This is a genomic window from Paenibacillus sp. 32352 (genome assembly GCF_002042965.1).
In the GTDB taxonomy this organism is placed as follows: domain Bacteria; phylum Bacillota; class Bacilli; order Paenibacillales; family NBRC-103111; genus Paenibacillus_S; species Paenibacillus_S vulneris.
In genome coordinates this window covers 1-57671 of the sequence record NZ_MZNT01000011.1, presented here as the reverse complement: position 1 = coordinate 57671, position 57671 = coordinate 1, and the positions used below count along the sequence as shown (strand labels likewise).

General features: G+C 50.7%; 46 protein-coding genes (1 of these 46 running past the window's edge). 11 read left to right on the top strand and 35 right to left on the bottom strand.

Annotated features, from left to right (window positions below; genetic code table 11):
* The 3 genes from B1728_RS23740 to B1728_RS23730 all read right to left on the bottom strand — a co-directional run.
* Window positions 1–704, bottom strand: partial view of an ABC transporter permease gene (locus tag B1728_RS23740; RefSeq protein ID WP_225947919.1) — the 5' portion only. It extends 202 nt beyond the left edge of the window; 704 of the gene's 906 nt are visible here — the first part of the coding sequence; it begins with the start codon at window positions 702–704; its stop codon lies off the left edge, out of view.
* Between the two features lie 301 nt (window positions 705–1005).
* Window positions 1006–3333 carry a helix-turn-helix domain-containing protein gene (locus tag B1728_RS23735; protein WP_079913122.1) on the bottom strand — a complete coding sequence of 776 codons (2328 nt, stop codon included), beginning with the start codon at window positions 3331–3333 and terminating at the stop codon, window positions 1006–1008.
* Between the two features lie 676 nt (window positions 3334–4009).
* Window positions 4010–7345 carry a glycosyl hydrolase gene (locus B1728_RS23730; protein ID WP_079912908.1) on the bottom strand — a complete coding sequence of 1112 codons (3336 nt, stop codon included), beginning with the start codon at window positions 7343–7345 and terminating at the stop codon, window positions 4010–4012.
* A gap of 391 nt (window positions 7346–7736) precedes the next feature.
* On the opposite strand from B1728_RS23730, the gene B1728_RS23725 reads away from it, so the two are divergent.
* On the top strand, window positions 7737–7964 hold the full coding sequence (locus B1728_RS23725; protein WP_079912907.1) for a 3-dehydroquinate dehydratase: 228 nt from the start codon (window positions 7737–7739) through the stop codon (window positions 7962–7964).
* Between the two features lie 185 nt (window positions 7965–8149).
* Window positions 8150–10675 (top strand): ATP-dependent helicase HrpB, encoded by a 2526-nt coding sequence (gene hrpB / locus B1728_RS23720; protein ID WP_079912906.1) that lies wholly within the window; start codon window positions 8150–8152, stop codon window positions 10673–10675.
* 119 nt (window positions 10676–10794) lie between these two features.
* Here the strand turns inward: hrpB and pckA are convergent, their stop codons facing one another.
* From pckA to B1728_RS23685, 7 genes are all read right to left on the bottom strand, one after another.
* A complete protein-coding gene (gene pckA / locus B1728_RS23715) occupies window positions 10795–12375 on the bottom strand; it encodes a phosphoenolpyruvate carboxykinase (ATP) (RefSeq protein ID WP_079912905.1) in 1581 nt (526 codons plus the stop codon).
* Between the two features lie 36 nt (window positions 12376–12411).
* Window positions 12412–12597, bottom strand: a complete 186-nt coding sequence (locus tag B1728_RS23710; protein WP_079912904.1) for a GapA-binding peptide SR1P — start codon at window positions 12595–12597, stop codon at window positions 12412–12414.
* Window positions 12570–13610: a type I glyceraldehyde-3-phosphate dehydrogenase gene (gene gap / locus B1728_RS23705; RefSeq protein WP_079912903.1), complete on the bottom strand. Its 1041-nt coding sequence runs from the start codon at window positions 13608–13610 to the stop codon at window positions 12570–12572. The genes B1728_RS23710 and gap overlap by 28 nt, the downstream gene beginning before the upstream one ends.
* Before the next feature lie 217 nt (window positions 13611–13827).
* Window positions 13828–15045, bottom strand: a complete 1218-nt coding sequence (locus tag B1728_RS23700; RefSeq protein WP_079912902.1) for an MFS transporter — start codon at window positions 15043–15045, stop codon at window positions 13828–13830.
* 47 nt (window positions 15046–15092) lie between these two features.
* On the bottom strand, window positions 15093–15551 hold the full coding sequence (locus B1728_RS23695; protein WP_256865476.1) for a MarR family winged helix-turn-helix transcriptional regulator: 459 nt from the start codon (window positions 15549–15551) through the stop codon (window positions 15093–15095).
* A 150-nt stretch (window positions 15552–15701) separates the two neighbouring features.
* On the bottom strand, window positions 15702–16481 hold the full coding sequence (locus tag B1728_RS23690) for a sugar phosphate isomerase/epimerase family protein (RefSeq protein WP_079913120.1): 780 nt from the start codon (window positions 16479–16481) through the stop codon (window positions 15702–15704).
* An 80-nt stretch (window positions 16482–16561) separates the two neighbouring features.
* Entirely contained in the window at window positions 16562–18358 is a 1797-nt protein-coding gene (locus B1728_RS23685) for a glycoside hydrolase family 36 protein (protein WP_079912901.1), read from the bottom strand.
* 254 nt (window positions 18359–18612) lie between these two features.
* Between B1728_RS23685 and B1728_RS23680 the strand changes: the two genes are divergently transcribed.
* Both B1728_RS23680 and B1728_RS23675 read left to right on the top strand, forming a co-directional pair.
* Entirely contained in the window at window positions 18613–19500 is an 888-nt protein-coding gene (locus B1728_RS23680) for an AraC family transcriptional regulator (RefSeq protein ID WP_079912900.1), read from the top strand.
* A 102-nt stretch (window positions 19501–19602) separates the two neighbouring features.
* Complete coding sequence (locus B1728_RS23675; protein ID WP_079912899.1) at window positions 19603–20070, top strand: DinB family protein; 468 nt, start codon at window positions 19603–19605, stop codon at window positions 20068–20070.
* A gap of 86 nt (window positions 20071–20156) precedes the next feature.
* Here B1728_RS23675 and B1728_RS23670 read toward each other — a convergent pair whose 3' ends face one another.
* From B1728_RS23670 to B1728_RS23645, 6 genes are all read right to left on the bottom strand, one after another.
* The gene (locus tag B1728_RS23670; RefSeq protein ID WP_079912898.1) at window positions 20157–20531 is read right to left on the bottom strand and encodes a cupin domain-containing protein; all 375 of its coding nucleotides are present in this window, start codon (window positions 20529–20531) and stop codon (window positions 20157–20159) included.
* A 26-nt stretch (window positions 20532–20557) separates the two neighbouring features.
* The gene (locus B1728_RS23665) at window positions 20558–22765 is read right to left on the bottom strand and encodes an alpha-galactosidase (protein WP_079912897.1); all 2208 of its coding nucleotides are present in this window, start codon (window positions 22763–22765) and stop codon (window positions 20558–20560) included.
* A 173-nt stretch (window positions 22766–22938) separates the two neighbouring features.
* Window positions 22939–23655, bottom strand: coding sequence for a DUF2238 domain-containing protein (locus B1728_RS23660; protein ID WP_079912896.1), 717 nt, complete (start codon window positions 23653–23655; stop codon window positions 22939–22941).
* A gap of 179 nt (window positions 23656–23834) precedes the next feature.
* The gene (locus tag B1728_RS23655; protein ID WP_079912895.1) at window positions 23835–24374 is read right to left on the bottom strand and encodes a GNAT family N-acetyltransferase; all 540 of its coding nucleotides are present in this window, start codon (window positions 24372–24374) and stop codon (window positions 23835–23837) included.
* A 22-nt stretch (window positions 24375–24396) separates the two neighbouring features.
* The gene (locus tag B1728_RS23650; protein WP_079912894.1) at window positions 24397–25032 is read right to left on the bottom strand and encodes a VC0807 family protein; all 636 of its coding nucleotides are present in this window, start codon (window positions 25030–25032) and stop codon (window positions 24397–24399) included.
* Window positions 25033–25361: 329 nt separating this feature from the next.
* Window positions 25362–26705: an ABC transporter substrate-binding protein gene (locus B1728_RS23645; RefSeq protein WP_079912893.1), complete on the bottom strand. Its 1344-nt coding sequence runs from the start codon at window positions 26703–26705 to the stop codon at window positions 25362–25364.
* 423 nt (window positions 26706–27128) lie between these two features.
* Between B1728_RS23645 and B1728_RS23640 the strand changes: the two genes are divergently transcribed.
* On the top strand, window positions 27129–27890 hold the full coding sequence (locus B1728_RS23640) for a DeoR/GlpR family DNA-binding transcription regulator (protein ID WP_079912892.1): 762 nt from the start codon (window positions 27129–27131) through the stop codon (window positions 27888–27890).
* A 112-nt stretch (window positions 27891–28002) separates the two neighbouring features.
* Here B1728_RS23640 and B1728_RS23635 read toward each other — a convergent pair whose 3' ends face one another.
* Window positions 28003–28593 (bottom strand): biotin transporter BioY, encoded by a 591-nt coding sequence (locus B1728_RS23635; protein WP_079912891.1) that lies wholly within the window; start codon window positions 28591–28593, stop codon window positions 28003–28005.
* 96 nt (window positions 28594–28689) lie between these two features.
* Between B1728_RS23635 and B1728_RS23630 the strand changes: the two genes are divergently transcribed.
* Window positions 28690–29511 (top strand): ATP-binding cassette domain-containing protein, encoded by an 822-nt coding sequence (locus B1728_RS23630; protein ID WP_079912890.1) that lies wholly within the window; start codon window positions 28690–28692, stop codon window positions 29509–29511.
* Window positions 29508–31232 (top strand): ATP-binding cassette domain-containing protein, encoded by a 1725-nt coding sequence (locus B1728_RS23625; RefSeq protein ID WP_079912889.1) that lies wholly within the window; start codon window positions 29508–29510, stop codon window positions 31230–31232. Before B1728_RS23630 ends, B1728_RS23625 begins: the two co-directional genes overlap by 4 nt.
* A 139-nt stretch (window positions 31233–31371) precedes the next feature.
* Here the strand turns inward: B1728_RS23625 and cobA are convergent, their stop codons facing one another.
* The 4 genes from cobA to nirB form a co-directional block, all read right to left on the bottom strand.
* On the bottom strand, window positions 31372–32133 hold the full coding sequence (cobA, locus tag B1728_RS23620; protein ID WP_079912888.1) for a uroporphyrinogen-III C-methyltransferase: 762 nt from the start codon (window positions 32131–32133) through the stop codon (window positions 31372–31374).
* 89 nt (window positions 32134–32222) lie between these two features.
* The gene (locus B1728_RS23615; RefSeq protein ID WP_079912887.1) at window positions 32223–33044 is read right to left on the bottom strand and encodes a formate/nitrite transporter family protein; all 822 of its coding nucleotides are present in this window, start codon (window positions 33042–33044) and stop codon (window positions 32223–32225) included.
* A 33-nt stretch (window positions 33045–33077) separates the two neighbouring features.
* Window positions 33078–33413, bottom strand: a complete 336-nt coding sequence (nirD, locus tag B1728_RS23610; RefSeq protein WP_079912886.1) for a nitrite reductase small subunit NirD — start codon at window positions 33411–33413, stop codon at window positions 33078–33080.
* A 28-nt stretch (window positions 33414–33441) separates the two neighbouring features.
* Window positions 33442–35877 carry a nitrite reductase large subunit NirB gene (gene nirB, locus B1728_RS23605; protein WP_079912885.1) on the bottom strand — a complete coding sequence of 812 codons (2436 nt, stop codon included), beginning with the start codon at window positions 35875–35877 and terminating at the stop codon, window positions 33442–33444.
* 412 nt (window positions 35878–36289) lie between these two features.
* On the opposite strand from nirB, the gene aroC reads away from it, so the two are divergent.
* Window positions 36290–37345, top strand: coding sequence for a chorismate synthase (gene aroC / locus B1728_RS23600; RefSeq protein WP_079912884.1), 1056 nt, complete (start codon window positions 36290–36292; stop codon window positions 37343–37345).
* Between the two features lie 164 nt (window positions 37346–37509).
* Here the strand turns inward: aroC and B1728_RS23595 are convergent, their stop codons facing one another.
* A complete protein-coding gene (locus tag B1728_RS23595) occupies window positions 37510–38049 on the bottom strand; it encodes a hypothetical protein (RefSeq protein WP_079912883.1) in 540 nt (179 codons plus the stop codon).
* A 36-nt stretch (window positions 38050–38085) separates the two neighbouring features.
* A complete protein-coding gene (locus B1728_RS23590) occupies window positions 38086–38979 on the bottom strand; it encodes a DUF2167 domain-containing protein (protein WP_079912882.1) in 894 nt (297 codons plus the stop codon).
* Between the two features lie 406 nt (window positions 38980–39385).
* On the opposite strand from B1728_RS23590, the gene B1728_RS23585 reads away from it, so the two are divergent.
* On the top strand, window positions 39386–40291 hold the full coding sequence (locus B1728_RS23585; RefSeq protein ID WP_079912881.1) for an SDR family oxidoreductase: 906 nt from the start codon (window positions 39386–39388) through the stop codon (window positions 40289–40291).
* Window positions 40292–40422: 131 nt separating this feature from the next.
* Here B1728_RS23585 and yidC read toward each other — a convergent pair whose 3' ends face one another.
* From yidC to B1728_RS23550, 8 genes are all read right to left on the bottom strand, one after another.
* Complete coding sequence (gene yidC, locus B1728_RS23580; protein ID WP_079912880.1) at window positions 40423–41238, bottom strand: membrane protein insertase YidC; 816 nt, start codon at window positions 41236–41238, stop codon at window positions 40423–40425.
* Complete coding sequence (locus tag B1728_RS35870) at window positions 41175–41540, bottom strand: hypothetical protein (protein WP_144027984.1); 366 nt, start codon at window positions 41538–41540, stop codon at window positions 41175–41177. The genes yidC and B1728_RS35870 overlap by 64 nt, the downstream gene beginning before the upstream one ends.
* Before the next feature lie 188 nt (window positions 41541–41728).
* Window positions 41729–43753 (bottom strand): heparinase II/III domain-containing protein, encoded by a 2025-nt coding sequence (locus tag B1728_RS23575; RefSeq protein WP_079912879.1) that lies wholly within the window; start codon window positions 43751–43753, stop codon window positions 41729–41731.
* The gene (locus B1728_RS23570; protein ID WP_079913119.1) at window positions 43750–44517 is read right to left on the bottom strand and encodes an SDR family NAD(P)-dependent oxidoreductase; all 768 of its coding nucleotides are present in this window, start codon (window positions 44515–44517) and stop codon (window positions 43750–43752) included. The genes B1728_RS23575 and B1728_RS23570 overlap by 4 nt, the downstream gene beginning before the upstream one ends.
* Window positions 44517–45575, bottom strand: a complete 1059-nt coding sequence (locus B1728_RS23565) for an SGNH/GDSL hydrolase family protein (RefSeq protein WP_079912878.1) — start codon at window positions 45573–45575, stop codon at window positions 44517–44519. The genes B1728_RS23570 and B1728_RS23565 overlap by 1 nt, the downstream gene beginning before the upstream one ends.
* 32 nt (window positions 45576–45607) lie before the next feature.
* On the bottom strand, window positions 45608–46930 hold the full coding sequence (locus B1728_RS23560) for an ABC transporter substrate-binding protein (RefSeq protein ID WP_179136169.1): 1323 nt from the start codon (window positions 46928–46930) through the stop codon (window positions 45608–45610).
* Window positions 46931–47231: 301 nt separating this feature from the next.
* Complete coding sequence (locus B1728_RS23555) at window positions 47232–48650, bottom strand: extracellular solute-binding protein (protein ID WP_179136168.1); 1419 nt, start codon at window positions 48648–48650, stop codon at window positions 47232–47234.
* Window positions 48651–48789: 139 nt separating this feature from the next.
* Window positions 48790–49827 carry a dienelactone hydrolase family protein gene (locus B1728_RS23550; protein ID WP_079912875.1) on the bottom strand — a complete coding sequence of 346 codons (1038 nt, stop codon included), beginning with the start codon at window positions 49825–49827 and terminating at the stop codon, window positions 48790–48792.
* Between the two features lie 241 nt (window positions 49828–50068).
* Here B1728_RS23550 and B1728_RS23545 point away from each other — a divergent pair, with 241 nt between their 5' ends.
* Entirely contained in the window at window positions 50069–51934 is a 1866-nt protein-coding gene (locus B1728_RS23545) for a DUF2264 domain-containing protein (protein ID WP_079912874.1), read from the top strand.
* Window positions 51935–52051: 117 nt separating this feature from the next.
* Here B1728_RS23545 and B1728_RS23540 read toward each other — a convergent pair whose 3' ends face one another.
* Entirely contained in the window at window positions 52052–52414 is a 363-nt protein-coding gene (locus B1728_RS23540; protein ID WP_079912873.1) for a DUF2500 domain-containing protein, read from the bottom strand.
* Window positions 52415–52580: 166 nt separating this feature from the next.
* The gene (locus B1728_RS23535; protein WP_179136167.1) at window positions 52581–53876 is read right to left on the bottom strand and encodes a stalk domain-containing protein; all 1296 of its coding nucleotides are present in this window, start codon (window positions 53874–53876) and stop codon (window positions 52581–52583) included.
* A gap of 274 nt (window positions 53877–54150) precedes the next feature.
* On the opposite strand from B1728_RS23535, the gene B1728_RS23530 reads away from it, so the two are divergent.
* Window positions 54151–54465, top strand: coding sequence for a metal-sulfur cluster assembly factor (locus B1728_RS23530; protein ID WP_079912871.1), 315 nt, complete (start codon window positions 54151–54153; stop codon window positions 54463–54465).
* 121 nt (window positions 54466–54586) lie between these two features.
* Here B1728_RS23530 and ilvN read toward each other — a convergent pair whose 3' ends face one another.
* Complete coding sequence (ilvN, locus tag B1728_RS23525) at window positions 54587–55069, bottom strand: acetolactate synthase small subunit (protein WP_079912870.1); 483 nt, start codon at window positions 55067–55069, stop codon at window positions 54587–54589.
* Window positions 55066–56745: a biosynthetic-type acetolactate synthase large subunit gene (gene ilvB, locus B1728_RS23520; RefSeq protein WP_144027998.1), complete on the bottom strand. Its 1680-nt coding sequence runs from the start codon at window positions 56743–56745 to the stop codon at window positions 55066–55068. The genes ilvN and ilvB overlap by 4 nt, the downstream gene beginning before the upstream one ends.
* Window positions 56746–57671: the final 926 nt, after the last annotated feature.

The following is a 57671-nucleotide window of genomic DNA, read 5'->3' as shown; positions in this document are numbered from 1 at the left end:
AAACCGTTTTCCAGAACATCACCGACTTTAAGAATCAACAAAATTATGATGGTGCTGCGAATCGAAGGCAGCGTAATGTGCCACATTTGGCGCCAGCGGTTAGCTCCGTCTACGATGGCCGCTTCATACTGTTCCGTATCGACTCCGGCTAATGCTGCAAGGAAAATAATCGTTCCCCAGCCGCATTCCTTCCACATGGTTTGCAATATGATAAGCGGACGGAACCAGTCCGGGCTGGACAGAAAATCAATCTTATGACCAGTAGCCTGCTCCAGCATACTGTTAACGATGCCGCCTTCCGTCGTCAGAAAGACATAGGAGATACTGGCCACGATAACCATGGAGATAAAATGCGGTACATAAATGAGCGTTTGAATGGTCCGTTTGTAAAATTCTTTGCGAACCTCATTTAGCATCAGCGCAATAATAATAGGCGCCGGGAAGAAAAATACCAGATTATATAAAGAAAGCAGGAGCGTATTTCTCAACAGACGGCCAAAATCCGGATTCTGAAAGAAGTCGCGGAAATGATCGAGACCGACCCATTCGCTGTTCATAAAGCCTGTGAAAGGCTGATAGTTTTTGAATGCGAGCATTACGCCCCACATCGGAACGTATTTAAAGATGAGGAAGTACAAAATACCCGGCAATAGAAGAAGATACATCCATTTATCCCGTTTCAGCCGTTTTAAAAATAGGTCCATGGTACTTTGTTTTTTTCGTACCTTCACTGGGAGGCTGTCAGTCGTTGTTGTGTGCCCCATAGTTTCACTCCTTATTGAATTCAAATTCACAGTGTTTCTCCGACAAGTTTCGACCTTTAACGATTCTTTGAGACTCGTTTCGTCATTCGGTTAAGTCATAGTCACATTGTGTTGGATGGGGCATTTGTTTGCAATTAGACATTCTTGATTTGCCCGGGTTTTGCCGGTTGGACATCTTTTGCAAACCTACTCTTTTCTTGTTAACAACGAAAAAACCCGCTCCACGAGCGGGTTTTCCGGTTTATGCTTGGCGGCTCATTTCCCGATATTGACTCGGGGTGACCCCTTCATATTTTTTGAAAATACGGTTGAAATAGCTATGCTGATACCCGACTTTTTCCGATATCTCGTTAATCTTCAGCTCCGAATTGCGCAGCATCTCCTTGGCCTTCTCCATACGAAGATCCGTCAAATAGTCAATGAAGTTTTTGCCTGACACCTGCTTGAACGTCCGGCTCATCACGAAGGCATTCGTACCACAGTGCTCCGCGCAGCTATCGAGTGAAATATCGTTCATGTAGTTCGCCTGGATATACAGCATCGCCTGCTCAATCATTTTCTTAAGCTGGAAATCCGCCCGGTTCTCCATCGCCTCGATGAACGGGGCAATGACCTTATTCATGAACCAGGCTTCGATTTGCTCCGGCTCCCTCAGCGCGGAGAGCTGCTCGAACAAGTTGGCGGATTTGAACAGCTGGTTCGGATTCAGACCCGATTGCATGATAGCATGCTCGAGGGAACCAAGCAGATTCATCATCCCCTGCTGCACATCCATCTCCTTAACTCCGTCTGCGGCTACCGCATTCATGAAGGCATGAACATGCTGCCTCGCCTCGTCCGCTTGCCCCATCCGCATCGCCTGGATAATCTCTCTCTCCAAGGAAAAAGGATACTGGAACGGCTGATGCTCCTCCAGCTTGCTGAGCGCCTCCAGGTCAATGATCTGATTCTCCTTGCTGAAATTGCGGTAGCTTAAAGCAAGCTTCGCCTCCTCGAATAAGAACGGAATTTCTCTCAGCTGCTCCGTAGCTTTCCCCAAGGTAATGGTAACCTGCATCTTAAGAATTTGATTGATGGTCTTCATTAATGTTTCGCTCAGCTGGTACAGCTCGTTCTTGAATGGCTGCCCTTCCGGAATATTCAGCAATAGACCGACAGTCAGGTTATGAAAATTTATGACATGGCAATGCTCGAACCGTTCATTGGCCAGCTCTTCAATCATATTGGCCGCGGCAAAGGTGATAAGCCCTTCATCTCCATGGGAAAACCGGCCGCCCGTATCCAGCTCCGTCATTCCTACCAGCTGCAGATACAGCACGATATATTGGCGGTGTTCGGTATTCCAGCCGTAATGATTCATCCGGTCCCTGAGATCGCTCTCCGAATACGCCGACAAATAACCTTGAATCAGCTGCAGCACGAAGCCCTCCTTCATCTGCGGCATCTGCTTCTCCAGCTTCGTCTGCAGCTCCAGACTTTCCCGGTTCAGGTGCTGCCAATGCTTCTCTATCAGCTCAAATTCGTTCCCCTGCGCTTGATTCCCGTTGCCCAGCAAGCCTACCAGCTGATTTAACGGGGAATATATTTTACGGGATGCGAGCCACGATAATACGGCGGCAAGGAGCAGTCCAGCACAGCTGATAAGAACGATCACCTGCGACAGGAACACGATCGGCTTCTTAATCGCACTGGTCGGCGCTATGGACACATAGATCCACTTTTCCCCGATTCTTTCCAGTACCCCGGCAGAAACCGAATACGTATTTTTATCCCATTTGAACAGGAACGAGGTCTGATCCGCGTTACGGCTTAAAACTTCCTTTTTGACCCCCTCAATTAGAGAAGAGGCATGGCTGTTCCCCTCGGTTGAGATAAGTACATTGCCATCCTCCTGCATCATAAACGCTTCCCCTTCATCATAAGGAGCAACCGTTTTCAAGAGCGAGACGACATTATCGCGGTCCAGGCGTGCCACCATAAGTCCGAAGGGCTCTGATGTGCCTCCGGGAATTTTGTGGACTAGGGCCAGATCATATCCGGTCTGGTATTTGTTCAGTGTAGGCAAGGTTGTCCAATATACATTCGGCCCCTTCCCGCTGGCCTGCTTGAACTGCTTCCACTCATCCGTATTCGGATCGCTGACACTAATCTCAGGGTTAAAATGGACCGGCAGCAGCCCGTCTATATACAAATCCAGCCGTTTGGCGAGAGGCATGGCCCCTTGCATCAATACTAAGGTCTTGGATATATCTCTCGATAATGAAAATTGACGATAAAAATCGGTATCCTTCAGCGAGTAATCGAATTTGGTATCTAAAGCGCCATGAGACATGGATAGCTCCATATTCTCGAACTGCCCGTCAATATTTTCCGCTCTCTTGATAATTTGATTTTTGTGCAGCTGAAGCAGCTCATTCTCTATCCGTCCTCCGACAAACCAGTAAATCAACGCTCCGGTTATTAACCCGGGAATACTGGCAATGATCAGAATCAAGACGAGCATCTTCCGATAATGTGTTCCTTTTCCTCCATAAAAGCTGGAGCCCCAGTGACTCAAGCGCTTCTTCATTGTAACGAGCAATCCAATTCACCACCAAGAGGTATTAATGTTAGTCACTTTTCGAAAGGAAGTACTCCCGATATTAAACATTATATTACTACCATACCTTTATTTGTTTTTGTTTTCAACCGTTTTATTTTGAAATTTTATAATATAATTGGTTATTTATTTGGAATTTCTCGGAAAACTATGAAGCCGAAGACAACCTCATAAAACCGGGTCGACCGGCTTGAATTCGCTTGCCCTTTAGGCTGCTCCTTCCGGGCTCCGTTTGCCGGATGGATTGGAATGCGACACAGAGGCTGCATCTCCAAATAAAATGGACCGTGACCTGTCTCACCATCGGGGACAAGATACGGTCCAACGCCATTCCTTAATCTAAAATAAGGATTTGTTCCCTTAATCTCACTCTCATGATGTGGATTTTATTATAACCCGGTAATCATATCAGCACAATGTAGTATCCTGCCATTTTTAATATCCCTGAAAGCTTCCATACCATTGAGGCTGCAAAACGGGGACTGGAATTTGGAGCTTGGGAAATTTCCAGGGCAGTCGCGAAAATAAAAAAAACCTGCAACTACATGCAGGTTGGTGATGCGGAAGTTTCCATATCTGATCGTTGGCTCGTCAAATTGAAGATATGGGGCTGGGGTATCTATTTTCCCCTCTTATTATCTATTGGCTATGAGTTAACAGGCAGTAACGTATGACTCGGATAATCAAAATATTTGCCTTCGAGCAGGCCTATTAAGGAATTGGTGACCTTAACCTCGACCCGGTTGGCGCCTTTGCGCAGCAGCTTCGACGGGCCTGTCCACCGATAAGGCGACCAAGGGCGGACTCCGACGGATTGACCGTTGACGATTACTTCTACACTATCATGCAGGTTCGAATCCCAGCCTACAAAGCTTAGCTCGAACGAATCCGCTTCGGGCAGGCTTGGCAGATCAATCATTCTGGCAAAGGTAAAGTTCCCTGCATAGTACGGATAGCCCCGGTAAGGCCCGGCAGACAATGGCATAGACAGATGCGATTTCGCACTCAGCACAGGCCGATGCTGCCCATCGAAATGGACGAGAAACGATCCGTTCAGGTAGAGGGCATCGACAACCCCATCCCAATCATGGGCAATCCGGACATCCACCGACAGCTCATTAACTCCCTCAGCCAAAAAGGCCGTTACATCATAGGCAACGTTGGAATGGTCATACAGGAAATATGGTTCCATCCTTTCAGGCTGAATCACATGCCCGTTAATTCGGATAACCCCTTGCCCCGATATCGCACCGCGGTCCATGACAAGCCGGACGCTTTCCAGCGGCTCTTCAACGACGAATTGCGATGTATAACTAACGCGAAGCGGATAAGCCATGCTTAGCTTCATCGGCGTTCCGAACAGCTGCCGCATCGACACCGGGAGCGGAAGCTGATCCGTAAGGTCCGCGCATTGATCGATAAAGGTTTTGACCGGTACGGTTACCCCACCGGAGGCTCCGTCGGATTGCGTCTTCACGCCAGGGCTGCTTTCCCCCGAATGCAGGATCATCTGGAAGGTATCGAAGCGAACCGAGTTAGGCTGCTCCGCCCGCATCTCCCACGAAGCCGTTGCACCGATCTGCCATACCCATGGCTGTGCTTGGCTCTCACGGCTTCCCTCCGCTTCGGACATCCGGGCTTGTTCAACCAGAGTAACCCTCAGCAAGCGGGATTCAAATGGAGCCAGTGCAATAGGCAGCTGCCAAGCCGCTTCCGAACGGTTCCCTTGCAAGCAGCTCACGCTTCCATGGTCCAGCGAAAGCTCCTCGAAGTGAACACCTACCGATCCCGAAGCCGGGCTATCGGCCAAGCTCCAATAGCTATCTGCTATACTCAGCGTAACCTCACGGACGGCTTGCTCTTGGTTGCTGATGAACACTAAAGCCGTGCGATCATCCAAATGTCTGGTTTGCAGCAACAGACCTAATTCACCGCAGCCAGGCAGCAGCCGGACGGTTTGAGGCTGAAGCTTTTCCAAAAGCTTGTCCAATTTATGAAGAATGACGGAAGCTTCCGCCCCGGCCTGGAAAGGCAAATAGTAGGCGTTCCCGGCTCCTGATGACCATGGATGATCTCCGGCAACAGACGTTTCCTCATTCCCGGTCCAGAAGCGGCCTTTCTCCGATTGCGTTAAGCCGAAAGCGGCCAGAAGCTCTTCTTCATTCCACTGTTTCGGCTCGATAGCCTCGTAAGGCAGCTGCCCAAGACTGATGACCTTGCCGCCTTGGCGAAGAAAATCTTGAATTTTCTTCCAGGCGGCACTTTCGAGATTTGTCATAGGAGGCAGGATCAGCAGCGTATACCGGGCTCTTCCTATCGAAAGAATTCCCTCCTGAATATTGGCCTCCTCCAAAAGCTCCGCGTCCAGATGATCGAAATCTCTGCCGCTAAGCGTCAATTGGTTGCATATCCGAACCCACCACTGCTTCAAGCTGTTTAGCCTTTCCTTCTCCTGCGTCTCACGGCCGCCATAGCCGAACCCGTGAAACGGGTTCCCCATATGCGTCCACAGGGAGGTTGTCGGCTGCAGCACGGCTATCGAGATATCCGCGTCCCCGCAGCTCATCGCATAGCTGATTCTTCCCGTATAATCCCCCAGCTGACGAAAATGCTCCCAATACGGATTTTGCAAAAATTGGGATGGAGGGGCATCATGCTTGGTCAGGCCGTCCAGCGTATAAAAGAAGGCATGGAAATTAAAAAAGTTCGTGCCCATCGCAGCCATACGGTCTATCATCCATCTTGCATCCTGCAGCGTCATAGACCAGCCTACGCTGTGGAAGCATTCGATCAGGTTGCGCTCCCGGCCGAGCTGACGCGCAAGCGAGCTGACCATCTTGGGATTGCTTCGCATATTGTCCGCATACTGGTTCAAAATCCATTCTAATGACCGGCCCAGCTTCTCGTGCGCCGAATCGCCTCCCGGCACATGACTGTATAGTTGGGTCGTCATACGTACCGAAGGCACCTCGGCAACATATTGAAGTCCGTGCCGTTCGCACCAATCATGCACTTGCTTGTGATAGGACTCTCTTAGGAGCAAATGAACCGTTTGATAGTAGTCATACCGTATCCGGGCCGCATCCTCCGCATCCGAATACAGCAGCGCGTGCAGATGCTCCCGCAGATCGTAGCCGTTCCGCTGCAGAAATTCGTCCGCTAACCGCGGAGACCACGGGATACTTCCTAAGAGACCGATCTCGTCGGTAAACATTCCTTTTATCGTCTTGCCGAAATAGTCCCCGAGATGCTGTGCGTACTTATCGTGCGTCAGCCTAATAAACGCGGCCATAGCTTCCCGGTTGCAGGGATCGACGAAGGTTCCGTAATATTTGAAGTCTTCAATTTCCTGTTCCTGAACGATGATGACTTCCCATGCTTCTTCCAGGTTCGGGCCCGATGGAGCGGTCCAATCCATCTTTTGCACCGTACGGTATGTAAAGAACCGCTTCTGATTATAGGCAGTCAAGCCCGCCTTCTGAAATATCGGGTCAGCTTGATAGTTGCCGATGCTTGAACGGACATCGATGGCCTGATCCCAATTCAGCTTGCCTGATGCCGATACGGGTACCGCCTTGGCGAACAAAATTTTGGCCCAAGGCAGCTCGAGCGTCACATGCTGGCCGGCGGGGACACGTTCCGATTGATGTGCCAGCGTATAGTGCTTCGCGTCAGGATGCTCCAATATGACTTCTCCCCCGGCTATTCCGCTCGGATAGGGGTATTCGTCATATAACCAGACCTCCATCCCGTTCTTGTCGGCCTCTTCTACGGCAACGCGAACCTTGCCGAACCAGGCATCGGATAAGTAAGGGATTTGCAAACCTTGCCTTGCGCATATAAAAAAACCGCCGACGCCTTTATCCGCCATTTCACGGATTTGATGACGGATTTCCTCGTCTAACATATCACCGTTCCAGAACCAAAAAGGTTGAATGCGGAACGCTGACGGCGGTTGCTCAAATCGTTTCAGATCCAACATGAGAATCCCTCCAGTCTCGTAATCCCTTTTCCATAGATAACCTTATAGGATAAGGTTCTAGAACACAATTACACATTTTTGCTTATTCTATGAAAAATACTTGCACTATTTTGTAGTCATGAGACTTCCTTGCCAAAAATGCTGCGGCCAATCCTTGTCACTTCGTAAACCGCATTGCTTTCTATCAGCGGACTGGAGAAGGTATGGGGCTTCTTAGCTGAGGCGAGTTTTTTTCATTAGATGTGTAACCTTTTCCAGCTATCATCCGTCTTAATAGACAGAAAGAAAAAAATAATAGCTTCTGTAGTAAAATTGTAAAACTTTTTTAATGTTATTTTAATAATCGTAATATATCCTATTTACATATCCAATATTAGGTTGGTGATTATTGATGAAACTATTTATAACTGTCCAAAACAAAACCGTACCTGTGTACACCGATGAGAAAACAAATAAAAAGTTTAACTTATTGAAATCCGCTTTGGAATCCAAGGTAACCAAAGGAAGAAAAGCGATAAAAAAATGTCTCGACTCCCTTATCAGTATCGAAATCGTTGGCTGTGAAGCTATTCTTCATTCCCTCAACGAACGGGACTCGCTGGCATTGTCTCTCTATTAAGAGATTGGCGTACAGAAGCTTTATTGATCATTTCATCCATATTGCCTCTGTCTATGAAGGGCCTGTAAAGGGCCCTTTCTTTCTGCTCCCCTCTACCCCACCCCGCTCTTCACTTGTTCCCCTTTTCCCTTATCGTATACAATAGAATAATCTATTTGCTGTTTGTCTAAGGAAGAAGTGAATCTATGAATCGGTTACCTATTGAATCCATATTACCTAAACTACAAGAAACGCTCCGTTCCGGTCCTAACGCAGTGCTGGTAGCCGCGCCGGGCGCAGGGAAAACAACCCGGATTCCGCTTGCTCTGTTGGACGAGCCTTGGCTTGCCGATCGCCGCATACTGATGCTCGAGCCCCGCAGGCTCGCAGCCAAATCAGCGGCAAGGTACATGGCCGCCAAACTCGGGGACAAGGTCGGCGGCACCGTAGGTTACCGGGTACGGCTCGATAGCCAGGTTAGCTCCGAAACCCGTATCGAGGTTGTGACGGAAGGAGTGCTAACCCGCATGCTTCAAGCAGACCCTGCATTGGAGGATGTCGGCATCGTTATTTTCGACGAATTTCATGAGCGCAGTCTGCACGCCGATACCGGCCTCGCCCTGTGCCTTCAATCGCAATCGCTGCTGCGCGACGATTTGCGAATATTGGTCATGTCCGCGACATTGAATGCGGAGCCCGTCGCCAAGCTGTTGAACGATGCGCCGATTCTCGTCAGTGAAGGCCGCAGCTTCCCCGTGGAGACACGGTTCTGGAGCCGCAGCACGGAGGGGAGGATCGAACCGTCGGTCGTCCGCTGCATTCTAAGCGCATTGGAGCATGATCCCGGCGATCTGCTCGTCTTCCTCCCGGGGGAAGGTGAGATACGGCGCGTTGAAGCTCTGCTCCGCGAGCAAGGCTCGGCATCACGCCAAGCAGTGAGGATTGCTCCGCTCTACGGAAGCTTGCCGCAGGAAGCCCAGGATGCGGCGATTTCGCCGTCCCGGCCTGATGAACGCAAGGTTGTTCTGGCCACCTCGATTGCCGAATCGAGCTTGACGGTGGAAGGCGTGCGCATCGTTATCGATGCTGGCCTTATGCGTGTTCCCCGTTTCTCCCCGCGCACCGGAATGACGCGCCTGGAGACGATCCCCGTCTCACGCGCTTCCGCGGATCAGCGCAGGGGACGTGCGGGGAGAACCGCGCCGGGCGTATGCTACCGGCTGTGGACGGAGCAGGACGATCGCAATCTCAAGGAGCATAGCGCACCTGAGATTGCCGAGGCGGACCTCACGCCGCTCGCTTTGGAGCTGGCGCAATGGGGCGTAGCCGATCCGGCCGAGCTCAGCTGGCTGGACCTGCCCCCTTCCGCCGCGTTCTCGCATGCCCGCGCTCTGCTCCAAGGCCTGGGCGCGCTCGATGCGAAGGGAGGCATTACGGAGCATGGCAAAGCCATGGCGGAGCTGGGCCTTCACCCGCGCCTCGCTCATATGCTGCTCAAAGCCATTCCTATGCGGCTAGGCGTACTCGCCTGCGAGCTGGCTGCGCTGCTGAACGAGCGCGACATCCTGAGAAATGAAGGCGGAGCCGGAAAAAATGCCGACATGAGGCTGCGTGTAGAGGCGCTTCGCAAAGCAGCCTCCGTGGAGAGAACCATGGAACCCTACCACGAAGGGTTCCGAATCGATCTCGCGGCGTCCAAGCGGGCGATCGCGGAAGCAAATCAATGGAAACGGATGCTGAAGCTGCCGCAAACCGCATCACAAGGTGACATCGAGGCATGCGGCCTGCTGCTGGCGCTGGCTTACCCGGACCGGATCGGCCAGCGCAGACCGAATGGCCGCTACTTGCTGCAAAATGGGCGCGGGGCTGCATTTCAAGATATGCAGCCTTTGGCTTCCTCTCTCTATCTGGTCGCGGCGGAGCTGGACGATCAAGGGTTAGAGAGCCGGATCCATCTTGCGGCCCCGCTGGAGCTAAGCGATATGGAGCAATATCTGAGTGAGATGATCGAACAGGAATCCACCGTAAGCTGGGATTCCTCCACCCAGGCCGTACGTGCACGTAAACGGCTTCGTATCGGGGCGCTTGTCCTCAAGGAAGTTCCAATTCCTCAGCCTGATCCCGATGCCATGCTCACGGCCTTGCTCGATGGCATTCTCCAGGAAGGCTTGTCCCTGCTTACATGGACCAAGGCTGCAAGGCAGCTGCAGCAGCGAATGTGCTTCATGCACCCGGTAGATTCTGCATGGCCCGATGCTTCGGATGAAGGCTTGCTGTCCAAGCTTGATGAATGGCTGGGGCCGCACCTGTACGGACTGAAGAACCGGGGTGACCTGGAACGGCTCCATTTGGCCGATATACTGGAATCGTGGCTTACCTGGGAACAGAGACGGGAGCTGGATACTTATGCTCCGACTCATATGGTCGTCCCTAGCGGTTCACGAATTCCAATAGACTACACCGATCCGGCAGCTCCATTGCTCGCAGTCAGGCTTCAGGAAATGTTCGGGCTGACGGAGACGCCCTGCATAGGACGGGGCCAGGTTCCGCTTACTCTGCACCTGCTGTCTCCCGCCCATAGACCCGTGCAAGTAACAAGGGATTTGTCCAGCTTCTGGTCCGGCGCCTATTTCGAAGTCAAGAAGGATTTGAAAGGCCGTTACCCCAAGCATTATTGGCCTGATAATCCCCTCGAGGCTATGCCTACGAATCGAACCCGTCCGCGCGGCTAATCCAAGAATATGCTAAAAAAACCGGTATGCGAAATGAACGCATAGACCGGTTTTTTTGGTTATTAAAGCATTATGGCTTACTTGCTGAAAAGAATGCCTAACGAATATTAGTAATGTGATTACTCCGGCTTAGGTCCTGCGCCGCGAATCGCTTCCGAGGCATCGGCAAACTTCTCGAAGTTGCGGATGAAACGGGATGCAAGCTCGCGTGCCTTGGCATCATAGGCCTCAGCATCGGCCCAGGTTGTACGCGGCTGCAGCACTTCGCTTGGCACTCCCTCAACACGGTCGGGAATACTGACTCCGAAGATCGGATCCGGTGTAAACTGAGCCTGCTCCAGGCTACCGTTTAAAGCGGCCGTTACCATGGCTCTCGTATAGCTCAGCTTCATTCTTTGACCAACGCCATAGCTTCCTCCGGACCATCCTGTATTGACAAGATAAACCTTCGCTTGATGCTCATCGATTTTATTGCCGAGCATCTCTGCATAAGCGCTTGGACGAAGCGGCAAGAACGGCGCACCGAAGCATGAGGAGAACGTAGCCTCCGGTTCGGTGACTCCTCTTTCCGTACCTGCAAGCTTCGAAGTATATCCAGACAGGAAATGATACATAGCCTGCTCCTTCGAAAGCTTGGAGATCGGAGGCAGCACCCCGAACGCATCTGCGGTCAGGAAGATAATGACTCCGGGATGGCCCGCTGTTCCGGGGATAAGCGCATTTTCGATGAAGTCAACCGGATATGCCGCCCGCGTGTTTTCCGTTAACGAATTGTCCGAGTAATCGGCCTCACCGGTCTCGGCATCCAGAACTACATTTTCAAGCACCGTTCCTTTTTGGATGGCTGCCCAAATTTGCGGCTCTTTTTCCTTGGTGAGACCGATACATTTAGCATAGCAGCCTCCTTCGAAATTGAAGACGCCGCGGCTGGACCAGCCGTGCTCATCGTCGCCGATCAAGCGGCGGTCAGGGTCGGCGGACAAGGTCGTTTTGCCGGTACCCGAGAGCCCGAAGAACAAAGCAACATCCCCGTTTTCCCCAACATTGGCGGAGCAATGCATAGGGAAGACGCCTTGGAAAGGAAGCAAATAATTCAATACGCTGAAGATCGATTTCTTCATTTCTCCCGCATACTCGGTTCCACCGATCAGGACGACCCGGCGCTCGAAGGATACGACGATGAATGTCTCCGAATTCGTTCCATCCAACTCCGGCTCTGCCTTGAGTCCCGGCATAGCGATAACGGTAAATTCTGGCTTATGGGCTGCCAGCTCCTCCTCCGTCGGACGAATGAACAGCTGACGGACAAACAGATTGTGCCAAGCACGTTCGTTAATCACCCGGATCGGAAGACGATACTCTTCGTCTGCCCCTGCGAAGCCGTCAAAGACGAATAGCTCGCGATCTTTCATATACTCCATTGCCTTGGCGTACAGCTTCTCAAAATGAACCTGTGACATTGGCTGATTGACGGCTCCCCACGCAATATGCTCCATAACCGACGGTTCTTCCACAATGAATTTATCTTTGGGAGAACGTCCGGTATATTTGCCCGTTGTTACTGCGAATGCCCCGGTTGAGGCAAGCTGACCTTCCTTGCGAAGAAGCGCGTGTTCAATCAACGCATCGGCTGAAGCATTTCTATGCATAGTTCCCTTGGTCAAAGGGGCCGATTCTGGAATAAGTTCATTTATTTTCATAGGGTCATGGATCCTCTCTTAGGTGAATATGATCGTTTATAGGGAAACAGCTTTCTCAGGCGGTATTCCGACCGGCAGCTTTTCCTTTTCCTTGCATTGTGAATGATCGCATTGGCTATAATAAGTCACGACGTTTTCGGTATCGACGGTATCAATAATTTCTCCGCAATGCTTGCAAATAATAACTCCCAACTCTAAAGAACGGCCATAGATGTTTCGCATGCTTCTTCCACCCTTTCGCCTACAGTTTGAGTTAATTCTATAACACGGCAGGCATAAGCCCACTCATTGTCATACCATGCCAACACTTTGATTTGATCCCCGGATGCCATGACAGACAGGCCGTCGATGACTGCGGATTTAGAGCATCCGACAAAGTCGACCGATACAAGAGGCTCCTCCGAATACCCGACATAATGGGCAAAATCGCCGTTTGCAGCAGTACGCAGCACCTCTCTTACCTTTTCCAGCTCAGCGGGATGGGTTACTTGCACCGTGAGATCGATTAAGGATACATCCTGCGTAGGAACGCGAACGGATAGCCCTTCGATATGAGGTGCCAAATGCGGAAGTACGTCGACCAGCGCCTTCCCAACGCCTGTTGTCGTCGGAACGATCGACTGGGTGCATGCCCTGGCTCTTCTTAAATCCTTGTGTGGATTATCCAAATGGTTCTGATCGGATGTGGAAGAGTGAATCGTTGTCAGCCACCCGCTCTTCACTTGGAATGCCTTATCGAGTATGGCCAGTACCGGTGCCACACAATTGGTCGTGCAGGATGCAGCGGATACAACAGTATGCTTGGCAGGATCATATAAATGATCGTTGACTCCCATAACAACCGTCAGATCCATTTGCTTGCCGGGCGCCGTAATGACCACGGAAGAGGCACCTGCTCTCAAATGCTTGTGAGCGCCTTCGCGATCATTGAATTTACCGGTAGCATCGACAACAAGCTGAACGCCTAGCTTTGCCCATGGAATTTGCTCCGGATCCCGTTCATACACTACCTGAATCGTATGCCCGTTGATCACCAAAGCTCCGTTTTGAATCGAAATTTGCGCCTCCCATGTTCCATGGACCGTGTCGTACTTCAATAGATGTGCAACCGTTTCCACCGGATAAATGCTGTTAATCGCTTTCAGTTCGATGGATGGTACGGGGCTGGAGCAAATTCTTCTCACCAATAGTCTGCCGATTCTTCCCATGCCGCTAATGCCTACACCTGCTGCCATGTTCTGCCTCCTTGTTAATGAGCATTACTTCTATATATGGTATATCACATTTGAAATTATGACGCAATATATAATCGATAAATTGTATTATAATCACGATAAATTTTATTTATAGCGTCATAATAGCAACAAAAAAACACCCTAATTCTCTCCATCTGCTTTTGTCAAAGGAAAGTCAGGGTGCTGCTGCAATTTGCTTCTATATTTTATAGCTTGGTTATAGCTTGGAAACCGTCTGTCTCCTCTTGGAGCCAATCACATGCGCGGCATAAAAAATCAGGAACAGAAGCATACTGACCGCTGAGACTCGATACATCCCGGCATACCCTGTTCCGGCAGCGACAAAGCCCAGGCAGACCGAGCCGATGGCGATGCCTAGATCGATAGAATTATAGAACATACCGGTTGCCGCCGCGCGTCTTTCCGGTGCACTGCGCTGAATAGTCCACGCTTGCAGCGACGGCTGCAGCATGCCATAGCCGATCCCATAGCAAAACGCCGAAATAACCAAAAGCGTCATACCGGAAGTATAAGACAACAAGAGTAGGCCGATTGCCGTAAATAACGCTCCGGGAGGCAGGACGGCAGCATGACCTTTCCGGTCGAACAGCTTGCCTGAAAAAGGACGGACAACAAGAACCATTACTGCGTTAAACAGGAAAAACCAACCGACATTTCCCAGGGAGACCTCTTTCCCGAACAGAGCAAGAAAGGTGATAAGTCCCCCGTACGTGACGGATAATAGAAGATTCAAGCCGCAGGGGAACAAGGCGCCGCTTTCCCAAACCCCGTTCTTTGTTTGAGCTTGTCCTGAAGAGGTATTTCCTGCAGAGGCTTGACCTCTGTCCGTCTGCTTCGCCGGAAACTGGATAAAAGCCGCCAGCGGAAAGACGACCAGAGCTAGTACGGAGGTTACGCTGATTAGCGTATTGAAGCCGTAAGCATTCAGCAGCCACAAGCCGATAACCGGAGCTATGGACATCGATAAGCTTGTCGATAAGCCGAAATAGCCCATGCCCTCTCCCATCCGATGTTTAGGAATAATCTCCGATACTAATGTCCCGAAGGCTGTACCCGCAAGAGCAAAGCCGATGCCGTATATGACGCGGAGAACCAGCAGCGCACCCAAAACATGCATAAAGGCATATCCTGCGGTAGAAACTGCAAATATGATAAGTCCGATAAACATCAGACGCTTTTCTCCAAACATCGCAAACAATTTGGCTGCAAACAATCGCATAACTATCGCCGATATGGCGAACAGGCTGATCACGAAGCTGATCGTGGTCCCGCTGCTCCCGAATTTGCTTGATACATGAGCCGGAAGCGACGGGGTAATCATCTGGATATTTAAATAGACGCATAAGTTACATAATGTCAGAAAAATAAAATTCATCGTCCAAAGTCTGGACGACGATGATTGTGTTGTGTTCATGTAGTTGTATGTTCCCTTCCTGTCGTTCCATTGTTGTATCGTGCTGATTATTTGTCTTGAACTTGTGAGTCATGAAGCTGTTCAGCAGTCCTGCCGATCTGAAGGAGCAGCTGCTTTAACAGCTCCAGCTGGGCGTACGGAATGTCTCCCGCAGCGTCTTGAAGCGCCTCTATCTCAATAGGAACGAGCTTCTCCGCAAGCTCTTTGCCAAGAGGGGTCGAATAGACGCAAAAGGATCTGCGGTCTTCGGCATTCATCTCTCTGCGAACATATCCTTTTCGCTCCAAAACATCGAGAATCCGGGTTGTTGTAGGCGGATCCTTGTCAGCCCGGGCGGCAAGCTCCTTCTGACTGATTCCGTCATTGCCCTGCAGCCGGCACAGGATGGTCCATTGCTCCGGCGTTATGTTATAGGGCTTGAATCTCAGCAGCAGCAGCTGAGACATTCTCCGGTAGGCTTTGCCAAGCAAAAATCCGAACGACGCGTCCAAATCATAAAATGGCAACTCGGTTCCTCCTTTCTTCCTTATATTTTAATTGTTATAACAATAATATCAAAAACAACTAATTTCCGCAATTGGATTATTGTTAACCCGAGGCAAAATCAAACCCCCGCCTGCTTCAATGAAGCGCACGGGGGTTATTGGTACAATCTATTACACGTTGATAAGACCTGTCTTTTGCAAATTATTAAAGCTGATGGCCAGGCTCTCGAACGGATTGCGGCCGTAGCACTGATCCTGCTCTACAGCGCCCCATTCGACTCCAATTTCATTGCAAGCGGTCAAAATGCTCTTGAAATTCATATTGCCTTCGCCAACCTCGGCAAAGCGCTGTTCGCGGTCGCCCATAACGGCCATATCCTTCAAATGAACAACCTTCATTCGGCCATTGACCTTGCGAATCCACTCTACCGGGTCCGCTCCGCCTGCTTGTACCCAATAGACATCCAATTCGAAATCAAATGCTGAAGGGTCCGACTCTTCAAATAAAATATCCATGCCGGTCCGTCCGTCGAATTTGGCAAATTCAAAGCTATGATTATGATAGATGAAGGTTAACCCAGCCGCCTTGAGCTTTCTGCCGATTTCAGAGGCTATTTTTGCAAATTCCGCATAGCCTTGAGCGCTTGTCCGGTATTCCTGCGGCAAGCCGCCTAAGCCAACATATTGGCAGCCCCACAGCTTATGCTTCTGGATGACGCTGTCCAGATTGTTCGCCAAGTCCTGATAACCGATATGCGTAGCGCAAATGGCCAGCTGCTCGCGGTCCGCCAGTTCCTTCAAGGCCTCATTATCGATGGGTCCTACTCCGGAAACCTGTACGGCATTGTAGCCGATCTCTTTTACTTTCTTCAGGGTTGAAGCGATATCTTCCGGTGTTTTCAGAAACTCTCTTAACGTATAGAGCTGCGCTGCAATTCTCAATCGGGACATCTCCATTCATTATATAATGAGGGCATTTTAGTTCAACTTCAATTTACCACAACCGCTTACATTGTTCTACCATAACTTCCCTAAACGGATACTTTTGAAGGATAGAATACAAGTACGCGCCCGGAATGACCCGGCATGTCGGTTAAGGTGAGCTGATCCCTGTGCAAGCCGAGCTCCTCTCCTGTCCAGAAATCCTCCAGCCTGCCTGCTTGATCAAGACGGATCGTCAGCGTTGTCGCCGTTTCGCTCCAGTTAAACAGACAGAGCAGCTGCCGGTCCGGCTCGTAAACTCTGCCTATCCGGAAGCTGTCATCATCGAACCGGGCCGCAATGTTGCGTGTGGTCAGTGCCTTTTTCACGATATCCATATTGCTTGCGGACATCGTAGACATATCATCCCCGGACAGCACCATACCGCCGGACGCAATAATGTATGCCGCATGAAAACTAAACTCCTCCGGTGTAATCGTAGATAGTCCATGGCGTACAGTACCATCGGGATCAACAAGCTTGATATTGCGGTTCTCAAGCACCAGACAATCCGGATCATTGACCCACAGGCGGTTATGCTGCCAGTTCCGGGAAAAGCCCTCGGCGGCGAGCAGCGCAAAGACAGGCCATTTCCGGGCGATATCCCCGGTTACGCGCATTCCGTGAACGGTTCCAAGCGACGGCCACATTGGAGCGTTGCAGCCCAGCAGGAAGCTGTCGTGTCCCGCCCCTTCCAGGACAGCCTCCATCCCCATGCGGTACGCTTCCACTTTCGTTGCTTCGGGAATATAACGGCGGCCGCCGGGGAGTGCACCCCACATGTTCGCGTCCAGCTTAAAGTAATGGCAGCCCCACTCCTCACGCATCGTCCGGAATACGTGCCGCAAATACTCCCGCGCCTCGGGATGCGTACCGTCAAGCATATACCAAGGACCATGACGCCAGCCTCCGAATGAAATCTTGTTGGAAGCGAGCGGCTGTCCGTCCTCGTCCTGTATAAACCAGTCCGGATGCTTCTGAAACAATGCCGATTCCTGTTGGGCGATGAACGGAGCGACCCAGATGGCAGGCTCAAAGCCTTCGGCCTTAATTTGTTTGCACAGCTTTTCCATATCGCTGAACGATTTGCCGGGAACAAGCCAATCTCCCATGTAGGCTTGATAACCGTCATCGATTTGAATGTACTTCAATTGAGGCGCCTGCTCACTTATTGCCTGCAGGTTATCGAATATATTTTGTTCGGTCACCTGAGGGCCGAAGCAGTACCAGGAGCACCATCCGTTAGGAGCACCCGGAGTTTCCAATCTTGGATGATTGGCCTCCAGCTCCCGACCGAATTGTTCCAGAAGCGTTTCCCTGTCCGTTCCTTCGAATATGGCGAAGCTTTCAAGCTCCCAGCTCTGACCCGGCTCGATAATCAGCTGCTCGCCGTCCAGCACCACCTCGAAATGACCGTCTGCCAATCGGATTTCACCTGTATAGCAGCTGCAGGAAGTAAAGCCCATCAGCACATGGCTTGAGGCGGACGGTGACAGCAGTACAAAGTTGTAGGCGGTAAAGAACCCTTCTGTTGCCGGAAGCTTATAATGCTTTCGGTCGTCAAACTTGCCTATAAGCCCCGGTTGCGCGATCGTCCCTCCGTACTGCGAAAGCATGCTGTAGCCTTCACCGTAAAACTTGGTGTCGCCTGTATATGGCCATCCACCCTTAAATAAAACCATTTCTTTTACGGATACGGGAGTTAGACCTTCATTGACAAGAAGAAACTTAGCGACATGGCCGTCCCATTCGGTTAAGATGCGGGTTTGCTCGCTAATTCGACCGTCCGCCTCTCTTACGAACGAGGAAGCTTTTTGAATAAAATCAGTAGTTTGAGCAGAAATCATACCTATGAACACTCCATTGCTTTAATTTGTTTTATTTTCGACTTTCGGGCGATACGAACCTCCCCTGCCTGGCAGGAATGATATCGAAAACATTATAGCAATAGAGGCAAAAATAATATTTATCCTGGAGTCCATGATTTGCACGATTGTAGGATAAAATATTGTCAAATGGGCGGTCTCGTGATAGCCTAAGCCTAACAACGGATGGTAATCGATAACCATACGGCTTTAATCGGATCCGGGAGGCGCCTCAATTGAAAACCAGCACCGCTGCATTGACTGAAATCCGCTCGCGCATTCTCAGCGCCAATTTTTTTCCGTTCAAACCGGGACAAATCGTAGGTCCCCGGCTGCCGTACGTCCACATCTTCATCTGCATTACGGCAGGCAGTGGAAGCGTCCGGATCGGGGATAGAACATGGCAGGCTGAACCGGGAGACTTGTACTATGTCGCTCCCGGTGAAGCTCATTTGTTCATCGCGGAGCAAGACGATCCGATGGTTCATGCATCCGTCTATGTGGATCTTCTTTCTCCTTCCACCCCCAAGCAAAAAGGAGACAAAAAACTTAACGAGCACAATCCCTCTCTGTATGACCTCTCCTTATGCGCCGACAGAGTGGAATTTAGTGAAGGCTTTACTTTGCCGGTTCACACTCGTCTATCTAACCGTCCTGCGTGGATGGAGCCTTTTTTTACCGTTATCGAATCCTATTTCGACGCGGCCGTCGGCAGCGATCTGCTGCTGCGTTCCTGCTTTGAGTCTTTTCTTGTCCGTTATATTCAGCACACCTTGAAGCCGCAGAACACGTTCTACGATCCGAGGGTTGCCAGAATGATCGAATGGCTCGGGGAAACCGACGCCACCAGTGCGAACGTCGGAGAGTGGGCCCGGCGGCTTGGGATCAGCACGGCTTACTTGTATGAGCTGTTCCATAAGCAGACCGGAACCAGTCCGCAGAGCTACCTGCTCCAATGCAAGCTGGATAAAGCCAAAGCGTATTTGCGGGAGACCAATATACCGGTTACTGAAATTGCAAGCCTGCTCGGTTTCTCCTCCATTCATTATTTTGCGAGACAATTCAGCAAATACGCACAGGAATCAGCTACCCAATACCGTCAGCGGTTTCGGGGGTTTGAATAAATGTCTTGCACTTTGCCGGCTCTAATGATCCGCATGGTTGTACCATGGCGCTTCGGACATAGTATAATAGGGAGGAATTAGAAATCCCACTGGAGGTTGAGCATGAGAGAAGAATTCGTCTTTTCATTGATTACCCGTACCAGAGACAAGCTTTTGAAGCAGGCGGAGCAATGTCCGGAGCAGCTGCGCTCGACGATCCCCGAAGGCTTCAATAACAGTATTTTGTGGCAGATGGGTCATGTCCTTACCGTAACGGATGCCTTGGTATTCGGTATGTCGGGACATCCCATCGAATGCCCGACGACTTACCGCTCGTTCTTTGGCAACGGGACGAAGCCCGCGGATTGGACGGAATCGCCGCCTGCCTGGGAAACGATCCTGGAAAAGTTGAAAGCGCAGCCAAACCGCATCCAGGCAGTTCTATCCGGCAAGCTGTCCCAAGGCATTGCAAAGGAAAACTTCATGAAGGCCGAAACTATCGGCGAGCTCCTTGTCTTCCATGTCATGCATGAAAGCACTCATTCCGGCATGGTAAGCGGGCTGCTGAAGGCATTGAATCGTAAGCCATAGCCTGTTGGATCGAACGGATACAACCCGTGATCGCAAAAAGTCCTCATTCTCCAATTGTGAGATGAGGACTTTTAACGCTGGTTAGTTTATTCCTGTTGTTCTTCCAATTGATTTTTATGCCGCGTCGGCCCCGCATGAACCCATAGGGTCACGACAGGGTCTTCCGTGCTGGAAATCAGATGATGATCCTCGCCGGGCTCGATGACAATAATGTCACCGGTAACCACCGGGTACATCACTTTATCGACTTCCATCTGCCCCTTGCCCTGTGCGATGATGAATACTTCACAATCCTTGTGCACATGATAGTCTCTTCCTTCGGGACCATCATTCGTATGAGTGCGATGGCCGGGCTTCTCGAAGGCCAGGCCCCCCGTACATAAATATTCTCCCGGTAAAATCCCTTGGAGAAAATGTCCCTCCCTCGTATCCTGCAGATCCGTCAAACGGTACTTTTTCATATCGATTCCTCCCGTGAATAAATGGTTTATTTGGCCGTCAAGCGATACAGGCGACTGCGGAAGTCCCCTTTCCACTGGGGCAGATTAAGCCCTACATGCAGCAACTCGTCCCCGCCGAACAGAAGTCCATCCGCTTCCTGCGTTCCGTCCTCCTGGACGAGGTAGTCCAAGTTCGGATTAAGACCCTTCAATCGCAGCTTCGTTAGCGGCGCATTCGGCTTCGATAATACCTGGAAGAAGGCGACCAGAGCGGAAGCTTGATCCTCGGATACAAACATCCACGCCGTCTCGTTTCCTTCAAAAGGATTTAACAGCCGATAAAAATCGCCAAACTGGATTAATGGCCGCAGCTCCTTGTACAAGGCAATCTGCTGCTTCACCATCTCTTTGTCCTTCTCGGTGAACTTGGTCAGATCCAGCTCGTAACCAAAGTTACCTGACATGGCTACATGGCCGCGCATTTCAATCGGAGTTACCCGGTGAACCTGATGATTCGGTACCGCCGATACATGGGAGCCCATGGAGCTGATCGGATAGACGATGCTCGTTCCGTACTGGATCTTCAGACGCTCCACGGCATCCGTGTTATCGCTCGTCCAGGTCTGGGGCATGTAGAACAGCATCCCCGGATCAAATCGGCCGCCGCCGCCGGAGCAGCTTTCGAACAAAATGTGCGGGAAGGCGGAAGTGATTCGCTCCAGCACTTCATACAGTCCCAGCATATAGCGGTGGGCAGTTTCTCTTTGCCGCTCGGCCGGCAGCAAGGCGGAGCCAATCTCCGTCATGTTGCGGTTCATATCCCACTTGACATAATGAATCGGACAGCTGGCCAAAATGTCGGACACGACCTTGATAATGTACTCGCGCACATCCTTGCGTGAGAAATCCAGGATCAGCTGCTGGCGGGCCTCCGTACGTCTGCGTCCCGGAACGTGCAGACACCAGTCCGGATGGGCGCGGTACAGCTCGCTGTCCGGAGATACCATCTCCGGTTCGAACCAGAGCCCGAACTGCAGACCGAGCTTGTTGACCCGGGCGGCCAGATCTTCAAGTCCCTGAGGAAGCTTGTTCAGGTCGACGAACCAGTCCCCGAGCGAGCTCTTGTCGTTATCCCGCTTGCCGAACCATCCATCGTCCAGCACGAACAGCTCCAACCCCAGCTCTTGTCCTGCTTTGGCGATTTCTTCGATTTTGTCCGCATTGAAGTTAAAATAGGTAGCCTCCCAATTGTTGACGAGCACGGGTCTGGACTTGTCGCGGAATTCTCCCCGGCACAGGCGAGTACGATACAGCTTATGGTAGGTTCTCGACATACCCCCAAGTCCGTCGGCGGAGTAGACAAGCACAGCTTCCGGTGTCTGGAATGATTCTCCCGGCTGCAGCAGCCAGGAAAAGTCGAACGGATTAATCCCCATCACTACCCGGGTTGTACTATAGGGATCGATTTCCGCTTGGGCAAGGAAGCTGCCGCTATATACAAGACTGAAGCCGTAAGCTTCCCCGTGATCCTCCGTCGCATCCTTCGAGAGCAGGGCTATAAACGGATTGAGCGAGTGGCTGCTTGCCCCCCGGCGGCTTTCAATGGATGTCCCTCCACTCGTCAGAGGACGCCGCTCTATATGTCTCTCTCTAGCCCAGGAGCCTGACAAATGGAGCATATCAAAATTCGGATGGGGCAGATCGATTCCCATGCTTAACGCCCGGAGAAGTCTGAGCTGACCGCTGCCTTCATTGTAAAAGCGGACAGTACGGGCAACGGCGTTATAATCACGAAAAACCGTATAGCTAAGGACGGCTTTCAGCCCGATCAGCTTGTCCGTCAATACGATATCCAGACTTTCCGCCTCATCGTCCTGTTCGACGTAAGTCGCAGGGAGCCCTTCCAGCTGCGGCTTGCCCGGATAAATCCGATGGGATTCATAGACGAGCTCGCTCACTGTCGTCCCGTTGTCCAGTTGAACCTGATAGGCCGGAACTCGAAAATCGCTTCCTCCATAACCTGGCAGCTCCTGCGGCAAAGTATCGAGGGACAGACTAAGATCATTAGGGTCCGTAGAGGGGGAGAAGGAACAGCGCTTGCGGTTGGCCAGCAATCCGCCAATGTTGGTGCCTCTTACTCTGCTGCCCCAATGGACGTGTGCAATATATTTCGATTTGATGATCTGTATTAGATAGCTTGCATTATGGGCTTGTAGATGAAAGGTTTGCGTCGTTGTGTCAAAGCTTATGCTCATGGCTACCTCCAATGATAGATATACCCAACATTATAGTACTTGCCTATGAGCCCGAATATGGACAAAACCCACTTTCATATGGAGAAATTTCGTTTATTTATACTTACTCCGGCACGACAAAAAACCGGGCTTATATAAAGCCCGGATCATCCCCGCTAATCCTTCTATATTAGTCACCTTGCTTTTACTCTCATTCCTGAGTGCCGTTCTCCATCATCCGCCAGCTCATCATCCTCACGTTGAAAGAAGCGGTAACAAACCATCCAACCGATGCCGATCAAGGAGCCGATGAGCGCCATCAACATATCCTTCTGTGTATCCAGCACATCTCCCTGCAGCCCCAGGTACTGCTGCCCCAGCTGAGGATTGGCAACAAAACCTACCACCATCTCCAGGATCTCGAATATCGCACTGACCGCCATGATGACAGTAAAAGCAATAGCATGGATCCAGATCAAACGTGTTTTAGCTAATCGAATCAGGATATCCTGCAAAGGATAGACCATCAGAAGCCCGAAGGAAAAGTGAACGATCCAATCGGAGACCCCGTGCTCGGAATGAAAGGTGTTCTTGTACCAGAAATCAAGGGGAGCATATTTATAAGCGTAATGGGCTCCTGTCAGATGCAGCATCAGGTAGACCGTTATAAGAAGGTGCGAAATATTGCTAAACGTAAAGTGCTTATACATAAAGGCAATTACCACCGTTACTATAAGAGGAAGCGCGCTTTCAAGCAGAAAGTCCGTCATATCGACCGGATGAACCGCCATCCATATCCAGTACAGAACAAATACTGTGATAAATAAATGCAGCGGCCAATTTTGGGCAAACGGGATCTGATGACTCTTCCAAATGGACGATCTTGGCAATACTTCAGAAGAACGCGGCATCTAAGAGCTCCTTCCCGGCATCAGCTGGTTTGTTTTGTTACTCTTAGATTGTCCGGCTGAGTTCCTGTTTATGCCAATGACGAATAATCAAATCGATCCGCTCGGCCCGACGATACGCGGGCAAGTTATTATCCAAGTGAAAAGCATCTACGATGCTTTTAAATAAAAAGAGCCCCGCCTTAGTAAGGACGAAGCTCTGAGGGTATCATTTTCTCATATACATGAAACGGATGCTTCCGGAACGGGTACCGCACCTCTCCAATTCGGTTATAGCCTGCCTTCTCATACATTCCTACGGCTGACGGATTGGCCGAGTACGCGTCCAGACGAATGCTTGTGTAACCCTTCTTCACCGCTTCTGCTTCCGCAAACAGGAGCAACTTCTTGCCGATGCCTCTCCCTTGATAATCCGGACGAACCGCCAATCGGTGAATCACCATCCAACTGCCGGACGGATCCTGCCAAGGCAGTCCCTCGAATGCCGTGTCCTGCTCCTCATTCACTGCTACAGCTCCAATCCACTGCCCATCCTTCCGGATTCCATATAAATGTCCGTTGAGCAGATCGTTCTGGAACACCGGTTTGGTCGGATAATATTGGTCCCACTGATCGATGCCTTGCTGCCGCATATGGCGGGTTACATCATTATATAATTCCGTTATGGAATCCAGCTCGTTATCTCCGATTTGCTCAATTTGCATGTCTTGCCCGTTCCTCATTCCTCTCTCCCCCTCCAATGGATTAAATTGCTTTACCTGCTTTGATCGCGTGCAATCGGACCTTGGAATGCTTCCGGTACAGAGCGGTCCATAAGATTGTGATTCCGATAAAGCCGTAGAAGACGAGATTCGATACCGCCAAAAATTGAGCCGTTGTCAGTTCATACACAAGAAGGATCCGCACTCCTGCCTCAACAAGCAGCATGCCGCCCCATACAGCCGTCATTAACCGAACGACAAAGCGAAAGTACGAGTAATCCCAATTCGCGGCAAAGGCCGACTTCTCATGCGTGCTGTCTTGAACGGTGAACCTCATTGCCAAGTGATAGATTAACGGTTTTCTGAACAACAGGGATACCAGGAACAGAAGCCCTACAGCAGCGGTAATGAAGGATTCCCGAATGAGCAGCAGCTTCTCGTTTCCGCCCAGCGCGATAAGTCCGATCCCCAGCAAAAATGTGAACAGCATCATGCCGCCGAACACATCCAGCTTCTTATGCTTAGCCAAATGAAACAGGTTATCTGCCATTGGCACTACGGTAGCAATGGATAATGCCGCGAAGCTCGACATGGTATTGGACAGCCAAATATACAATACGTAAGGAACTGCACCATTAATGAGCAGCGTAACTAAGATTCCTCTCAAAACTCGTGACATAAGATCATTTCCTCCCATACTAATCGTCTATTCATTCATCGTATTCGCTTTGGCATAACACATTCTATGCTAGCTTCCATTCCTTCTTGTAAATCTGTCCTCCTACTTCTGCTGTACACCATCGGTATTGCACCCATCGTACTAATGACTTTTGCATTACCGACCGTCGGTTTGTTTATAAACTAATAATAAAATACCTACCGTCGGTATGTCAATGGGTTTTTCCCGACTTTAGCAAAATATTATGTCAATGATTATCGCTAAACCGCACAATGAAAAAAGGACCTCCCCTGTAAATCAACTTAGGAGATGTCCTCTGTTACGAATGGCTATTTGGCAGCGGCTTTCATTTCTTGTATGTATTTGTCCGCCTTGTCATTGGCTTCTCTTAATGCAGTATTAATATCCTTGCCGTCGTTAACCATCGACTTGATCCCTTCCTTTAAGAAGCTGTAGGATTTCACGTCATAAGCCGTCGCTTCTGGTAATGGCGCAGGCTTCACAGCGAAAATACCGAGCAGATTTTTGCCGTCATACAGCTTGGCATCTGCAGCAAACTGATTACGGATAGCCGGATCCTTCAATATGGATAATCGGCTGCCCGATCGGTTCATGGCCGTCTGGGCCGCATCGCTGATCAAGCTTTGGATTACGGCATAGGCTGCTTTGGGGTGCGGGGTATTAGGAGGAACCATCGCCAGATGGAAATCAATCTCTCTTCCTAAGCCAGGCCGGTCATCCATGGAAGGGAACGAGACAACATCCCAGTTAAAATCCTTGCCCGGCTCCTTCAGCTGCGGCAATCGCGCGGTCAATGCGGAAATCCAGTACGGAAACATCGCCACCTTCTGCTCCTTCAGGAAGGCATCGATACCATACGTATACTTTTTCTTGGAGTCGACAATGCCTGGAATTTCGTACAGCTGCTGGTATAGGCCGAACACTTTTTTATAACCGTCGGAGGTCAATACCGCCTTCTCCTGCTTATCGTCCACTACAGGAAGTGAGTAAGCGCGGGTTAAGGTCTGGGGATCTCCCATATCCAGGCCGATATATTGGTTGCCTTGATCTGCACGAGTAACCTTGCGGGCCAGCTCCAGGATTTGGTTCCACGTCATCCCGTCTTTGGGATAAGGAACGCCGTATTTATCGAAAATGTCCTTGTTATATGCAAGCACACCGTAGTTCATGGCATAGGGGACTCCGTACAGCTCGCCTTTTTTGCCGAAGCTTTTCATGACGTTGACTGCTTCCGGTTCAAAACGGCCCATGTCGATGCGCTGGCTTTTTACGAAATCGTTCAAATCCGTGCCGAGGCCCATTTGCAGCACATCATGCAAATAATAATTGCTTGTGGCAATAATATCAGGTACCTCGCCTGCGGCTAGCATTTTATCGAGGTTGGTTCCTTTAATAAGCTCCAGAGTAATGTTCGGGTATTTGGCACGAACCGGCTTGCTGATAAGCTCCTCCAGGTCGGCATCACTAAGGATCCCGGCATTATGGGAATAAAATCGCAATGTCACCGGTTCATTATTGTACAGCTCTTCTACGGCCGGATTGGCCGTCTCTGAATTCGGCTTGACCTCTTTACCGGTACTGCAGCCGGTCAGCAGGACGCCGCCTGCCACCGCTGTTATCGCTAGTAGTGAAACAGCTTTTCGTTTTCTCATATCAGCGCCTCCACGAAAATAGTGTTGTTATCAAGCAAGCTTCAACTTATTTCGTTCTATCCTGCAACTGTATGTCTGACCGGCTGCCTTGCCAAAATCCCCTGCAAAGTGATGCCACGGCCCCGAAGCTGATTCTGGCACCTTACGGGGAGCCTCGAAATATTTCATTACTGTTATGTAAAAAAACTGGTTACCCTGCCTCCTTTCTGTATAACGAGCGAATACAAACAATATATGTTTGATTGTGTTCGTTTTAATTCATTTTATATACGTTTTTCTTTTGTTGTCAATGCGTGAAATGTTAAGTTTTTCTTGACACAGCTCCTTTTTCTCCATAATCTAAAAACATGTAAACATTCTAAAACGATGTATAGGACCGATAAATGAGCATTTTCGAAAATGGAACGAAAGGAGGCGTCATTCTTGTTAGCAGCTGAACGTAAAATGCGTATTGTTGAGCTTGTAAAGCACCAGCACGTCGCAACCGTATCCGACCTGGCCAAAGAGTTCCAGGTGCATGAAGCCACGATACGCAGGGATTTGGCGGAGATTGAGCAGGAGGGGCTTCTGAAGAGAACCCATGGAGGAGTCATTGTTGACAAAGGAGCGAATATCGAGCCGTCCTTCTCAGAGCGGGTTAGCGATCAATTGGATCAAAAAGCGCGTATCGGGAAAAAGGCGGCATCCCTTATTGAAGACGGGGATCATGTGATTATCGATTCCGGCACGACGACGATTCACATTGCCCGCCATCTGGTTAACCGAAACAACATCACCGTTGTGACCAACGATATCAACGTGGCTGCCGAGCTCCGGGACTCCCAAGGGATCACCGTTATCGTGACAGGCGGCACGCTCTATCATTCCAGCTTCATGCTGAACGGCATGTACACGGACGCGCTGTTGAAGAGCCTCCACGTGCAAAAGGCATTCATCGGCACGCCGGCCATCCATCCGGTTCACGGCTTGACCCATCCGGAGGCGCAGCTTGTTCCTACGAAGCAGAGCATGATTCAATCGGCTCAGGAAATCATCGTTGTCGCCGACGATACGAAGATCGGCAAGGTCTCTCTTCATACGGTAGCCCCGATCAACAGCGTGCACACCTTCATAACCGGGTCGGAGGCTTCCGAATCCCAGATGAAGCTGTTTAAAGACTCCGGGGTTCACCTGATTACCGTTTAATAGCATCCGCGAGCCAAAAAAAAGAAACGGCTCTTTCGCAAATGCTGCGAAGGCCGTTTTTTGACATTGGTTTTTTTCTTCGAACAATGCTGCCATTGGTGTAAAAACCTTTTTATTTCGCTGAATGAGCACCTGGCCTCACTCCAACGATTCGTGATGCCGGGAAAACTTGACGTATCGGAACGAGAATCACCGCTGCTAATGCGGCCTTCACGGCATCTCCGGGCAAATAAGGATAGCATCCCATAATCATCGCCTTTTGCAGGGAGACTCCCGCTTTATGGGCGAGCCACGGAACCCCGAGAAGATATAAAAACAGCGAACCGCACAGCTCCAGAATCAAAAACGTCATGACAAAGGTTAGAGGTCCGCGTCCTTTCACCCGCTTCACCAGCCATCCGATCAACAGTGCGGCAAACGGATACGCCCAGATAAAGCCTCCGGTCGGACCTAGCAGCAGGGCAAAGCCTCCGCTCCCATGCAGCAAAGGGATTCCTAACGCTGTCAAAACGACGACCATCGCAACGCTTATAAATCCGTATAGCGGTCCGAGAATAGCCCCGGTCAGCATGACAACCAGATTCTCCAGGGAAATGGGAATCGGAGTGAAGCCCAGATGAATGTTCAGATAGCTGGATACGACCAGCAGGGCTCCGAACAAAGCGCTGAAAGCCATGCCTCTAGTAGTAATTCCATTTTTCATTGCAAACGCTCCTTTTATTTGTTAACCTATGTACGAGTGATTAAGTTGACAATTGCATTTTAGCACAAACCTTTCGGTTAGAAAAGAGTAAAATGAATGAATGAAGCCATTATTCTATCTCTTGAGCAAGTTTCATGCACGGTTCCCCAACAAGATTCAGAGAAAACAATCCTTCGGGATATCCATATGCAAATACGCGCCAAAGAATGGGTAACTATCGTCGGCACAAACGGCAGCGGCAAAAGTACATTGGCCAAAGTGCTGGCGGGTCTTTATCCGGTTGCCGGCGGCACCTTCACCGCATGTATTTCCGGCAACCCGGCAGCGCAGCTCGTCTTTCAAAATCCGGATACCGCCATCATCGGAGAAACGGTATTTGAAGATGTTTGCTTCGGCTTGACGAATTTTGGAGTCAGCGGCCCTTCGTTGGAGGAGCTGGCCATGAAGGCTCTTGATAAGGTCGGGCTCGCCCCCCTCGCCCATGCAGCCTCTTCCTCCTTGTCCGGGGGACAGAAGCAGCTGCTGGCCATAGCGGGATGCTTGGCGGTTAGCCCCTCCGTCTATATTTTTGATGAGGCTACTTCTATGCTTGACCCGTTAGCAAGGCAAACTATTTTAGATCTGGCTCATCAGCTTCACGCCGAGGGGAACACGATAATATGGATTACGCAGCTGCTGGATGAGCTAAGGGGCTCAGATCGCGTTATTGGCCTGGAAGAAGGAAGTATAGTGTTTGACGGCCCTAGCCGCGAATTTTTTTATGGCTTGCCGGACGGCGGTCAGAGTCCTTGCGAACGATTGGGATTTGCTCCTCCTTTCACCGTTCAGGTCGCCCGGCGATTGATAAATCGAGGCTGTGGGCTAAAGTCCAAGCCCTTAACTCCGGATGAACTGAGTAATGCGGTGAGAGCATTATGACCATCAGGCTCGAAAATGTCACTGTTGTGTCGCCAAAGGAGGACCGGCATCCGATACTCTCAAGAATGAATCATCAATTTCTTCCTGGGACCATCACGCTTGTCATAGGCCAAACCGGTTCGGGGAAAACAACCCTGCTGAATGCGCTGGCAGGGCTGATTCCTTTGACATCTGGCTCCATATCGTATGATGACGAGCCGCTTTGGAGGGGGCACCGATTGAACCGTGAGTCCCTTCTTCAAACGGGACTTGTATTCCAATATCCGGAGCGTCAGCTGTTCGCCGACAGTGTCAGGAAGGAATTTTCGTACTCTTTGAAGCATCTCCGTCTTTCCAAAGAGGAAGAGAATAGTAGAATAAGAGAAGTGTTAGAGCAATTAACTCTTCCTGAATCCATCCTGAAGGAGTCCGTCTTCTCCTTATCGGACGGCTGGAAACGAAAGGCGGCTTTGGCCGCCACTTTAGCCGCGAGACCCCGATGGCTGCTGCTGGATGAACCGACCGCAGGGATCGATCCGCCGAGTATCGAACCGTTATTGAGAGCTATACGCAACCATCGGAACCAAAGCCTCGGAGGAGTCGTCGTAGTCAGCCATGATCTGGATACGTTCCTGCCCATTGCCGATCAGGTCGTCATCATGCGCCGCGGGATGCTGGAAGCTGTATTGGAGCCGAAGGATCTGTATACGGATCCATCCGTCCTGCTTAAAGCTCATATCGGGCTGCCAACCTCAATGCAGCTTGCCGTAGAGTTGGAGGCCGCGGGGATCCAAATCAGCGATCGAAGGCCGATTAGTGCAGACGAAACCGCCGATGCCCTATGGGAAAGCTTGCGGGAGCAATCCATTAAGCCTGCGGGAGGTCTTCCTGCAGGTGAGCCGGCTGTAAAGGCCAGCGACTCTCTGGAAAGAGAGGATCACCAGCGATCCCATTTGGCACCGGACAAACAAACCGCTAGCGGTGTCCATCTGCTTCATCCTATTGCCAAATGGCTGTTCTATGTTGCGGTATCGTCAGGAATTTTGATTCAGAGCCATTGGCCCGGCGTGCTGGCTTCATGCTTATTAACGGCGGGTATTGTTGCGGCTGCCAGAGCATCCATGCAGACTCTATACAAAGCGGGAAAAGCCTTTGCAATCTTTATCATGATCTCCAGTATCATTTCCGGTTTGCAGATCTCCGCTGCAGATTCCTGGTGGCACTTCCAGAGCATTTCTTTTTCGATAACAGCTGCATCCGGTACGACCCGTCAGCTAGCGGTATTTTTCCTGGTGCTGCTGACCGGAGTCGCTTTTGCCTCCAGCACCCGTATAACCATGATGCAGCGCGGCCTGGAGCAGGGACTATCGTTCCTGGAGCGGTTACGGGTTCCTGTCTCTGTATTTACGTTCTCCGCTTCCCTGCTGCTGCGGTTCATCCCGCTTATCGGGAAGGAAATTGAGCGCATGTCCTTCATCGTCAAAGCGCGCGGGAAATCTACCTCCAAGCAAGGGGCGCTTCGTCTGCGCGATGTTCCGGTATTTATGATCCCTCTTCTTCTTGCCATGATGAAGCATGCGGAGGACCTGTCCATGGCTTTGGAGGCCCGAGGGTATAAGCTGCGGAGGCTGAATAACTCCACTAAGGTTCCTATCCAGTTTGCACGGAAGGATTGGCTGCTTGTAGGAATTGGGCTTGTATTGTTTGGTGCGTTGTTTGTATTGGAGAGGCTGTTAGGTTGATTTGTGCTGTTATAGTGAGAATGAAAAAAAGATCGCTTACCCGCAAAGGGTTCGCGATCTTTTAATTATCATAAAAAAATGTCCAGACAATAGAAAAAGAACCGGCACGAAGCATTCGCTTCAGCCGATTCTTATCGTTTCATCCTGTTTTCTCTTCAAACCAGGCCAGCTTATCTCTCATCCTGACGACTTCGCCAATAAGAATAATAGCTGGGTTGGGGAGCTGATGCTGCTGAACGACTGCAGCAATGGTGGCCAAAGTCCCGGTGACCGTTCTTTGCTCCGCGCGGGTTCCCCAAGAGATGACGGCAGCGGGAGTCTCCGCGTTCCGGCCATACTGGATGAGCTCTTCACACAGATACGCAATGTTCCCCATCCCCATGTAGAAGGCTATCGTATCCGTTCCGTTAGCAAGCGCATGCCATTTCTCCGGGGATAGGGTGTCCTCCTGACATAAATGCCCGGTAACCATCGTGAAGGTCGTCGCTACTTTGCGCTGCGTAACGGAGATGCCCGCATAAGCCGGAGCTGCTATGCCTGAAGTAATACCAGGAATAATCTCATAGGAAATCCCGAGATCTGCAAGCACCTCAGCTTCTTCCGCAACGCGGCCGAATATGCAGGGATCCCCGCCTTTCAAGCGGGTGACCGTATATCCCTCCAGCGCTTTTCGGGCAATAAGCTCATTGATTTGTCCCTGCTCCATCGTATGCTGGGTCGGATGCTTGCCGCAGAATATAAGCTCCGCGTTCGGCTGAGCGTATTTCAACAGCTCCGGATTGGCTAACCGGTCATACACGATCACATCGGAGGTTTGAATACATCGCAATCCTTTGACTGTTATTAAATCCGGATCGCCAGGTCCTGCTCCAACAAAAAATACTTTCCCCTTCTTCGTCATCATAAGCAGCACCTCAACTAAGCTATGTTATAGAAAAAGTATGATAGAGCCCTCCGTTTTTAGCGGAAGCACTTCATGACATTAGGCGGTCAAGCTGCCTTGGAATTTTTGGAAGGAACGCCCGCATCTTTGCGCATATGGGTAAAGTAGAGCAGCAGCCCGGTAAACAAGACCCCTCCGACAAAATTGCCGAGCAGAACAGGAATTTGATTCCACAGCCACCAGCCTCCGAAGGAGACGTTGGCGCCATACATCATGCCGGCCGGAATGACGAACATATTGACGACAGCATGCTCGAAGCCTTGTGCGAAAAACGTGAGAATCGGAAGCCACATGGCTGCGATTTTTCCTAATGTAGATTGACTTGTCATGGCCATAACCGCACCTAATGTTACCATCCAGTTGCACAGCACGGCTTTGGCAAACACCGCAACCATCCCATCGAACCCTATGCCCGAATAGCCGTTCGTCTTCGTTTCAGCCGTCTTGATGATCGTTTGGATAACGGCGTTATCGCTGACATGTCCGAAGTTCGTTACAGCCGCATAAAAGAGAGCCGCATAGGCGACCGAGCCTGCCAAATGCCCGATAATTACCCATAAGAAATTGTTCAGCATGCTTCGAACCGATACTCGTTTATTAAGAACCGCCAGCGGGATCAAAGCAAAGCTCCCCGTTACAAGCTCCAAGCCAAGCAGAACGATCATGACGAAGCCTACCGGGAACACCAGGGCTCCGACGAGCCCCAGCTTCGTTTGTGCAGATGCGGTAAAAGCGAGCGTAGTGGCAAAGGCCAATATGGCACCGCCTAAAAATCCTCGAATCAGTAAATCTTTGATGGATAACTGGGCCTTATTGACGCCCGCTTGAACCATCTGTTCCACAACCTGCTCCGGTTTGACGTAATCCATTCCTTCCAACTCCTTTTCTACCCTCCGAGATGATTATGAGGCAATACTATCAGGGCTATCGAGGACTAGAACGACATCTCTCGTCTGCTCGTCAATTTCTATGCGATATGCTGTGACACAGCCTTCGTCAGGCGCCTGCACGATGCCGTCATTCAGATCGATTTTCCAATCATGCAGCGGACAAAACACATGATGATCACACACAATCCCTTCGGACAGCTTCCCGTTCTTATGAGGACAGCTGTTCTCAATCGCCCTGAAGCCGCCGTCCGAAAGTTTGAAAATCGCAATTTCTACACCATCCACATGAATCACTCTTGCTCTTCGTTCCATAATGTCCGATTCGTTAGCTACAACTATTCTTTTCATAAGACCCCTCCTAATTCGATCATCCTGATTAATGTTGAGCCGCGGTCATATCCTTTGCTTGGAGCTCTTCGAAAGTAGCCCGCAGCTTATCCTTCTCAATGATTTCTTTCCATGGATCCGTCGTTAAGCTGAGTGTCTTCTCAATGCGTGCCACCAAAGCTTCGCGATCCTCCTTCTTCTCGAGAGCCGCAGCAATCGAAGCAACGCCAACACGCTCCACCCATTCGCTGGTCCGCTCATTCCATTTGGCTTGCTCGCGGTAATATTGCAGGAAGGCCCCTGCCCATTCGAGCACTTCCTCTTCCGTCTTCACTTTGCAGAGCAGATCCGTCGCTCTCACCTTCACTCCTCCGTTACCCCCGACATGCAGCTCCCATCCCCCATCGATCGCTATGACCCCGAAATCTTTAATAGAAGACTCGGCGCAGTTGCGAGGGCAGCCGGAAACGGCAAGCTTCACCTTGGCAGGGGTGTTCAAGCGCTCGAATTTCTTTTCCAGCTTAATTCCCATTCCTATGGAATCCTGGGTTCCAAACCGGCAGAAGGTAGATCCGACGCAGGTTTTCACGGTTCTTAAGGCTTTCCCGTACGCATAACCGGACGGCATATCTAGATCGGCCCATACTTTCGGCAAATCTTCTTTTTTCACACCCAGCAGGTCGAGTCGTTGTCCGCCTGTAATTTTAACCATCGGCACCTCGTACTTCTCAGCCACCTCGGCGATTCGTTTCAGTTCCTGCGGTGAGGTTACGCCTCCGTATATTCTCGGCACGACCGAATAGGTTCCATCCTTCTGGATATTGGCATGATTCCGCTCATTGACAAAGCGTGATTCTCTTTCATCTTCATGCTCTTCAGGCCAAATCATACCTAAGTAGTAGTTCAACGCCGGGCGGCATTTGGAGCAACCTTCCTCCGTTTTCCATTCCAGCACATTCATAACCTCTTTGGTCGTCGTCAGATGCATGCTGCGTATAGCTGCCACGATTTCATCCCGCGAATGCTCCGTACAGCCGCATATGCCTTCCTTGACCGTTTTGACGCCGTCTGCACCTAAAGTAAGAGTCAGAAGGTCGGCGACCAGCGGCTTGCAGCCTCCGCAGGAGCCCGAAGCTTTGGTGCAGGCCTTGATCTCATTGACGCTGCTGCAGCCCTTCTCCTGAATGGCATTGATGATCGTCCCCTTGGACACCCCATTACAGCCGCAAATAATTTCACTGTCCGGCAGGGATGCGACATAATCCGTCCCTGATTTACCGCTGCCTCCGGCGCTGTCTCCCAGCAGTACCTGCTTCTCTCTTCCTGTTACATCCTCGCCGTTACGGATCATGGCAAAAAGCTTCGAGCCGTCGCTGGTATCTCCGAATAGGACGGAGCCGATAACCTTACCGTCTTTGATGACGACTTTCTTATAAATCCCTTCAAAATCATCCTGCACCCGTACCGAACGGGTACCCGGTTCATCCGAGAATTGCCCTGCGGAGAATACGTTAACCCCCGACACTTTCAGCTTGGTCGATACGACGGAGCCTTGATATCCCTGGGAAGCGACTCCCGCCAGCCTTTTGGCCAATTCGGCCCCTTGCTCATACAGAGGAGCTACCAGCCCATAAGCTACCCCGCGATGCTCCGCACATTCGCCAACGGCATATACATTCGGTATATTCGTTTCCATGTAGTCATTGACCACGATGCCCCGATGGACTTCAACTCCGCTTTCCTTGGCCAAGGCGACATTTGGTCGAATACCGACAGCCATGACGACAAGATCGGCTTCCACTTCACTCCCGTCCTTGAACCTTACGCCGGTCACTCGCTTCTTGCCCAAGATAGAGTCCGTATTTTTCTCAAGCAAAAACCGCATCCCTTGAGCCTCCAATTCCGATTGCAGCATACGCGATGCCGTCTCATCCAATTGGCGCTCCATCAAATATTTAAAAATATGAACGACCGATACATCCATGTTCAAATTGCGCAGGCCCCGGGCCGCTTCCAATCCTAGCAAGCCGCCACCTATGACGACCGCCTTCTTATAGGTTTTGGAGGCTTCCAGCATCGTTTGGCAATCCTTGATATCCCGGAAGGCAATAACCCCCTCTTTATCTGCGCCGGGGAGCGGCAGCATAAAAGGAAGTGAGCCCGTTGCCAGAATCAGATCATCATATTCCGCCGTCATACCACTAGATGTTTTTACGATTTTACGCTGGGTGTCGATATGATTCACGGTCTGACCGGCGTGTAGGGTGATTCCATTATCCTTGTACCAATCCCAATCGTTAATGACGATATCCTGTATATCTGCATCGCCGGCAAGGACGGAGGACAGCAATATACGATTGTAATTCGGATGAGGCTCGCTTCCGAATACCGTGATTTCATAATCATGAGGTGCAAGCTTTAGCAGCTGCTCGATGGCATTTACACCCGCCATCCCGTTGCCGATTAATACCAGTTTCTTTCTCATACCCATCCGCTCCTCATCTAGTGTAATGTTGATTAACATGAAATTCGATTCACTCACTAAAAATAACCATTTTCTTAAGTCAATGTTATGTTATATAACACTGCTCATACATTTAATTTAACGGCTGAAGACGGATATTTCAATACTTTTTTTATGATAATTCCATGTTTCTTAAATATATTTTTTAATAACACGTACATTATAATAGAAAATCAGATTTATCGTTCGTGTTTTGTGTAATTTCTCCCTAACGAGCTTTAGTTTTCATGTCATAATATATTACATGTCTTAAACATGATATAGATCTGTTCTATCGCTTTATCGATTTATTGCTATTTCATCTATTCCAAAGTAAGCCTTATAATAACCCTTAACATCACACTAAAAGACGATTACAAAGGAGCGGCAAACGATGGCAGGAAATTCATTCGGGGATACATTTAAAATCACCACATTCGGAGAATCTCACGGAGAAGCGGTGGGAGTCATAATCGACGGGGTGACTCCAGGGGTAGAGATTGACGAGGCCTATATACAAGTGCAGATGGACCGGAGGAAGCCGGGGCAATCTTCCGTTACAACCCCCCGGAAGGAGTACGATCAGGTCCATATATTGTCTGGAATGTTCGAAGGAAAAACAACCGGCACGCCGTTATTCATCATTTTATATAACAAGGACATGAGACCGTCCGCATACGACGATATCAAGCTGGCCTTCCGTCCCGGACATGCCGACTACACCTATTTGCAAAAGTATGGGATTCGGGATCATCGAGGCAGCGGAAGAGCCTCTGGAAGGGAAACGGCGGGAAGGGTTGCGGCGGGAGCGGTAGCTCGCAAATTGCTTGAGAAGCGCGGCATTTCTGTGGTCGCGTATTCCAAAGAGATCGGCGGGATCTCAGGAAACCAATTCATAGAAAGCGAAATCGAACGCAATGCGGTTCGGGCCGCCGATCCGGAAGCCGCAAAGCGGATGATTGAGAAGGTTGAAGCACTGGCCGCGGCCGGGGACAGCTGCGGCGGCATTGTGGAATGCAGAATCCGGGGAGTGAAGGCCGGGATTGGCGAACCCGTATTCGACAAGCTGGACGCAGATCTGGCCAAAGCCATGCTCTCGATCGGCGCGGTCAAAGGTATCGAATTCGGCGCAGGCTTCACCGCGGCTGCTATGCTGGGCAGCGAGCATAACGACGCGATGGACGCCTCCGGCTTCTTGAGCAATCATTCAGGAGGTATCATTGGCGGGATCAGCACCGGAGACGAGATCGTATTCCGCGTTGCCATCAAGCCGACATCCTCCATCTCCGTCCCGCAGCAAACGGTGAATGTCCGTGGGGAGGAACAGACCATCGTAACCTTGGGAAGACACGATCCGTGTATCTGCCCCAGAATCGTACCGGTCATCGAGGCAATGGCCTGCCTCGTTATAGAAGACCACTGCAAGCGGCAAGCCGCCTTGCATGATTGACCGTTCAGGTCACTCCCCCTGCATGAGCCCCCCGAAAGCACTTCCTTGCAAAGCGAAGTGCTTTTGTTTTTTTACACGCCAGACTTAATAAATTTTCGAGGCCGGCGCCGTAAATCGAAAAAGACCGGTTCCGTAACAGGAACCGATCTTTCCTACGCCACTCACTAGAACAGCTTGGCCAGCTCATTTTTTCTATTATGGATCGCTTGTACCGCGGCAGCGCAGCGTTCCTTGCCGAGCTTTTCGCAGAGAAGCTCAACAAATTCGGCACTCCCTACATTTTCCATCGGCACCCATACCGTCCTCCTGGCGTCTTTAAGAACAAAGCAGCCTCCAAAAAATCGCGTAAAGGATACGGTGTGAATATCTTCAAAATAGATCGTTTTCCTCCCGTACCACTGGTATCTCGTCACGTACCGATCGCTGACCACCGTCTTCGAGCAAGCGAGAATGATGGAGCACATACCAAGAAAAAGCGCGGCCGCTCCTAAATAAATAAGATGATAAATCCAATCCTCGGAATCGTCCTCGTCCAAATAGAATAAAGCAAACGCGCATAGCGCTATGAAAAAGCCTATGTATACGCCGCGGTTGATCAGCTTCCCTTTGACAAGCACCATGTCCCCCCGCCGATTTCTTCGTGCAGGCTGAAATGCATAGCCCAGCAGATATTTGTTAATAAATCTGGCAAAGACCTGATTCACTTCCGTATCCCTCCTGCATCCTGGAATATGGACTCCTTACACCGGTGGCGTGTTTTCTTGCTGATCTTGCGGTGAGGTCTGCACCGGCTCCTTCTTCTTCCTGCTGAACAATTTCTTAATCAAGCCAATGATCACGCCGAACGCTGCGATAATGACAATAAAGAATTTTTTACCCAACAGGCCGATTGTGGCAAGCAAGCCGACCTTCTTGGCTACAGCCAATCCAGCGCCCCCAAGGATCAGCGCACTCAGACCATATTCCGATACCTTATCCTTGGATGCGTCAAAATCCTCATACCGTTGCCCCTGCTTCATCTCCAGCTTGGTCAAAATTTTCTCAGTCAGCACTTTCTTATCCGCTTCACGATGCTCAGGGTCGGAGATCAGAATGGCCGATACGTACCCTTGTCTCGTTAAAATACGCACATTGTAATTCAGCAGCTGCTCCTTGTTATCGTCCTCCGCCAGCATGGACCAAGTGAGGTTATGTGTTTTTTCGTCATAGAAAGGCTCAACATCCCAGCCAGTTACGTATAGCCTTTGACCAGGCTGCTTTTCCTTATTGGCTTCTTCCGTCCCTTTTTGATAGCTTTTCAAGATGGCTTTGGCATCAATCTTCTTCTTCTCGTCGTCTTTGATATGACCCGATTCCTCGTATTCGAAGATGACGGCCCAGTTCTGATTCTCATCCTTCGGATAAATACTGCCGAGTTCCTTGCCGGAGGGCGAATCGTGATTATCCTTGCTCATCTTCATCGTATTGGCTGCATCCAGGAAGACAAAGGACGGATCCAAATCAATCGTCGCCACTTGCTTCAAATCCACCTTTTTTCCGCCATCGATCCAATTGTATTTGTTCTCCGCCGCAGATACTGCCGATCCCCACAGCAAAGTTAACGCTAGCGTCATTCCGATAAACCGTTTTTTCATGTTGTTGATCCTCCACATTTGTTTTTCTAGTTTGATATTAAGCTTCACTTGCTTCATTCTAGCTGTCGTGTTCATACGACCCTGTCCAATGACCTACTCCATTCTTTCTTAAATTTGTGCCCTAATTCCCATTTCATAGAGAGCATGAGCTGGGTTATTCTGTTGAAATCCTTGTTTTTTAATATAGATTTGTGTATTTTTTAACAATTATGGGTTTCATTTACTTTCAGGCACTTTTATTATTTCGACTTGAATCGGCTGATTGTTTAGCTTTTGTATTGTGAACATTTTGTGAACATGCCAAAAAGGCTATCTGAGAGCAGAAATCTTGCAAGCCCAGTAACCACTAGATAGGCTAAGGAATACACTAACTCCGAACAAATACCCAGTCTGTTTGGAGGTACCCATGAATTCGTATCCTGTTTATCCGTATTACAGTAAAGAAACGGTGTGCAAGGAACAGCCTATCACATTCCCCCCTCAGCATCAGGATCAGCAGCCCGGACTTGAATACTTAATGAATCCCCGCCCGATTTCCGAAAATCCATCCTATGCCGGAAGCGGCAAATTGAAAAATAAGGTTGCCATAATTACCGGCGGCGACAGCGGTATCGGACGTGCAGCGGCTATAGCCTTTTCCAAGGAAGGGGCCAATGTGGTCATCGTATACTTATATGAAGTACCGGATGCCGAGGAAACCAAGCGTCGGATCGAGCAGCTCGGCGGAAGATGTCTGGCTATTCAGGCCGATCTTCGGCACAAGGCCCAAAGCGCCTCCGTTGTTGAGCAAACGCTGCAAGCATTCGGCAAGCTTGATATACTGGTCAATAATATCGGGGTTCAATTCCCGCAGCAAAGCATTCTCGATATTACCGAGGAGCAGCTGCTCAACACGTTCACCACCAATATTTTCTCGTTTTTCTTTATGACTCAGGCTGCGCTGCCGCATTTGAAGCCCGGAAGCTCTATCATCAACACCGCTTCCATTACGGCCTATAGAGGCAATAAAGAGCTCATCGATTATTCCTCTACCAAAGGGGCTATCGTCACCTTCACACGGTCTCTCGCTATGTCGCTGGTCGACCAAAATATCCGGGTGAACTCCGTAGCCCCGGGCCCAATTTGGACGCCATTGATCGTTTCGAGCTATTCGGCCGAGGAGGTATCGACTTTCGGGTCCGATACCCCTATGAAGCGTGCCGGGCAGCCCTTCGAGCTGGCCCCAGCCTATGTCTATCTCGCGAGCGACGATTCCCGATTCGTGACGGGAGAAACGCTGCATGTTAACGGCGGGCAGTTTATTACTTCTTAAGTAAGCCAAGGCAAAAGCCTCGTATAAGGCAAAATAAAACGGCCTCCGTCCGATGAATTCGGAACGAAGGCCGCTTAGTTTTTTTATACCGACTGCCTGAGCTGTTTTCTTAAGGGCTTGCCGGTTCTTCATTAATGATTCTTCTCAAGGCTCAAAGCTTCGCCGGGCTTCGAATGATAGATTTTTTTGGCCCACAAGGTCTGCAGCAGAACGAAGATACCACCGACTACCCAATACAGTGGAACGGCTGCCGGAGCGCTGAATGAGAATACAGCCATCATAATCGGCGATATATAACCGACCATGGCAAACTGCTTCTGCTGCGCCGGATCCGTTCCCATCTGGGAAACCTTGAATTGAAAGAAATAAATGATCGCCGCGATGAACGGCAGAACCGGATCGGGACGTCCCAGCTGAAACCACAGGAAGGAATGGTCGGCTAATTCCGGTGTAAGCTTGATTGCATAATATAAACCGGACAGGATAGGAATCTGGATTAGCATCGGCAAGCAGCCTACGGCAAGCGGATTGACCTGATGCTTCTGATAAAGCTGCATCGTTTCCTGCTGCAGCTTGGCTTTGGACTCCGCATCGCTCTTGTCTTTATATTTCTCCTGAAGCTCCTTCAATTCAGGCTGCAGGAGGTTCATTTTCTGCTTCATCATGTGCTGGCTGCGGTACTGTCTCATCATAAGCGGAAGCAGCACCAGTCTGACCAGCAAGGTTAACAGGATTAATGCCATACCATAGCTTCCGTCAAAGAACGAAGCAAAATGCTGAATCAAATAAGAAAAAGGAAACACAATATAATGATTAAAAAATCCCGGGGTGTTGGCATCGATCGTTGCGTTCGGACCGCTGACACCGCACCCGCTTAATAAAACTAATGCTGCAAGAGCTGCGAATAAGCTGTATTTTTTGAAAAAGGTGAATGCATTGTTGGCCATAAAGGTCCTCCTCGTTGGATAAAAGTCTTAACTCCCAACGAAGAATAACAATCTTCCAAATCACCATCAGGCGCTTCTTTTCGCTTTACTTTTCTGGTGAGCCAATGATGCTGCTCCACCCGGTGGCCATCAGGCATGGGCATGGGCAGTACAGGGACCCAGTCATGGTGGACCGGGAACAGCCCTTCTGTAGTTCCTTCATGAAGATGGGCTAGATAAGCATACGTGAACGTACAAATGACGCTTATGGAAATCAAGTAGGGAATCCATTCGTGGATGACCATTTCCTGAACCTCAAACAATGCATTCACCTCCTTTTGGTTTACTTACATTATTTGATTTTTAGGGTACATTGCTCTGCACCCGCACATGCTTATCCCATTCGGGCATACTTCTTTTACGTTCTTCTTATGAAGATGTTTCATTTCACCTGTAATGTTACTTTGTTCTCCTCATGAAGTCCAGAACCATTTTGTAGCTGAACCGGACCTTATGACCGTTTGAGTTCAAGTCCGCGTACCGGATCTAAGACAGCCCGCCATTCTTCCAGCTCAACAGCCTTCCTATCCTTAGGTAAAAGGGACATCCTAAGGCTGCCGCTTTCCCCAGTTTCACCATATACCGTGATAAAAGCAGCCTTCCGTCCAAACTGCCGGTGAAGGATGCCATGCATCCTATCGATAGGCCGCTCCGCAGTTCCCGGAGTTTCTGTAAGTACCATACGGGAGCTCGGGGACAGCCAAGCCGACATTCGGATCCCTTCCCCGCTCCTTCCGCTCATGGTTAGCTGGACCCAATCCGCTTCGGCCGATTGCCCGATGCATTCCGAAACCGTTTGGACATAACGATACGATCCCGCCTCGTCCAGCAAGCCGGATTTTGGCTTCCATAGCTCGCTATTTAATGGAGATAACTTAGGGCTGTGCATCCACCAATCTATAGCGGCTTCTTCCTCAAGCTCAACCTCAAACCAATCCAACAGCCAGCTGCCTGTTAGCAGCAGATGCCGGTCCATTCGGCAGCCTTCATACGCTTCCGATGAACTTAGCCAAGCGTAGGTCCATTCCGGATTATCTTCATAACGGACAAGCTTCCCTGTATGAGCGGCTTGTGACCGCTGACCTATTACAACCGTGTTATGACTCTCGGTACAAGCGTACCATTCCTTTCTCATGACCGAGCCGTAAGGCACCATTCCGAGCTCAGGCGCGAGCCATCCATCCCTGGATGCCAGTGTCAAATGCAGCTTATCGTAATGGCCGTGTGATCCTCCATGCTCCCCGTAATCGGCAAAGAACGAGAGCAGTCCGCTTGGCCTTCGCCCAATGACAAAACCGGATGATTCGAGCAGCTTCGAGGTATTCCGACCAGGATCCGGCTCATGATAGTCCTCCAAACTTCCTTGGCCGTAGACAAGCGCTTCTAGTCCGGCTCTCACCGGCCTCCCGTACATCTGGCGGTATGCCTCACGGAGAAGCGGCACATACCTATCTTTACTGTACCGAGTTAATCCGACTTCTACCGTTTCGGCGATTTCTCTGGCATACGGTATACGCTGATATGGGCCGTCATGAAGCGCGATAAGCTCGCCTTGATCATTAGCCAAAGCTGCCATGACGTCCAGCATCCCTTCAAACGACTGTCCCTGCTCTCCAGTCATTGAATACCAGTCCATACCTAGCCGACCGGCCATCTCCGCTGCAATAAAATAAGCTCGCAGGACGAATACATGGTAGTAGGTACTCCCCTCGTATTCCATCTGGTCAGGACGAATCCCGATGGATAAGTGATGCCTGAGTCCCCCCTCTCCTTCGAGAAGCTCCTTCATCCGCTCCGAATCTTGCCTTCGAGCATACAAGCAGGCAAGCGCAGCGTTGAGCCAGGCCGTATAATTGCTCTCCGGCTTCTTCTGCACTTCGACCAGCAGCTTTCTGGATTGAGTCATGCTTTCCTCCAGCATAGAGAAGAACAGCTCCAGCTGATCAGTCTCATTCTTCCCGGCGGATTCTCTTCCAGCGTCGCCAAGAAGCAAATACGCGCGCAGCAATGTCGTAGCCCAGATGGCCTCCGTCAAGGCCTGATGAAATGCCCTGCCTTTGAGCATCCAGCCTTCCGCCTCAGGATGAACGGGGTAGCTTGGGAATTGCGCCGCGTATCGCAAAACAATATCCATACTCCACTGGGCATAACGCTCCTGTCCGGTTCCGGCATAAACGGCAGCTGCCTGAAGCGCATACCGGGCATAGGATTGATGCTTCATCACCAGCCAGGCTCCGCGATAAGGCTCCCCTTGCAGCGTGCAGCCTTCTGGGCAGTGAAATTCCCGGGCATCCGCCTCTATGGGATCGAACAGCAGCTCCGTATGATGCTTCGGGCAGACATATTGATGCCACCAGCCTCCAGGCTCGACCGGAATATCCAGCGGCAAGGCCATAGCCAGGTCGAGTTCCTTCTGCAGCTGTTCCAGCACTTCAGCCGCCCAGCCATATTTCGTAACCTTCTCGCTAATGTTCATCGCATAAACATGCCACCGTTAATCTCGATGGTTTCCCCCGTCAAGTAATCGGACAGCGGCGAAGAGAGGAACAGCGCGCTGTTGGCCACATCCTCCGGTAGGCCTTCCCGGCCAAGCGGGATGCCGCTTACCGTCGCCTTGCGTGCGGCGTCGGAAGTAAAAGTCGAATGAAAGGCCGTCTGCCCGATAAAGCCCGGCGAAAGGACGTTGACCTGAATGCCGTGAGGGGCGACCTCCTTGGCCAAGCCCTTGGAATAAGCCATGACCGCCGCTTTGCTGGCCGCATAGACCGAAGCCCCGGGACCTCCGCCATTGTGCGCCGCAAGCGACGCCATGTTGACGATTTTCCCTCTACCCTTCTCCATCATGCCCGGCAGAACGGCTTTGCTCAGGAATACGGTGCTCTTGAAATTTACGTCCATGATTCGCTGATATCCTTCTTCGGTCATTTCGGTGTTAGGGATACGCTGGATCATATGCCCCGCGTTATTTACCAGAATATCTATCCTGCCTCCGAACGCTTGCTCCACCTTTTCGATCAAGGATGATATTTGCTGCACTTCCGTTACATCCGCCTGGAAGCATTGCGCTTCCCCGCCGCTGTCCCGGATAGCCTGCACTGCCTGCTCTGCCGCCTCCTGCTTGCTTAAATAATTGACCGCTACCCGTGCACCGGCTTGGGCAAGCTTGCTGGCAATGGCAAATCCGATGCCTGCATTCCCTCCTGTCACTAAAGCGATTTGTCCGGATAAGTTAATAGAAATCATAATGACGCCTCCTCGTGTTGTTTCTCTTCCCTGAGCCGTTCCACTACGGAACGCATACTTTCAGCCAGACGCTCTCCCATTGTGATGTGACCGTAGTCGGATGGATGCGTCAAATCGCTGGTTAAGGAAGTGAAATCGGTCATAATATCGCTTCCTTCCAGCAGATACAGCCGGTTGTGGTTCTTGAATGCTGCATACGCTCTCAGAATGTCGTTATATTTTCTCATATTGTCTGCCGCTGCATGGCTCTGATCTTTGTAAAAGCTGGCCCGGTTCGGATAAATCGTCGTCAAGAAAACCGGTTTGTCAGGATGCTTGGCAATAATGCCGTCCAACAAGTAGGAAGCGCGCCTTGAGAATTCCTCTGCAGGAACACTGGACATCATATTGACGCCGATTTCAAGAAATGCGAAGTCCCAGTCCGAACGTTCCGCTATATGATCAGCCACCTCCCGCTCACAGTGGCACGAGCCGCTCAAGCCAAGATTGAGCACATCCACCTCCAGCCTTCTCGCAGCCTGCTGCACATACCCGTTATAATGACTTAACGCTCCCGCCCCTTGAGTAATCGAGGACCCGTAGGCAAGATAGGTCAATCTCGGAACCTCATCCCGGTCAGGCGGCCGAACCTCATGGCCAAATGCATCTACCTCATAAAAGACAGCGTTAAAGCGCTCACAAAAAACGCGCCATACCTTGGATGAAAAAGCCCGGTTATGCAGGCTGTCCGGCTCCACATCGGCAAAACGCTCCGGAATTTCCAGATGAATCGTATGCGCTATGCCTGCCTGGAGAGTGTGTGAGGAGTGAAAGAAATCGCCGCGGAACACAAGCACGCGTCCATTCGTTTCCAGAGAAGCCAGGGTAACCCTCACATGCTTCGCATCGGTAACAAAACGAAGCTCACATCCGTTCGATTGCACCGCTTTCGTCCTTCCATTCTCGCTTAACGCATGCCGAACCCGCTTCGGAAATCGCTGAAGCCTCAGGCCCGGAAGCAGCTCCTTACGTTCTAGCTCGACCACGTTATGAAAACGAATACCTTGATAATCCATGATTTCCCCTCCAGCTGACAACTGCATCCTATTTACTTCTTAGTCGCTTCGATAGCTTTGTTCGCCCGCTCCTCCGCTTCCCGCAATGCCGTATTCTCGTCCTTACCCGATGCAATATCGACTAGAGCGGCGAGCATCTCTTTATCGGCGATGGCCTGATACTTGGTCTTTTCCGTCGGATCGGCGAATTTCTCGGGAAGCAAGGACTTCACATGCTTATGTGCAAGCACCGGGTCGTTGGATGCGAAATGATTCATAATTGAGGCTTGATTTTTCAAAATCGAGGAATAGCCGTCCCTGACAATAAAATCCTGAAATTCATCCGAGGTAACATAGGACATGACCTGGAAGGCGGCATCCTTGTTCTTGCTTCCCTTGGATAAATAAAAGTAGGTAGGGTACGATTGCGGACCTATATTGGGCTTCTCCTTATAAACAGGGAGCTGTACGATATCCCAATCCAAAGCGTCCTTGAACACCCTGGCCGTTGTGCTCAAGGCGGCGAACATGGCGACATTCTGGTCTTTATAGAACGGCTCCTGCTGGCTTACCAGATTATATTGGTTATTAAGGAGTCCATTCCCCGGAATGCTGTAAAACCGCGTTAAATTTCCAAAGGCTTGCCGGAAGCTGTCCACTGTAAATGCCGCTTTGGAGGTTTTGGAGTCAATGTGAGGGGCCGATAACTGATTCAGCTGCATCAAATGCTGGACGGACATCGTCATCCCTTTAATCTGCTGGCCATTATCGGTTCGGGTCATCGTCTTGGCCAGAGCATAGATTTCGTCCCAGGTCATTCCATCCCTCGGATAAGGAACTCCGAATTTGTCGAAAAGGGCTTTGTTATAAAACAGAGCTGCAGAGGTCGTGCTGACAGGCAATCCATAAATACCGCCTCCGGCGAGCTGCCTTTGAATGTCCACCGTGGACGGCTCCAGCCGCGATAAATCATAGTTGTACTTCTTGATGAGACCGCTGATGTCGTCCTGCATTTCGTAAGCCAGCAAAAAATTCGAGGTTAGTCCGATGGATGTAATCAAAATATCGATGGTTTGCCCCGAAGTAATAACGCTGGGCAGCGTCTGTGCGTCCTTCTGCGGGATGAACTTCAGCGTGTAGTTCGGGAACTTCTTCTTGATTTGGTTTCCGTAGGTGCTCATAAACTGCTCTTCCGTCCAACCATTGACGCAAACGTAGAAGACAAGCTCCGTCGGCGTCTCGCTAACCTTTTTGACCAGATCCTCTCCCTTCACCGTCTTAGCTTCCCCAGTTGTTCCTGATGGTTCGCATCCCGACAACGATACGGCAATAGCACAGAGAATCAATCCTGACAGCCGTTTTGATTTGATCCGCATTCGTACCCCTCCTTGTTTCCTTGCTGGCTTCCTCCACATCCTTTTATGACCTTTATCTGACTCACAAAATAACTATAAACTAGGTTACGGACTCCGTCAATACTATTCGGTCAATATTATGAGTCAATTATGAGTCAAAAGACAAGCAGTTCTCCAATTTGCAATTTCCTATGGGCAAACTAATCCCGCTAAGCGGATCTTGGCCTCGAGGCTGCCTCAGGTGCTTTCGTAGAGCCCCGAAATATAAAAAGCAGGCTCTCTTAAGAGCCTGCACCGATTCATTCTTTGGATATTTTCTTATCTATCTATTAAGATTAGGGCTCACGGTGATCCCGCTATCCGCTTGCGGAAGCAGCTGCTCCAGCTTTCGGCATAACGAGTCCCGATCCTGCAGACCGGATAAAAACAGCATCGTTTCCCGCTGCATTTCTTTGAGCTGATGGTTGCTGAGCCCAATCTCCGTGATGAGGCGGAAGGTCGGAATAATCTCCCTGTACATGAAAAATCGCGAAGGGCGGTATATCGTTTCCTCCCCCTGCCATTCCATGGCCGACCGGTGTGCCGTAATATTCAAGGTTTGACACCGAATCCTGAGCTGGGTCTCGTAGGAGGTAAGGAACTGCACCAGCAATTTGGACGCCTCTTTGGACCGGGAACGGCGGTTGACAGCCAGACCGTTGACGATCAGCAGCGTCTTATTGTTTTCCATTCCGGGCAGGGGCGATACATCAAAGGAAATGCCGGCATCCTTCAGCTGGTTGAGGAAGTAATACGTCGTCATAATGACGGATACCTTCCCTTCCAAGAACAGCGCCTCTGCATCGGCATCGCTTTCCGACAGCAGGACAGGAAAAACATCGGTCATCTCCAGCAGCTCTCTGCAGATGCCTAAGCCGTCCACAGCTTTGCTGGCTGTCAGATGATACTCCCCTTTGGCGTCAGATTCGAACTTTCCGCCGCTTTGCAGCATGAAGATGGGCCACCGGTTACGGGAAGGAAGATAGAAATAGAAGCCGAACCGTTGGCCCTTCACCGCAAGCTGCTTCCCGTAGCGGAACAAGTCCCGCCATGTCCAGCTGCTGTCCGGCTCGGGAACTCTTGATTCACGGAAATGCTCTTTATTGTAGCATAGCACAACGGGTGATTGAATAAAGGGCTGTACGAGCGTCACTTCCCCGCTTACAAAAGGAGCTGTAGCAAAAGGATACAGCTCATCATTAATTTCAAGAGGCTCCAGCAGTCCGGTTTGTCCGGCCTCGGCAAAATCCTGAAAATTATTGTTGTTCATCATGGCGACGTCCAGCATTTCCGCATCCATATATTCCAGCAGCGTTCGGCTGTAATTCATCGAGGACAGCTCAACCGGTTGCACGCGAATATGAGGATACTGCCGGTGAAAGCTATCAAGCAAGCTGTCCAGCAGGGCAAGCTCTCCGGTTGCCTGGACGTAACCGAATTTGATGACGGTACCGCTCGGCTCGGGTGGGCGGATGACCTTGTTGCCGACGCGGGCAATTTTCTCGATCAGGCCTTCCTCAACGAGGGTTTCGAGCCCCTTGCGGACCGAGTTGTTGCTCAATTGAAATCGCAGCTCCAGATCATTCTCTGAGGGCAGGAAGCTCCCAATTGGAAGCTTTCCCGAAATAATCTCCTCGCGAAGCGTCGCGATCATCTCTTCCAAACGCGCCCGAAAATATTTGCGGCTGTTTCGTTTCAGCATGAATCTACCCCACATCTGCCTCGCATTACTCAGCTTTTCCTTTTCTTAGCATACTGAAAATCTCTGGGAAGGACAAGTCGCGTTAGCCGACGCAGCGGAAAAATCGTTATGCATGGGAGAGTTAATGAAATTGTTCCCATCAAGACTTCAGTCTGGTTAGAGTATTCGCGAGCCAATCAAAGGACCTCTCCCCGCTAACCTCATGCCTGCCCTCGAACACATGGGAATCCAGATTCGAGCTGAGCCCCATGTCTGTGTAAATTTTCTCCAATATACGAATCGCTTCTCGGGTCGTTGCGACAGGGAATATCGGATCATCCATCCCCGCTTCGATAAACAGCGGCTTCGGAGCGATTAATCCGAGCAAATCCGGCATTTCGGCATGAAGCAGTATGCCCGGGATATAATTACACAGGCAATGACGCATGGCCAGTATGCTGCCCCGGTAGGTGTTCGGATAAATCCCGACGACAGACGCTTGAATTCGAGGATCAAGAGCGGCGGACAACGAAGCGATCGTTCCTCCCCCGGAATGTCCCATATTCCCGATCCGTCCGGCATCCACCTCCTCCAGGGTCGATGCATATTCGGATGCGCGAAGCGCCTCGTATACGCGAAGGCCTGCTGTCGTTTTACCGGCCATCATTAACGATACCGACAGGTTATAGCATGAATTTTTTAGACTAGGGTCCTGCAATCGGTCGCGCTCCAACCTCCGGTCACCGAATCCTGCTACCTCCGGCGCCACGACAACAAGTCCGCGGCGTGCGAGCTCTAGAGCGATATTATCCCCTCTCTTGCCCGTCTCGGGCTTCGGCGATCCATCCTCCTGCAAGCCGACCAAGGACCTGCTCCCGTAGCCATGACCGTGCCATAGCAGGACGGCCGGATTCTTGCCCTGCAGCTGCTTGGGCTTCATTATATATACCGGCATACGAAGCCCGCCCAAGGTTGATATCTCAACCCTCTCGCGGATTACGTCCTCCAGCTCGACGCTTTCCAGCAATACCGGCCGAAAATCGGCATCCTCCCCCTGCGGCATATCAAAGCTTCCGAGCGATTCAATCAACCTGCTTCTAAGCTCCAGCCGCTTCTGCTCCCGAGACCCCATTTGGCTCCCGCGCTGCTCCTGTAATGCATCATAAATACCGTCAAGAAAAGAATCCAATTGCGGCATATCCAGCAACCTCCATTCCATTGTCAGCGCTTACTTTTTATCCCTGATGATCTTGGCTGTTGGTTTAACCATACCATAGAATGAGGACACGTTCTTTGCAAACCTTGCTCTATTTTTCTTTCCGATAACGTTATCTTGATTTCTTTGAGAATATATTGACTTGTTCCTGCAAAACCCATTTTTTTCGGGCAAATCGATGTATAATCGTAGGCAACTCGCTTTGAAACAGGAGGCTTATAGCATGAAACAAACATGGGACTTACCGATCACACAGAACCCGCTTCGGACAAAAGACGACTTGCGTCAGGCATTCATACAGCTTACCGATCCGTTAAAGCCTTATTACAGTGAAGGGGCCTCGCGGCTGTACCTCGGGAATACCGGTACAAGCTACACCGACGATATAGCTGGGATGGAAGGTTTTTCGAGAATTCTTTGGGGGCTTGTGCCGCTGCTGGCCGGCGGGGACGAACCGGAATTATGGCAGCTCTATGTTCGGGGAATCAAGAATGGAACGAACCCGCAGCACGAGGAATATTGGGGGGACGTTGCCGATTACGATCAGCGCCTTGTGGAGATGGCCGCTTACGGTTTTGCACTGGCACTCGTGCCGGAGAAAATACAAGCAGCCTTCAATGAAGAGGAGCTGCAGCGTCTCATCGTCTGGCTGGATCAGATCAGCAGCAAAAAGCTGTGGGACTGCAACTGGCTGTTCTTTCTCGTGCTGGTTCAGATGGGCTTCAAAAAGGCCGGATTGCCCTATGATCAGCAGCTTATGGAGCAAACCTTACAGGATATGGACCGCTTCTACCTATCGGAGGGCTGGTATGCGGACGGCATTCAGGGGCACAGCGACTACTATGTTCCGTTCGCCCTCCATTATTATGGGCTGTTGTATGCCAAGCTGATGGAGGCGGACGACCCGGACCGCTCAAGGTTATATAAAAGCAGAGCAGAACAGTTTGCTCACTCCTTTATCCATTGGTTCAACGAAGAAGGAGCGGCCCTGCCTTACGGACGAAGCCTTACTTATCGTTTCTCCCAGGCTGCTTTTTGGAGCGCGCTGGTGTATGCGGGAGTCGAGCCTTTCCCTATGGGAGTCATGAAGGGGCTTATTCTTAGGCATTTGCGCTGGTGGTTTCAACAGCCGATATTCCAACCTGACGGTACCCTATCTATCGGGTATGCGTATCCGAATTTGATCATGGCAGAGAACTATAATTCTCCAGGCTCTCCCTACTGGGCTCTAAAAACCTTTTTGCCGCTGGCTCTGGATGAGCAACATCCGTTTTGGGCTGCCGAGGAGCTGCCGCTTCCTTCGCTTCCGAAGCTATCTGTCCAGCAGCCTGCACACCTGGTCATTTGCCGTGACGAGGCCAGCCCGCATATGCTTGCGTTCAATACCGGGCATATCGCAACGAACGAGCATACGCATACATCCGCCAAATATGAGAAGTTCGTCTACTCTACCTTCTTCGGCTTCAGCGTTCCGCGGGCGGAGTGGGGCTTGGCACAAGGCGCCTTTGATTCGATGCTGGCATTAAGCGAGGAGGATAACCTGTACCGGGTGAAACGGACGGCGGCGGAAAGCCGCATTGCAGAGGACGGAACCCTTTATACGCGCTGGAAGCCGTGGTCTGATGTCGAAGTGGAAACCTGGCTGATTCCCGGCAATCCATGGCATGTCAGGGTACATAGGATCGTCTCGGGCAGAGCTTTGAATCTGGCTGACGGGGGGTTTGCTTTAGGCATCGACCATGGACGAAGGAAGCTGGGCACGCTGCAGGTTCACGAGGAGGAGCTTTCACTTAAGGCCGCAAACGACCTGGGTTCGGTCGGAGTTAAGCTGCTGTATGGGACAGGCAAGGTCGAATTGATTACGCCGAACGCCAATACGAATTTGATGTATCCCCGGACGGTCATACCGACGGTCAGAATGAGCATTCAGCCCGGAACACATTGGCTGGCTACCGCAATCTATGGGGAACCCGCCGCTGGCAAGGAAAACCGTTGGAATAGCTCGCCGTCCGCAAGCATTGCAGGCAATGAGCTGTCCATCACATTTACCGGCTGCGACAAACAGGAATTTAAGAAAATACTTGACTAGGCTACACAAAAAATCGCCCTCATCACTTTGCCCGCAGCAAGGATGAAAGGCGATTTTTTTCATGACAGTAAGATTAAATGTTACACGCTGCTCGTCATTCCAGGATCTCATCAAGCTTTACCCGATGTCTCTTTGAAAATCGTTAAAGCGTGTTCCTTGGTAATTCAGCTTTCCATAATCCCCTTCGACTAATAACCCGTGAATGGAGCCTCGTACCCTTAATTCGATCCGCCTTCCGTCCTCGAACTCGAAGGTGACGAAATAGCTCGTTGTAGAGCTTGTGTCCCCGGAGCCTCCCGACACCTCAAGGCGTTTGGATACGACTCGAGCCGGTACATGAACGACTTCCGCCGCGTTGTTGCTTGCCCACGTCGTCAAGCCTTTGACAATAATAAATACAAGAGTTCCGATAATCAATAAGGGAACTATGACAAACATGGCGTCGAATATAGGCGGAGAACCTGAGAAACCAATCGGCATTGCAATTCCCCCTTTTGTAATCATCCGTTCAAATGCATGTCTGCCGATCAGCAGACTTGTTCCGGATAACCCTCTCTAAGATGGACGCCAATAGCCAGGGAAAAGTTTCAATTGTTGGAAAAAGAGCTGTCTTGCAGGCCCTATTCCCTGCGAGACAGCTCTCTTATTAATGTACGTTGGATTGTCTAATTACGCCGTTCTCCGGCCAGGTGTAAAATTCACGATCAAGCGTCAAGCTGATCGATTTGCGGACCAGCGGATTCGTCTTCAGCGAATTCATAAGCTCCTCCGTCATAACCAGCTCATACTCCCGATCTCCCTTTTGCTGGAACAAACGAATTCTGCGGTCGGCTACTCCATCGTTCTCCTTGATTAAATCCAGGAACGGGGCCTGAAGCTGCTCAGCGGTTTCCCCGTACTGAAGCACCCGGTCTACCCGATAAAGTGCCTGGTCGTTCTCAATCCGGTCTACGATAAGATCCGATACTCCGTCTTTATTCGAGGACAGCTTCATAATCAGCGACGGGTGCTCATCACGATCCAGAGGCCGGGTATCCCTAATGTTGGCCGTATAGGTTTGCGGATCCCAGTTGACCAAGAGACCGAGCTTTTCTGCAGTATCCCGAAGCGGCACATAGACGACTCCCCCATAATTAAAAGGATGTAATTCAGGAGCGTATACTCTGCCGTCTACTCTTGCCAGGACATCGGAATAAGTGACCGCGGCTACAAACGGTTCGGTTCCCAACGGAATCCCGATGGCCGTATCCTTGAATTCCGATTGAGACGGGTCCCCCTTCGCGGCAATTCCCGCCCATTCGGAGCGCAGCAATATTTCATAGCGGTTACTTTCCGAATTCCATACGGTTACGTACCCAAGCGTGTCTCTGAAAAAGGTCATCGGCGCGTAAAGAGAATTATTATAGAATAAAGTCCCTGGCGTGACAGGTATTGTTCTTCCATCCAAAGTAACCGTAACATTCGAACCCGGGTAAAGAGTGATTTGCTGCGGTCCCGGATCGGGATAGCGAACCATTCCCCGCTCTTGCAGCTGGTTTACCCTGTTCTCGGCCTCTTGACCTTCGAACACGTCAAACACGCCTGCTGCCGGCCGGCCAAGACGGTTATCCGCGTACACCAGGTAAGTGTGCCCGAGCTCGAAGGTTACCCCGCATTGATCGCTGTCCGGTGCCGTCAAAATGGTGCGTACAAAGCTGCCCTTTAAATTGGAAAATGTCGTAAAAGTCGCCATCCGGTACGGCTTGCCGTCATAAAATACATTCTCCACATTGGTGACCGAGCCGTAAAGCACGTTGCTCGCCAACGAGTAATCGGTTTCGGCAGACGTTACCTCTCCCTTCGAGCATGCAAACACTTTTTGCGGGCTGGTCGTTACCCCAGCGGGAATAGCGGCCAAAGTCACCATCGCAGCCGCTACACAGGTTATGATCCCTTTCTTCATACGTACAACTCTCCTTTTCTCTCTACAATGTCCCATCTTTCATTACCCACATTTTCCAGGGTGAAACAGGAATTTTTTATACCCATATATTTCGAAATGGGAATTTCCTTTCCGGGGATGGGATCCTGTTTTTTGTGGCAATTTTTTGAACAACAAGAAACTCAATCACTCTTATTGTATTTTTTACCATTCGGGGTAATGAATAGTTTTTAGCCCTGTGGCTGAATATAGGGTTGCTCCATTGTAGTTCAAAATCGTGTATAGAGGTGGAACTATGAAAACCGAAGATCGCATTTTAACCGCGCTGGAAGAAGTGCTTGATCCCGAGGTCGGCGTGAACATTGTAGATCTCGGTCTGGTCTACGATGTAACCGTGAATGCAAGCGGAACAGCGACCATTAAGATGACTTTGACGATTCCCGAATGTCCGTTAGCTGATCAGATTGTTTCCGATGTCAAGGCGGCAGTTGAACAAGTGGAAGGCGTGAACAAGGCGGACGTTCAGCTCGTCTGGGAGCCCAAATGGACCCCTTCCAAAATGAACGATCTGGCGAAGGAGCAAATCAGAGCGCGCCAAACCTTAGTCTAGCTCTTTAACTGCCAGTGACAGGCGGTTTATTGCATTGCAAGCCAAGAGGCTGTCCCCTGCAAGGATTGACCCTGCGGGAACAGCCTCTTGGCTGTGCGAGCTGCTGCTATGTGTCAGGTCGTCAGTTTCCTCTGCTCATGGCCGTTGCTCCAGTATAGGACAGCTCGACAATGCCGTAAGGCCGCATCAGCTCAACCATCGCATCCAATTTACCGAAATCGCCAACCGCCTGAATAATCATATGTCCCGGACCTACATCGATAACGGAAGCCCGGAACGTTTCCACGACGCCTAATATTTCCGGACGGCGGGAAGGCTCTGCCTCGATCTTGATCAAAGCAAGCTCCCGGGACACCATAGGCTTTGAGCTTATGTTGCGAATGCTGATGACGTCAATCAGCTTGGAGAGCTGCTTCTGTACCTGCTCCAGAGTCCGGTCATCTCCGCTTGTCACAATAGTCATTCGCGATAATCCAGGCTCTTCCGTACCTCCGACGCTGATACTGTCAATATTGAAGCCCCGACGGCCGAATAATCCGCATACCCGCTGAAGCACCCCGGGCTGATCGTTCACAAGAATGGCTAGCGTATGCTTTCCCATCATTCGAAATCCCCCATTAACATTTGATCCAGTCTTGTTCCTGCCGCAACCATCGGAAACACGTTCTCTTCCTTCGGAACCACGAACTCTACAAGCACGGGTCCCGGCGTGTCCATGGCCTCCTGCCATGCCTGGATAGCTTCGGCTTTTGTTGTAGCCCTCAGTCCCTTGATGCCGTATGCTTGCGCAAGCTTGACAAAGTCCGGGCTTCCCGCCAGATCGATATGGCTGTACCGGTTATCGTGAATCAGCTGCTGCCACTGCTTTACCATTCCAAGCACCTGATTATTGATAACGACAATCTTGACCGGGATTTGATGAATGGCACATATCGCCATCTCTTGCGCGCACATCTGCATGCCGCCGTCCCCGTTCACGGAGATGACAAGCCGCTTCGGATTCGCTGCTTGCGCGCCTATTGCAGAAGGGAAGCCGAATCCCATCGTCCCTAGCCCCCCTGAAGTAATCAGTGAGCGGGGATGCTTAAATTGGTAAAACTGCCCGACCCACATCTGATGCTGGCCTACATCCGTCGTTATGATGGCCTCCCCATCGGTAGTATCACTGAGCATTTCAATAACAAATTGAGGCTTCAGCTGATGATCGGTGTCCTTATATCGCAACGGGTGCTTCCGTTTGTTATGGTCGATCTCTGCAAGCCATTCCCCTGTTGAAGCCGCTGCTGCCTTTGTGTTTAAGTATTGCAGCGCCATTTTGATGTCGCCTACGCAGGGAATATCGGTCTTAATGTTCTTGCCGATTTCCGCAGGATCGATATCGATATGCGCTATTTGTTGTGCTCTCGGGGCAAATCCGTCCACGCGCATCGTTACGCGGTCATCAAACCGGGAACCGATAGAAATAATCAGATCCGCGTTTTGAATAGCCGTGTTCGCCGTGTACGTACCATGCATGCCCGCCATGCCCATGCACAGCTCGTGAGAGCTTGGAAAGCCGCTCAAGCCAAGGAGCGTTGGAGTTACTGGAATCCGAGCTGCGCCGGCGAACGCGATCAGCTCTTCCGAGGCGTCGGCGTACACGACTCCTCCGCCAGCAATAATTACCGGTCTAGCCGATTGCTTGATCGCAAGGAGCAGTTTATCGAGCTGATCGTAATCCAGCTTAGGCGTCTCCCGGTAGCCTCGAATCGGTCTATGCTCATAAGGACGGTATACGGTCTTGTGGTTGGACACGTCCTTGGGGATGTCGATCAGTACAGGCCCTTTCCGCCCCGTATTGGCAATATGGAAGGCTTCATGAATAATCCTCGGCAGCTCCCTTACATCCCGGACCAAGTAGCTGTGCTTCGTAATCGGCATCGTTATGCTGACAATATCCGCCTCCTGAAAAGCATCCGTCCCCATCACCGTAGTAGGCACATTCCCGGTGATAACGACGAGCGGCACCGAATCCATGTAGGCTGTGGCAATACCCGTTACCAGGTTGGTCGCCCCCGGACCGGAGGTGGCGATACACACTCCGACTTTGCCGGATGAGCGCGCATAGCCGTCGGCTGCATGGATAGCCCCTTGCTCGTGCCGGGTCAAAATATGCTTGAATTCCGGATTGCCCACCATCGCGTCATAGATGTATAACACGTTGCCGCCCGGATACCCGAATACACATTCGACCCCTTCCTGCAGTAAGCCGCGCAGTAAAATCTCCGAACCTGTGACCATTTCATCGGTCAAATCCGCCTTCTTTGCTTGGGGTGCCAAGCTTGCATCTTGAACTTGTTCCACGGTATTCCCTCCTGAAATATAAAATCCCCTCCCGTCCCGAGCCGGCACAAATATGCCTGGCTCAAGGGACGAAAGGGGTTCATTTCCGCGGTACCACCCTGGTTCACCGGAATCTCGCAATTCCTGCCTCATGAGGTAAGATGGTCATCTTACCTGCAGCACGATAACGTGTGCCATTCCGTTTGGGACTACTCGCCGCTTTCTGCCTCTCTAGGGATAGAGGCACGGCTTTCGAACAAAGGCTCCGAGACGACTTCGCACAAAGGATTATGGCGAAGGTTTCAGCTTTCCCTCCGCTCTCTGGGCATAAGAGCCCCTGCGCTTTTTTCTCTTCATCGCTATGCGTTTATTCAATCCAAAAACCCCTCCCATCCCAAGCAGGCACATGTCATGCCATGCTCAAGGGACGAAAGGGGTTAAATTTCCGCGGTACCACCCTGATTTACCGGAATCTCGCAATTCCGGCCTCATGAGGTAAGATGGTCATCTTACCTGCAGCACGATAACGTGTGCCATTCCGTTTGGGACTACTCGCCGCTTTCTGCCTCTCTAGGGATAGAGGCACGGCTTTCGAACAAAGGCTCCGAGACGACTTCGCACAAAGGATTATGGCGAAGGTTTCAGCTTTCCCTCCGCTCTCTGGGCATAAGAGCCCCTGCGCTTTTTTCTCTTCATCGCTATGCGTTTATTCAATCCAAAAACCCCTCCCATCCCAAGCAGGCACATGTCATGCCATGCTCAAGGGACGAAAGGGGTTAAATTTCCGCGGTACCACCCTGATTTACCGGAATCTCGCAATTCCGGCCTCATGAGGTAAGATGGTCATCTTACCTGCAGCACGATAACGTGTGCCATTCCGTTTG

Coding starts and splice junctions, on each gene's coding strand:
- B1728_RS23735 (WP_079913122.1), bottom strand. CDS start 3,333: ATGAAGAAGCGCTTGAGTCACTGGGGCTCCAGCTTTTATGGAGGAAAA.
- B1728_RS23730 (WP_079912908.1), bottom strand. CDS start 7,345: ATGTTGGATCTGAAACGATTTGAGCAACCGCCGTCAGCGTTCCGCATT.
- B1728_RS23725 (WP_079912907.1), top strand. CDS start 7,737: ATGAAACTATTTATAACTGTCCAAAACAAAACCGTACCTGTGTACACC.
- hrpB (WP_079912906.1), top strand. CDS start 8,150: ATGAATCGGTTACCTATTGAATCCATATTACCTAAACTACAAGAAACG.
- pckA (WP_079912905.1), bottom strand. CDS start 12,375: ATGAAAATAAATGAACTTATTCCAGAATCGGCCCCTTTGACCAAGGGA.
- B1728_RS23710 (WP_079912904.1), bottom strand. CDS start 12,597: ATGCGAAACATCTATGGCCGTTCTTTAGAGTTGGGAGTTATTATTTGC.
- gap (WP_079912903.1), bottom strand. CDS start 13,610: ATGGCAGCAGGTGTAGGCATTAGCGGCATGGGAAGAATCGGCAGACTA.
- B1728_RS23700 (WP_079912902.1), bottom strand. CDS start 15,045: ATGAACACAACACAATCATCGTCGTCCAGACTTTGGACGATGAATTTT.
- B1728_RS23690 (WP_079913120.1), bottom strand. CDS start 16,481: ATGTCCCGATTGAGAATTGCAGCGCAGCTCTATACGTTAAGAGAGTTT.
- B1728_RS23685 (WP_079912901.1), bottom strand. CDS start 18,358: ATGATTTCTGCTCAAACTACTGATTTTATTCAAAAAGCTTCCTCGTTC.
- B1728_RS23675 (WP_079912899.1), top strand. CDS start 19,603: ATGAGAGAAGAATTCGTCTTTTCATTGATTACCCGTACCAGAGACAAG.
- B1728_RS23670 (WP_079912898.1), bottom strand. CDS start 20,531: ATGAAAAAGTACCGTTTGACGGATCTGCAGGATACGAGGGAGGGACAT.
- B1728_RS23665 (WP_079912897.1), bottom strand. CDS start 22,765: ATGAGCATAAGCTTTGACACAACGACGCAAACCTTTCATCTACAAGCC.
- B1728_RS23660 (WP_079912896.1), bottom strand. CDS start 23,655: ATGCCGCGTTCTTCTGAAGTATTGCCAAGATCGTCCATTTGGAAGAGT.
- B1728_RS23655 (WP_079912895.1), bottom strand. CDS start 24,374: ATGAGGAACGGGCAAGACATGCAAATTGAGCAAATCGGAGATAACGAG.
- B1728_RS23650 (WP_079912894.1), bottom strand. CDS start 25,032: ATGTCACGAGTTTTGAGAGGAATCTTAGTTACGCTGCTCATTAATGGT.
- B1728_RS23645 (WP_079912893.1), bottom strand. CDS start 26,705: ATGAGAAAACGAAAAGCTGTTTCACTACTAGCGATAACAGCGGTGGCA.
- B1728_RS23635 (WP_079912891.1), bottom strand. CDS start 28,593: ATGAAAAATGGAATTACTACTAGAGGCATGGCTTTCAGCGCTTTGTTC.
- B1728_RS23630 (WP_079912890.1), top strand. CDS start 28,690: ATGAATGAAGCCATTATTCTATCTCTTGAGCAAGTTTCATGCACGGTT.
- B1728_RS23625 (WP_079912889.1), top strand. CDS start 29,508: ATGACCATCAGGCTCGAAAATGTCACTGTTGTGTCGCCAAAGGAGGAC.
- cobA (WP_079912888.1), bottom strand. CDS start 32,133: ATGACGAAGAAGGGGAAAGTATTTTTTGTTGGAGCAGGACCTGGCGAT.
- B1728_RS23615 (WP_079912887.1), bottom strand. CDS start 33,044: ATGGATTACGTCAAACCGGAGCAGGTTGTGGAACAGATGGTTCAAGCG.
- nirD (WP_079912886.1), bottom strand. CDS start 33,413: ATGAAAAGAATAGTTGTAGCTAACGAATCGGACATTATGGAACGAAGA.
- nirB (WP_079912885.1), bottom strand. CDS start 35,877: ATGAGAAAGAAACTGGTATTAATCGGCAACGGGATGGCGGGTGTAAAT.
- aroC (WP_079912884.1), top strand. CDS start 36,290: ATGGCAGGAAATTCATTCGGGGATACATTTAAAATCACCACATTCGGA.
- B1728_RS23590 (WP_079912882.1), bottom strand. CDS start 38,979: ATGAAAAAACGGTTTATCGGAATGACGCTAGCGTTAACTTTGCTGTGG.
- B1728_RS23585 (WP_079912881.1), top strand. CDS start 39,386: ATGAATTCGTATCCTGTTTATCCGTATTACAGTAAAGAAACGGTGTGC.
- yidC (WP_079912880.1), bottom strand. CDS start 41,238: ATGGCCAACAATGCATTCACCTTTTTCAAAAAATACAGCTTATTCGCA.
- B1728_RS23575 (WP_079912879.1), bottom strand. CDS start 43,753: ATGAACATTAGCGAGAAGGTTACGAAATATGGCTGGGCGGCTGAAGTG.
- B1728_RS23565 (WP_079912878.1), bottom strand. CDS start 45,575: ATGGATTATCAAGGTATTCGTTTTCATAACGTGGTCGAGCTAGAACGT.
- B1728_RS23560 (WP_179136169.1), bottom strand. CDS start 46,930: ATGCGGATCAAATCAAAACGGCTGTCAGGATTGATTCTCTGTGCTATT.
- B1728_RS23555 (WP_179136168.1), bottom strand. CDS start 48,650: ATGCTGAAACGAAACAGCCGCAAATATTTTCGGGCGCGTTTGGAAGAG.
- B1728_RS23550 (WP_079912875.1), bottom strand. CDS start 49,827: ATGCCGCAATTGGATTCTTTTCTTGACGGTATTTATGATGCATTACAG.
- B1728_RS23545 (WP_079912874.1), top strand. CDS start 50,069: ATGAAACAAACATGGGACTTACCGATCACACAGAACCCGCTTCGGACA.
- B1728_RS23540 (WP_079912873.1), bottom strand. CDS start 52,414: ATGCCGATTGGTTTCTCAGGTTCTCCGCCTATATTCGACGCCATGTTT.
- B1728_RS23535 (WP_179136167.1), bottom strand. CDS start 53,876: ATGAAGAAAGGGATCATAACCTGTGTAGCGGCTGCGATGGTGACTTTG.
- B1728_RS23530 (WP_079912871.1), top strand. CDS start 54,151: ATGAAAACCGAAGATCGCATTTTAACCGCGCTGGAAGAAGTGCTTGAT.
- ilvN (WP_079912870.1), bottom strand. CDS start 55,069: ATGATGGGAAAGCATACGCTAGCCATTCTTGTGAACGATCAGCCCGGG.
- ilvB (WP_144027998.1), bottom strand. CDS start 56,745: ATGGTCACAGGTTCGGAGATTTTACTGCGCGGCTTACTGCAGGAAGGG.